39 protein-coding genes are annotated in these 42,894 nt (G+C 70.1%); 27 read left to right on the top strand and 12 right to left on the bottom strand.

Going from position 1 to position 42,894, the window contains the following annotated elements; genetic code table 11:
• The first annotated feature begins 224 nt into the window (after positions 1 to 224).
• Entirely contained in the window at positions 225 to 1,583 is a 1,359-nt protein-coding gene (gene pafA / locus ACFWF2_RS21395) for a Pup--protein ligase (RefSeq protein ID WP_355275500.1), read from the top strand.
• A 93-nt stretch (positions 1,584 to 1,676) separates the two neighbouring features.
• Here pafA and ACFWF2_RS21390 read toward each other — a convergent pair whose 3' ends face one another.
• Positions 1,677 to 2,312, bottom strand: a complete 636-nt coding sequence (locus ACFWF2_RS21390) for a TetR/AcrR family transcriptional regulator (protein ID WP_379309190.1) — start codon at positions 2,310 to 2,312, stop codon at positions 1,677 to 1,679.
• A 138-nt stretch (positions 2,313 to 2,450) separates the two neighbouring features.
• On the opposite strand from ACFWF2_RS21390, the gene ACFWF2_RS21385 reads away from it, so the two are divergent.
• The 6 genes from ACFWF2_RS21385 to ACFWF2_RS21360 are packed head-to-tail and all read left to right on the top strand — an operon-like array spanning position 2,451 to position 8,713.
• Positions 2,451 to 3,602 carry an acyl-CoA dehydrogenase family protein gene (locus ACFWF2_RS21385; protein WP_379309189.1) on the top strand — a complete coding sequence of 384 codons (1,152 nt, stop codon included), beginning with the start codon at positions 2,451 to 2,453 and terminating at the stop codon, positions 3,600 to 3,602.
• 16 nt (positions 3,603 to 3,618) lie between these two features.
• Positions 3,619 to 4,371: a 3-oxoacyl-ACP reductase FabG gene (gene fabG / locus ACFWF2_RS21380; RefSeq protein ID WP_379309188.1), complete on the top strand. Its 753-nt coding sequence runs from the start codon at positions 3,619 to 3,621 to the stop codon at positions 4,369 to 4,371.
• Between the two features lie 22 nt (positions 4,372 to 4,393).
• The gene (locus ACFWF2_RS21375; RefSeq protein ID WP_379309187.1) at positions 4,394 to 5,551 is read left to right on the top strand and encodes an acyl-CoA dehydrogenase family protein; all 1,158 of its coding nucleotides are present in this window, start codon (positions 4,394 to 4,396) and stop codon (positions 5,549 to 5,551) included.
• The gene (gene pcaF, locus ACFWF2_RS21370) at positions 5,548 to 6,759 is read left to right on the top strand and encodes a 3-oxoadipyl-CoA thiolase (RefSeq protein WP_379309185.1); all 1,212 of its coding nucleotides are present in this window, start codon (positions 5,548 to 5,550) and stop codon (positions 6,757 to 6,759) included. The genes ACFWF2_RS21375 and pcaF overlap by 4 nt, the downstream gene beginning before the upstream one ends.
• 8 nt (positions 6,760 to 6,767) lie before the next feature.
• Positions 6,768 to 8,261, top strand: a complete 1,494-nt coding sequence (locus tag ACFWF2_RS21365) for a long-chain fatty acid--CoA ligase (protein WP_379309184.1) — start codon at positions 6,768 to 6,770, stop codon at positions 8,259 to 8,261.
• Positions 8,258 to 8,713: a MaoC family dehydratase gene (locus ACFWF2_RS21360; protein ID WP_379309183.1), complete on the top strand. Its 456-nt coding sequence runs from the start codon at positions 8,258 to 8,260 to the stop codon at positions 8,711 to 8,713. The genes ACFWF2_RS21365 and ACFWF2_RS21360 overlap by 4 nt, the downstream gene beginning before the upstream one ends.
• A 42-nt stretch (positions 8,714 to 8,755) precedes the next feature.
• Here ACFWF2_RS21360 and ACFWF2_RS21355 read toward each other — a convergent pair whose 3' ends face one another.
• Positions 8,756 to 9,064: an MTH1187 family thiamine-binding protein gene (locus tag ACFWF2_RS21355; protein WP_379309182.1), complete on the bottom strand. Its 309-nt coding sequence runs from the start codon at positions 9,062 to 9,064 to the stop codon at positions 8,756 to 8,758.
• Between the two features lie 105 nt (positions 9,065 to 9,169).
• Between ACFWF2_RS21355 and ACFWF2_RS21350 the strand changes: the two genes are divergently transcribed.
• The 7 genes from ACFWF2_RS21350 to ACFWF2_RS21320 all read left to right on the top strand — a co-directional run bounded on the left by ACFWF2_RS21350 (position 9,170) and on the right by ACFWF2_RS21320 (position 17,151).
• The gene (locus tag ACFWF2_RS21350) at positions 9,170 to 10,165 is read left to right on the top strand and encodes a helix-turn-helix transcriptional regulator (protein WP_379309181.1); all 996 of its coding nucleotides are present in this window, start codon (positions 9,170 to 9,172) and stop codon (positions 10,163 to 10,165) included.
• Positions 10,162 to 11,145 (top strand): helix-turn-helix transcriptional regulator, encoded by a 984-nt coding sequence (locus tag ACFWF2_RS21345; RefSeq protein WP_379309180.1) that lies wholly within the window; start codon positions 10,162 to 10,164, stop codon positions 11,143 to 11,145. The genes ACFWF2_RS21350 and ACFWF2_RS21345 overlap by 4 nt, the downstream gene beginning before the upstream one ends.
• On the top strand, positions 11,142 to 12,170 hold the full coding sequence (locus tag ACFWF2_RS21340; RefSeq protein ID WP_379309179.1) for a 2-dehydropantoate 2-reductase: 1,029 nt from the start codon (positions 11,142 to 11,144) through the stop codon (positions 12,168 to 12,170). The genes ACFWF2_RS21345 and ACFWF2_RS21340 overlap by 4 nt, the downstream gene beginning before the upstream one ends.
• Before the next feature lie 92 nt (positions 12,171 to 12,262).
• On the top strand, positions 12,263 to 12,526 hold the full coding sequence (gene tatA / locus ACFWF2_RS21335) for a Sec-independent protein translocase subunit TatA (RefSeq protein ID WP_378850534.1): 264 nt from the start codon (positions 12,263 to 12,265) through the stop codon (positions 12,524 to 12,526).
• A gap of 96 nt (positions 12,527 to 12,622) precedes the next feature.
• The gene (gene tatC / locus ACFWF2_RS21330; protein WP_379309178.1) at positions 12,623 to 13,576 is read left to right on the top strand and encodes a twin-arginine translocase subunit TatC; all 954 of its coding nucleotides are present in this window, start codon (positions 12,623 to 12,625) and stop codon (positions 13,574 to 13,576) included.
• A gap of 3 nt (positions 13,577 to 13,579) precedes the next feature.
• A complete protein-coding gene (locus ACFWF2_RS21325; RefSeq protein ID WP_379309177.1) occupies positions 13,580 to 16,276 on the top strand; it encodes a DEAD/DEAH box helicase in 2,697 nt (898 codons plus the stop codon).
• Positions 16,277 to 16,395: 119 nt separating this feature from the next.
• Positions 16,396 to 17,151: a DUF4333 domain-containing protein gene (locus ACFWF2_RS21320; protein ID WP_379309176.1), complete on the top strand. Its 756-nt coding sequence runs from the start codon at positions 16,396 to 16,398 to the stop codon at positions 17,149 to 17,151.
• Positions 17,152 to 17,214: 63 nt separating this feature from the next.
• Here ACFWF2_RS21320 and ACFWF2_RS21315 read toward each other — a convergent pair whose 3' ends face one another.
• A complete protein-coding gene (locus ACFWF2_RS21315) occupies positions 17,215 to 18,192 on the bottom strand; it encodes a 5'-3' exonuclease H3TH domain-containing protein (protein ID WP_379309175.1) in 978 nt (325 codons plus the stop codon).
• A gap of 142 nt (positions 18,193 to 18,334) precedes the next feature.
• On the opposite strand from ACFWF2_RS21315, the gene ACFWF2_RS21310 reads away from it, so the two are divergent.
• Positions 18,335 to 19,462, top strand: a complete 1,128-nt coding sequence (locus ACFWF2_RS21310) for a M24 family metallopeptidase (protein ID WP_379309174.1) — start codon at positions 18,335 to 18,337, stop codon at positions 19,460 to 19,462.
• A 64-nt stretch (positions 19,463 to 19,526) separates the two neighbouring features.
• On the opposite strand, the gene ACFWF2_RS21305 is transcribed toward ACFWF2_RS21310, so the two are convergent.
• On the bottom strand, positions 19,527 to 19,925 hold the full coding sequence (locus ACFWF2_RS21305) for a PPOX class F420-dependent oxidoreductase (RefSeq protein WP_379309173.1): 399 nt from the start codon (positions 19,923 to 19,925) through the stop codon (positions 19,527 to 19,529).
• 97 nt (positions 19,926 to 20,022) lie between these two features.
• Here ACFWF2_RS21305 and ACFWF2_RS21300 point away from each other — a divergent pair, with 97 nt between their 5' ends.
• From ACFWF2_RS21300 to ACFWF2_RS21290, 3 genes are all read left to right on the top strand, one after another.
• Positions 20,023 to 20,775: an SDR family NAD(P)-dependent oxidoreductase gene (locus tag ACFWF2_RS21300; RefSeq protein WP_379309172.1), complete on the top strand. Its 753-nt coding sequence runs from the start codon at positions 20,023 to 20,025 to the stop codon at positions 20,773 to 20,775.
• Positions 20,754 to 22,007 carry a precorrin-6y C5,15-methyltransferase (decarboxylating) subunit CbiE gene (gene cbiE / locus ACFWF2_RS21295; protein ID WP_379309194.1) on the top strand — a complete coding sequence of 418 codons (1,254 nt, stop codon included), beginning with the start codon at positions 20,754 to 20,756 and terminating at the stop codon, positions 22,005 to 22,007. Before ACFWF2_RS21300 ends, cbiE begins: the two co-directional genes overlap by 22 nt.
• A gap of 291 nt (positions 22,008 to 22,298) precedes the next feature.
• Entirely contained in the window at positions 22,299 to 23,051 is a 753-nt protein-coding gene (locus tag ACFWF2_RS21290) for a cobalt-precorrin-6A reductase (protein WP_379309193.1), read from the top strand.
• Positions 23,052 to 23,058: 7 nt separating this feature from the next.
• Here ACFWF2_RS21290 and ACFWF2_RS21285 read toward each other — a convergent pair whose 3' ends face one another.
• The 4 genes from ACFWF2_RS21285 to ACFWF2_RS21270 all read right to left on the bottom strand — a co-directional run bounded on the left by ACFWF2_RS21285 (position 23,059) and on the right by ACFWF2_RS21270 (position 26,470).
• Positions 23,059 to 23,601 carry a PadR family transcriptional regulator gene (locus ACFWF2_RS21285; protein ID WP_379309171.1) on the bottom strand — a complete coding sequence of 181 codons (543 nt, stop codon included), beginning with the start codon at positions 23,599 to 23,601 and terminating at the stop codon, positions 23,059 to 23,061.
• Positions 23,602 to 23,691: 90 nt separating this feature from the next.
• The gene (gene cobJ, locus ACFWF2_RS21280; RefSeq protein ID WP_379309191.1) at positions 23,692 to 25,320 is read right to left on the bottom strand and encodes a precorrin-3B C(17)-methyltransferase; all 1,629 of its coding nucleotides are present in this window, start codon (positions 25,318 to 25,320) and stop codon (positions 23,692 to 23,694) included.
• A gap of 5 nt (positions 25,321 to 25,325) precedes the next feature.
• Positions 25,326 to 25,961 (bottom strand): precorrin-8X methylmutase, encoded by a 636-nt coding sequence (locus tag ACFWF2_RS21275; RefSeq protein WP_379309170.1) that lies wholly within the window; start codon positions 25,959 to 25,961, stop codon positions 25,326 to 25,328.
• A gap of 71 nt (positions 25,962 to 26,032) precedes the next feature.
• Entirely contained in the window at positions 26,033 to 26,470 is a 438-nt protein-coding gene (locus ACFWF2_RS21270; RefSeq protein ID WP_379309169.1) for an Lrp/AsnC family transcriptional regulator, read from the bottom strand.
• Positions 26,471 to 26,606: 136 nt separating this feature from the next.
• Here ACFWF2_RS21270 and ddaH point away from each other — a divergent pair, with 136 nt between their 5' ends.
• On the top strand, positions 26,607 to 27,536 hold the full coding sequence (gene ddaH / locus ACFWF2_RS21265; protein ID WP_379309168.1) for a dimethylargininase: 930 nt from the start codon (positions 26,607 to 26,609) through the stop codon (positions 27,534 to 27,536).
• A 50-nt stretch (positions 27,537 to 27,586) separates the two neighbouring features.
• Here the strand turns inward: ddaH and ACFWF2_RS21260 are convergent, their stop codons facing one another.
• Both ACFWF2_RS21260 and cobG read right to left on the bottom strand, forming a co-directional pair.
• Positions 27,587 to 28,678, bottom strand: a complete 1,092-nt coding sequence (locus ACFWF2_RS21260) for an RNA ligase (ATP) (protein ID WP_379309167.1) — start codon at positions 28,676 to 28,678, stop codon at positions 27,587 to 27,589.
• A gap of 95 nt (positions 28,679 to 28,773) precedes the next feature.
• Positions 28,774 to 29,964 carry a precorrin-3B synthase gene (cobG, locus tag ACFWF2_RS21255; RefSeq protein ID WP_379309166.1) on the bottom strand — a complete coding sequence of 397 codons (1,191 nt, stop codon included), beginning with the start codon at positions 29,962 to 29,964 and terminating at the stop codon, positions 28,774 to 28,776.
• A gap of 118 nt (positions 29,965 to 30,082) precedes the next feature.
• Between cobG and ACFWF2_RS21250 the strand changes: the two genes are divergently transcribed.
• The 5 genes from ACFWF2_RS21250 to ACFWF2_RS21230 all read left to right on the top strand — a co-directional run bounded on the left by ACFWF2_RS21250 (position 30,083) and on the right by ACFWF2_RS21230 (position 37,803).
• Positions 30,083 to 30,751, top strand: a complete 669-nt coding sequence (locus ACFWF2_RS21250; RefSeq protein ID WP_379309165.1) for a hypothetical protein — start codon at positions 30,083 to 30,085, stop codon at positions 30,749 to 30,751.
• Positions 30,752 to 30,796: 45 nt separating this feature from the next.
• The gene (locus ACFWF2_RS21245) at positions 30,797 to 32,167 is read left to right on the top strand and encodes a MerR family transcriptional regulator (RefSeq protein WP_379309164.1); all 1,371 of its coding nucleotides are present in this window, start codon (positions 30,797 to 30,799) and stop codon (positions 32,165 to 32,167) included.
• Positions 32,168 to 32,349: 182 nt separating this feature from the next.
• On the top strand, positions 32,350 to 35,997 hold the full coding sequence (gene cobN, locus ACFWF2_RS21240) for a cobaltochelatase subunit CobN (protein ID WP_379309163.1): 3,648 nt from the start codon (positions 32,350 to 32,352) through the stop codon (positions 35,995 to 35,997).
• A complete protein-coding gene (locus ACFWF2_RS21235) occupies positions 35,994 to 36,845 on the top strand; it encodes an acyl-CoA thioesterase domain-containing protein (RefSeq protein ID WP_379309162.1) in 852 nt (283 codons plus the stop codon). The genes cobN and ACFWF2_RS21235 overlap by 4 nt, the downstream gene beginning before the upstream one ends.
• Positions 36,846 to 36,948: 103 nt before the next feature.
• Entirely contained in the window at positions 36,949 to 37,803 is an 855-nt protein-coding gene (locus ACFWF2_RS21230) for an acyl-CoA thioesterase domain-containing protein (protein WP_379309161.1), read from the top strand.
• On the opposite strand, the gene ACFWF2_RS21225 is transcribed toward ACFWF2_RS21230, so the two are convergent.
• Positions 37,781 to 38,206 carry a hypothetical protein gene (locus ACFWF2_RS21225; RefSeq protein ID WP_379309160.1) on the bottom strand — a complete coding sequence of 142 codons (426 nt, stop codon included), beginning with the start codon at positions 38,204 to 38,206 and terminating at the stop codon, positions 37,781 to 37,783. The two genes, ACFWF2_RS21230 and ACFWF2_RS21225, sit on opposite strands and share 23 nt — an antisense overlap.
• Before the next feature lie 147 nt (positions 38,207 to 38,353).
• On the bottom strand, positions 38,354 to 38,809 hold the full coding sequence (locus ACFWF2_RS21220; protein WP_379309159.1) for a hypothetical protein: 456 nt from the start codon (positions 38,807 to 38,809) through the stop codon (positions 38,354 to 38,356).
• Positions 38,810 to 38,965: 156 nt separating this feature from the next.
• On the opposite strand from ACFWF2_RS21220, the gene ACFWF2_RS21215 reads away from it, so the two are divergent.
• The 3 genes from ACFWF2_RS21215 (at position 38,966) to ACFWF2_RS21205 (ending at position 42,798) form a co-directional block, all read left to right on the top strand.
• Positions 38,966 to 39,838, top strand: a complete 873-nt coding sequence (locus tag ACFWF2_RS21215) for an NAD-dependent protein deacetylase (RefSeq protein ID WP_379309157.1) — start codon at positions 38,966 to 38,968, stop codon at positions 39,836 to 39,838.
• Between the two features lie 68 nt (positions 39,839 to 39,906).
• Positions 39,907 to 40,236, top strand: coding sequence for a hypothetical protein (locus ACFWF2_RS21210; RefSeq protein ID WP_379309156.1), 330 nt, complete (start codon positions 39,907 to 39,909; stop codon positions 40,234 to 40,236).
• 153 nt (positions 40,237 to 40,389) lie between these two features.
• Positions 40,390 to 42,798, top strand: coding sequence for an MFS transporter (locus tag ACFWF2_RS21205; RefSeq protein ID WP_379309155.1), 2,409 nt, complete (start codon positions 40,390 to 40,392; stop codon positions 42,796 to 42,798).
• Positions 42,799 to 42,894: the final 96 nt, after the last annotated feature.

Raw genomic sequence — 42,894 nt, 5'->3', positions numbered from 1 at the left:
CCCTGGGGAAGAGAGCTGTCGCAGCCGCGTTCACTCCCACCGGGGGCCTCCCCATACTCCGGTCTGATGGTCGACTTCATCCCTGGGGTCCAGATGGCGAACACGCTCCCGAGCCGGGAGAGCGCGATTGCTGTCGTGCACTGTCCGAATCGTTGTGAACACGTATGCAGATGGGTTGTCCGGAGCGCCGCGCGGGCACTGGTCATGGCTGTAGTGTCGATAATGTGCAGCGACGAATCATGGGGATCGAGACCGAGTTCGGTGTGACATGCACCTTCCACGGTCACCGTCGGCTGTCCCCCGACGAGGTAGCCCGGTACCTGTTCCGCCGGGTGGTGTCCTGGGGCCGTAGCTCTAATGTCTTCCTTCGCAACGGTGCCAGGTTGTACCTCGACGTCGGATCGCATCCCGAGTACGCCACCGCAGAATGCGACAGCCTGGTGCAGCTGGTCACCCACGACCGGGCCGGTGAGCGGGTCCTGGAAGACCTGCTCATAGACGCCGAACAGCGTCTCGCCGAGGAAGGCATCGGCGGCGACATCTACCTGTTCAAGAACAACACCGACTCCGCGGGCAACTCCTACGGCTGCCACGAGAACTTCCTCGTGGTCCGCGCCGGCGAGTTCTCCCGGATCTCCGATGTGTTGCTGCCGTTCCTGGTCACCCGCCAGCTCATCTGCGGTGCGGGCAAGGTCCTGCAGACGCCCAAGGCGGCCACGTTCTGCCTGTCGCAGCGCGCCGAGCACATCTGGGAGGGCGTCTCCTCGGCGACCACCCGCTCGCGCCCGATCATCAACACCCGCGACGAGCCGCACGCCGACGCCGAGAAGTACCGGCGCCTGCACGTGATCGTCGGCGACTCGAACATGGCCGAGCCGACCACCATGCTCAAGGTGGGCACGGCGTCGCTGGTGCTGGAGATGATCGAGGCGGGCGTGTCGTTCCGCGACTTCGCCCTCGACAACCCGATCCGGGCGATCCGCGAGGTCAGCCACGATCTGACCGGCCGCCGTCCGGTGCGGCTGGCCGGTGGACGCCAGGCCAGCGCGCTCGAGATCCAGCGCGAGTACTACGCCCGTGCTGTCGAGCACCTACGCAATCGCGACCGCGATCCGCAGGTCGACGCGGTGGTGGACCTGTGGGGCCGCACTCTCGACGCGGTCGAGGCGCAGGACTTCGCCAAGGTCGACACCGAGATCGACTGGGTGATCAAGCGCAAGCTGTTCCAGCGCTACCAGGACCGCTACAACATGGAGCTGTCCGACCCGAAGATCGCCCAGCTCGACCTGGCCTACCACGACATCAAGCGCGGCCGCGGCGTCTTCGACCTGCTGCAGCGCAAGGGTCTGGCCAAGCGGATCACCGAGGACGAGGCCGTCGACGCCGCGGTGGAGACCCCGCCGCAGACCACGCGGGCCAAGCTGCGCGGCGACTTCATCACCGCTGCTCAGGAGGCAGGCCGCGATTTCACGGTCGACTGGGTGCATCTGAAGTTGAACGATCAGGCGCAGCGCACCGTGCTGTGCAAGGATCCGTTCCGGTCGGTCGACGAGCGCGTCGATCGGCTGATCGCCTCGATGTAGGCGTACCCCCTGAGCAGGGGGGATCTGCGACGGGACCGGTGGCGCATGGGAGCGAATGCGTAGGCGCCACCGGTCCCGTCGTCGCGTACGGGCTCAGCCGGTGCTGACGATGTTCGCGTAGGTGGCGCTCAGGCCGGCGATGAACGAGGTCAGGGCCAGCTCGAAGCTGTCGTCGTCGATCTCCTCGGCCACCGCGCGCAGCAGGTGCGCCTGGTTCAGGTGCGGATAGCGGTCGCGGTAGACCTGCACATCGTCGGCGAACCCGCCCGCGAACGAACCGACCGTCGAGCCCATCACCAGGTAGCGGGTCGCCGCACCGATCATGGTCGCGTAGCGCGGCGGCCAGCCCGCGCCGACCAGGCCGCCGTGCACGGCGTCGGCCGCGCGCAGGTTCTCGGCGCGGCGGCCGGGGCCCGCGGCGAGGTAGGGCACGAAATTCGGGTGCGCGACCAGCGCCGACCGATAGCTGCGCGCCCAGGCGGCCAGTGCCTCGTTCCAGGGCTCGGTGTCGAACGCCGAGGTGTCGACGTGGCTCATGATGCCGGTGGCGATGTCGTCGAACAGGTCGTCCTTGTTCGGGTAATGGCCGTAGAGCGAGGCGGCCTGCACGCCGAGTTCGGCGGCCAGCTTGCGCATGGAGACCTCGGCCAGGCCGTCCCGGTCGATCAGGGTCAGCGCGGTGTCGCGGATGCGCTCGCGGCTCAACAGCGGTACGCGCGGCCGCGCCATGTGCCACTCCTGTCTGCTCGGGGTCCGGTCGGGATACGAACGCTATCACCGATGGGCATTTCGGCCCTTGATTAACCGAACGGCGTTAGGATACGGTGCCCGAGTAAACCTAACACCGTTTGGTTCAGGAGTGGTCCGATGGATCTCGCACTCACACAAGCGCACAGCGATCTGCGCGAGCTCGCCCGCACGTGGGTGGACAAGGAAGTCGTGCCGCATGCCGCGCACTGGGACCGGGAGGAATCGGTCGACCCGGCGATCGTCGGCAAGCTCGGCGCGCTGGGGTTCCTCGGGATCGGGATCGACGAGGAGTACGGCGGTTCCGGCGGTGACGCTCTGGCCTACTGTGTGCTGCTCGAAGAGCTCGGCCGGGGTGACAGCGCGGTGCGCGGCATCGTGTCGGTCTCGCTCGGACTGGTCGGCAAGTCGATAGCGACGTACGGCAGCGAGGAACAGAAGCGCCGCTTCCTGCCGCCGCTGTGCGCGGGCGAGCAGCTGGGCTGCTTCGCGCTCACCGAGCCGGGCACCGGCTCCGATGCCGCGAACCTGATCACCCGCGCCACCCGTGACGGGTCGGACTGGATCATCGACGGCACCAAGATCTTCATCACCAACGGCACCTGGGCCGACGTCGCGCTCGTGTTCGCGCGCACCGGGGGACCGGGGCCGAAGGGCGTGACCGCGTTCCTCGTGCCGACCGATGCCCCGGGCTTCGGCCGCACCGAGATCAAGGGCAAGCTCGGCCTGCGTGGCCAGGCCACCGCCGAACTGGTCCTCGATCGGGTGCGCGTGCCGGATGCGCTGCGCCTCGGCGAGGAGGGGCAGGGGTTCCGGATCGCGATGGCGGCGCTGGACAAGGGCCGCATGGGCGTCGCCGCGGGGTGTGTCGGTCTGGCGCGGGCGTGCCTCGAGGCGGCGGTGCGCTACGCGGGGGAGCGCGAACAGTTCGGCAAGCCGATCGCCGGCTATCAGCTGGTGCAGGAACTGCTCGCCGATATCGCCGTCGAGACCGAGGCCGCGCGCCTGCTGGCGTGGCGCGCGGCCGATCTCGTCGACCGGGGCGAGCCGTTCGGCACGGCGGCGTCGATGGCGAAGCTGTACGCCTCCGAGGCCGCGGTGAAGGCGGCGAACAACGCCATCCAGGTGTTCGGCGGGTACGGCTACATCGATGAGTACCCCGTCGCCAAGTATCTGCGCGACGCGCGCGTGCTGACCCTCTACGAGGGCACCACCCAGATCCAGAAACTGCTCATCGGCCGCGCGCTGACCGGCGTGAACGCCATTGTCTGACACAGGAGTACAACGCATGACCCACAGAACTGCCTTCGTCACCGGGGCGGCCCGCGGCATCGGCGCGGCCACCGCGGCCCGGCTGGCCGCCGCCGGATTCGCGGTCGCCGTCGTCGATCTCGACGCCGACGCCGCCGTCCTGACCGCCGGGAAGATCAACGCGGCGGGCGGTACCGCCATCGGCGTCGGCTGCGATGTCGCCGACGAAGCCTCGGTGGCCGACGCGGTGGCGCGCACCGTCGCCGACCTGGGCTCGCTGGACGTGCTGGTGAACAACGCGGGCGTGCTGCGCGACAACCTGCTGTTCAAGATGTCGGTGGACGACTGGGACACCGTCATGGCGGTGCACCTGCGTGGTGCCTTCCTGTGCAGCAAGGCCGCCCAGAAGCACATGGTGGAACGTGGTGGCGGCGCGATCGTCAACACCTCGAGCGTGTCGGCGCTGGGTAACCGCGGGCAGGCCAACTACGCCGCGGCCAAGGCCGGTATCCAGGGCCTGACCCGCACGCTGGCCATGGAACTCGGCCCGTTCGGTATCCGCGTCAACGCTGTCGCCCCCGGGTTCATCGCCACCGAGATGACCGCCGCCACCGCAGCGCGGATCGGGGTGAGTGCCGAAGAGTTGCAGGCCAAGACAGCCGAGATCACGCCGCTGCGCCGGGTCGGCACGCCCGACGACATCGCCGCGGTTGTCGCGTTCCTCGCCTCCGACGATGCCGGGTTCGTCACCGGCCAGACCGTGTATGTCGACGGCGGACGCCGTCTCTGAAGAGAGATTTCCGGAGATCATCATGCAGCGCACAGTTTTCACCGATGAGCACGAGGCGTTCCGCAAGACGGCGCGCGCGTTCATCGAATCGCAGGTCGTTCCCGTGTACGAGCAGTGGTACGAGGCGGGCATCGTGCCGCGCGAGTTCTACCGCAGTCTGGCCGATCTGGGTGTTTTCGGTATCGAGGTGCCCGAGGAGTACGGCGGCGCCGGGATCGACTCGTTCAAGTTCCAGGCGATCCTCATGGAGGAAACCGCCCGTGCCGGTGTGTCTTTCGGCGGTTCGGGCGTGCACGTCGGGTTGTGCCTTCCCTATCTGAAGAACCTGGCGACCGACGAGCAGAAGCAGCGGTGGCTGCCGGGCTTCGTGTCCGGGGAGATGATGTTCGCCATCGCGATGACCGAGCCGGGCACCGGATCGGACCTGGCGGGCATGCGCACCACCGCGCAGCTGTCCGAGGACGGCACGCACTATGTGCTCAACGGTGCGAAGACGTTCATCACCGGCGGCGTCCATGCCGATCGGGTGATCGTCTGCGCCCGGACCGCTCCGCCGTCGGATTCCGATCGCCGCCACGGCATTTCGCTGTTCGTCGTCGACACGAAGTCGCCGGGGTACACCGTCGGACGCAAGCTCGACAAGCTCGGCTTGAAGGTGTCCGACACCGCCGAACTGTCCTTCACCGACGTGCGGGTGCCGGTCACCGATCTACTCGGCGAACCGCACCGGGGTTTCAGCTACCTCGGGCAGAACCTGCCGCAGGAGCGGCTGTCCATCGCGGTCGGCGCCTACGCCCAGGCCAAGTCCGCGATCCGGTTCGCGCTCGAATACACCAGGGGCCGCACGGTTTTCGGTCAGCCGGTGTCGCACTTCCAGAACACCAAGTTCGAGCTGGCGGCCTGCCGGGCCGAGGTCGACGCCGCCGAAGCCGTGGTCGACCGCGCGCTCGATGCCCTCGACCGCGGCGAACTGACCCCGGCCGATGCCGCCTCGGCGAAGCTGTTCTGCACCGAGATGGCCTCGCGGGTGATCGACCGCTGCCTGCAGCTGCACGGCGGGTACGGCTACATCAACGAGTACCCGGTGGCCCGGTTGTACGCCGACAACCGGGTGAACCGCATCTACGGCGGCACCAGCGAGGTGATGAAGATGATCATCGCCAAGGACATGGGCTTGTGACCGGCCCCGCGTACCTGGTCGACGGCGTCCGCACGCCGTTCGGCCGCTACGGCGGCGCGCTGGCCGCCGTGCGCCCCGACGACCTGGCCGCCCACGTGATCACCGCACTGACGCAACGGCTTCCGGCCGTCGACTGGGCGGCCGTCGACGACGTCGTGTTCGGGTGCGCGAACCAGGCGGGCGAGGACAATCGCAATGTCGCCCGGATGGCGGCACTGCTGGCGGGGCTGCCGGTGGATGTGCCGGGCGTGACCGTCAACCGGCTGTGCGCGTCGGGGCTGGACGCGGTCGGCTACGCGGCAAGAGCGATCAAGGCAGGCGATGCGGATCTGGTGATCGCGGGCGGTGTCGAATCCATGACGCGGGCGCCCTACGTCCTGCCCAAAACCGGTGCTCCCTGGGAACGGTCGGCCCAGCTCGCCGACACCACGCTCGGCTGGCGGTTGGTGAACCCGCGGATGCGGGAGCGGTACGGCATCGACTCGATGCCCGAAACCGCCCAGCACGTCGCCGACGACTACGGCATCGCCCGCGCCGACCAGGACGCGTTCGCGCTGCGCTCCCAGCAGCGGGCGGCCGTGGCGATGGCGCGGGGCAGGCTGGCCCGCGAGATCACCGCGGTACCGATCCCGCGGCGGCGGGGCGAACCCGTCCTCGTCGAGCGCGACGAACATCCGCGCGAGACCAGCATCGAGGCGCTGGCCGGTCTGCGGGCCGTGGTGCCCGGCGGGTCGATCACCGCGGGCAACTCCTCGGGGATCAACGACGGTGCCGCCGCGGTGCTGCTGGCTTCGGAAGCCGCGGTGCGGCGCTACGGCCTGACGCCGCTGGCCGAGGTCGGCGCGGTCACGGTGGCCGGTGTGCCGCCGCGCACCATGGGGATCGGCCCGGTCCCCGCCGTCGAGAAGCTGCTCGCGCGAACAGGTCTTGGTATCGCCGGCATCGACGTCGTCGAACTCAACGAGGCCTTCGCCGCGCAGGCGCTGGCCGTGCTGCGTGGACTCGGCCTGCCCGACGACGCCGAGCACGTGAACCCGAACGGCGGCGCCATCGCCCTCGGTCACCCGCTCGGGGCCAGCGGCGCGCGCCTGGCGCTCACCGCCGCCATCGAGCTCGCCGACCGGGAGGCCCGGCATGCCGTCGCCACGCTGTGCGTCGGCGTCGGGCAGGGCCTCGCGGTCCATCTCCACCGCAGCAGCCGACACTAGGAAACCCCGTGAATGCCACACTCTCCCTGGCGAGCATCCTCGCCGAACCGGCCCGCCGCCGCCCGGACCACCTCGCGCTGATCGAGGGCGAACACCGCATCACCTTCGCCGACCTGTGGCGGCAGGCGCGCGAACAGGCGGGCGCCCTGATCGCGCGCGGGGTCCGTCCCGGTGATCGGGTCGCGCTGCTGTGCCCGAACACCGCGGATTTCCCGCGCGCGTACTTCGCGATCCTCGCCGCAGGCGCGACGGTGGTGCCCGTGCACCTGCTGCTCACCGCACCCGAGATGGAGTACGTCCTGCGCGACAGCGGAGCGTCACTGCTGATCTGTCATCCGATGGTGGCGCGGACCGGCGCCGCGGCGGCGAGTAGCGCGGGGATCGACATCGTCGCCCCCGACGAGCTCGTCGGCGAACCGATTCCGGCGTTCGTCTCGCGCGGGCCGCTCGACACCGCGGTGGTGTTCTATACCAGCGGCACCACCGGCACGCCCAAGGGCGCCGAGCTGAGTCACCTCAACATGGTGATGTGCGCGACGGTGAACACCTTCGACGCCAACGAGATCCACCGCGACGACATCGCCCTCGGCGCGCTGCCGCTGTTCCATGTGTTCGGGCAGACGGTGTCGATGAACTCGCACTGGCGGGTCGGCGGCACGCTGGTGCTCATGCCGAGATTCGATGCGGCTGAAGCGGTCTCGTTGATGGCCGCGGAGAACGTCAACCTCTTCCACGGCGTGCCGACGATGTACATCGCACTGATCGAGGCCGCGGCGAGCGCGCCGGAACTGCCCGCGCTGAAACTGTGCGTCAGCGGCGGCGCGGCGCTACCGGTGGCCGTGCTCGAGGACTTCGAACGGGTATTCCACGCACCGGTGCTCGAGGGTTACGGACTGTCGGAAACCTCGCCGACCGCGGCGGTCAACCAGCCGATCTACGGCACCGAGGCGGGCACCGTCGGACATCCGGTGTGGGGCGTCGACGTGGAGATCGCCGACCCCGCGATCACCGACCGGATCGTGTTGCTGCCGGTCGGGGCGACCGGTGAGGTGGTGGTGCGCGGGCACAACGTGTTCACCGGGTACACCGGCAGACCGGAAGCGACCGCGGCGGCGGTGGTCGACGGGTGGTTCCGCACCGGTGATCTGGGCACACGCGACGAGACCGGCCGGGTGCGGATCGTCGACCGGATCAAGGAGATGATCCTGCGCGGCGGATTCAACGTCTATCCGACCGAGGTCGAGGCGGCGCTGATGCGGCATCCGAGGATCGCGCAGGTCGCCGTGATCGGGGTGCCCGACGAGCATTACGGTGAGGAGATCGTGGCCGTCGTCGTCCCCGACGGTGAGCTGACCGAGCAGGACGTGATCGAGTTCGGCAGAGAACAGGTCGCCAGGTACAAGTACCCGCGCCGCGTCGAGTTCGTCACCGAACTCCCGCTCGGACCCACCCACAAAGTGCTCAAGCGCGAACTGCGCCGTCGATTCGGAGGAGCGGCATGACAACGGATTTCGCCGATTTCGACGCCCTGCGCGCCGCCGCGGGAACCGAGCTCGGCCCCGGTGACTGGATCACGATCGATCAGGACCGGATCGACCGGTTCGCCGAGGCCACCGGTGATCACCAGTGGATCCACGTCGACCCGGTGCGAGCCGCCGCCGGCCCGTACGGCACGACCATCGCGCACGGCTTCCTCACGCTGTCGCTGATCGTGCCGATCACCCAGCAGGTGATGACCGTCAGCGCCGCGAGCGCCGCGATCAACTACGGCCTCGACCGGGTCCGCTTCCTGACACCGGTCCCGGTCGGCAGCCGGATCCGCGGCCGGGTCGCGCTCACCGAGGTCACCGAGGTGCCCGGCGGCGTGCAGGCGCACCGGCGCGTCACGGTCGAACTCGAGGGCGCCGAACGGCCCGCCTGCGTGGCCGACGCCATCGCCCGCTACCTGAGCTGACCACGCCGACCGGCGGCACGGACGAGATCGTGCCGCCGGTCGCTAGTCGTCGTCGGCCAGGTACCGCTCGACCGTCTCCACCTTCGCGGTGAGCATGTCGGTGACGCCCGGCCGCAGATCGGCTTTCAGGACCAGGCTGCACCGCGGTGCGACCGCGAGAATCGCGTCGCAGGCCGCCTTCACCACGGCCATCACCTCGTCCCAGTCACCCTCGATCGTGGTGAACATCGCATCGGTGCGGTTCGGCAGCCCCGAGGCCCGCACCACGCGCACCGCCGCCGCCACGGCTTCCCCGACCGACCCGTCGGCCTTGGCCGCGCCACTGGGCGCCACGGAGAACGCGACAAGCATGGTGATCCTTTCGCTACGGGTACCCGGATCATCATGCCGCCCCGCCGGGCCCGCAACCGTGCGCCGACGCGCCGTGACCGCAGCGCGACCATTACCCTCTATCGCGTGGCGATATCCAAGGTCGAGCGGCTGATGAATCTGGTCATCGCGCTGCTGTCGACCCGGCAGTTCCTGAGCGCGGAGCGCATTCGCGCCAGCGTGGCCGGTTACGAGGACTCCGCGACCGACGAGGCGTTCAGCCGGATGTTCGAGCGCGACAAGAACGAACTGCGCGATCTGGGCATTCCGCTGGAAGTCGGTCCGGTGGGGCGGTTCTCGACACTCGAGGGATACCGGATCAACCGGGACGCCTACGAACTGCCCGACATCGACCTGTCCAGCGAGGAAGCGGCCGCGGTCGCGGTCGCCGTGCAGATGTGGGCGTCGCCGGAACTCGCGAGCGCCGCCGAGGGCGCGCTGCTGAAGCTGCGCGCGGCGGGCGTCACCGTCGAAACCGAGAACGTCGGGGTGTCGGTGCCCGCGGTCCCCGCCCGCACCCGCGGATCCGAGCCCGTGCTGCGCGAGCTGCTCGCCGCGATCGACGCAGGGCAGGCGGTGCGCTTCGGGCACCACAGCGCCGTCACCGATCCGTTCGTCACCCGGGATGTCGAGCCGTGGGGTGTGGTCACCCGGCACGGTCGCTGGTACCTGGTCGGGCACGATCGGGAGCGTGCCGCCGTGCGGACCTTCCGGCTGTCCCGCATCGGCGGCGAGGTCACCCCGTACGGTCCGCACAACGCGGTCCGCAAACCCGAGGACGCCGACCTGCGCGCCATCGTCGACCGCGTCACCGGTGACGCGCCCGTCACCGGATCGGCCACCGTGTGGGTCGCCAAGGGCCGCGGACGCGAGCTGCGCCGCATCGGCACCGAGGTCGGCACCAGGGAACTCGGTGGCCGCGACGGGTCGGTCGTGGAAGTCCCGGTCCGCTCGCGCGACTGGGTGGCCCGCCTGATCACCGGCCTCGGCCCCGACGTGCTCGTGCTTGATCCACCGGAACTGCGCGCCGACGTGATGAACCGGCTACGGTCGGTACTCGACCACACGGAGGTGACGTCGTGAGTTCGCGCCTGTCCCTACGCCTTTCGCGCCTGTTGAACATGGTGCCGTACCTGCTCGCGCACCCGGGCATCAGCGCGGCCGAGGCCGCCGCCGAGCTCGGCGTGACCACCAAGCAGCTGATGAGCGACCTGAATCAGCTGTGGATGTGCGGGCTGCCCGGCTACGGGCCCGGCGACCTGATCGACCTGTCGTTCTCCGAGGAGAGCATCGAGGTCACCTTCTCCGCGGGCATCGAAAGGCCACTACGACTGACCTCCACCGAGGCGACCGCGCTGCTGGTTGCGCTGCGCTCCATCGTGGAGATGCCGGGCATGGTCGACCCGACCGCCGCGCACGCCGCGATCGCCAAGATCGAATCGGCCATCGCCAGCAGCGACGCCGTCGTCACCGGCAAGCCCGTCGACGTGCCCGTGGAGCAGCCGGTCGTCGCCACCGTGCGCGCCGCGCTCGCCGACACCCGCGCCGTGCGTCTGGTCTACTACTCGGCCAGCCGCGACGAGGTCTCGGAGCGGATCGTCGACCCCATCCGGGTGGTGCTGGTCGACAACAACAGCTACCTGCAGGGGTGGTGCAGGCAGGCCGAGGGCGTCCGGCTGTTCCGGTTCGACCGGATCGAGGACGCCACCGAACTCGACGAACCCGCCCGCCCGCCCAGCCACGCCGCCACCGACGCGGCCGCCCTCGACCTGTTCCAGGACGATCCCGACGTGCCGCTGGCCAGGCTGCGGATCCGCGCCGACTACGCCTGGGTGCTCGACCAGTACCCGATGCACCGCATCCAGTCCAGGCCCGACGGCAGCATCGAGGCGGGCATGCGGTTCGCGACCGCGGACTGGATGGCGCGACTGCTGCTCGGCTTCGGCACGGGCGTGAGCGTGCTTGGCCCACCGGAGCTGGTGGCGGCGGTGCGTGACCGGGCCGACGCGGCACTGGCCGCGTACGCGGCCGCCGGACTGCCGGGGGAGACCGAACCCGCGTGAACCAGCGAGTACTGGTCCTCGGCGCCGGCAGCATCGGGGTCTTCATCGGCGGTCATCTGGCCGCGGCCGGCATGGAAGTGATCTTCGTCGGGCGTCAGCGTGTCCTCGACGACATCGCCGAGCACGGTCTGCACCTGACCGACCTCGACGGCGGCGTCACCGACGTCCCGCCCGACCGCTTCGGGCTGGCCCTGGAACCGGACGAACCGGAACTGGCCGACCTCGTCCTCGTCACCGTGAAATCCGCCGCCACCGCGGCGGTAGCCAGGACCGTCGCGGGCAGGCTGCGCCCCGGCACCCCGGTGGTGAGCCTGCAGAACGGCATCGGCAACGACACCCTGATCCGGGAGATCCTGCCCACCAGCATCGTGCTGGCGGGCATGGTGATGTTCAATGTCGTGCACCGCGACCACGGCCGTTTCCACCGGGCCAGCGACGGCGTCGTGGCGATCCAGGACGACCCGGTGGTCGACCGGTTCGCCGAGCGCTTCCGGGCCGCGGGCCTGCCGCTGCGCCGCCATCGCGACCTGCGTCCGGTGCAGTGGGCCAAGCTGCTGCTCAACCTGAACAACCCGATCAACGCGCTCTCGGGGCGTCCGCTGCGCGAAGAACTCGCCGAGCGTGACTACCGGCGCTGCCTCGCGCTCACCCAGGCCGAAGCGCTCGCGGTGATGAACACTGCGCGAATTCGGCCCGCCCAGCTGACGCCGGTACCGCCCGAGCTGATGGTGCATCTGCTGCGTGTGCCCGACTCGATCTTCCGCCGGGTGTTCGGCCGGGTACTGGCCATCGACCCGCTCGCCCGCTCGTCCATGGCCGACGACCTTGCCCTGGGCAGGCGCACGGAAATCGCGTGGCTGTGCGGTGAAATCGTGCGCCTCGGCGAGATGGTCGGGCGCCCGACGCCGGTCAACCGCAGGCTCACCGAGCTGATCCGCAATGCCGAATCCGGGGACACCCGGCGGTTCAGCGGAAGCCGGTTGTTCGCGGAGCTGACCGGGGCGGCTGCCGCCGTGCAGGGTTGAACGCGTGGCGAACACCGCTGCGGGTGACCGGTCACCACCGCCGCGGTGCAGGTAGCATCGGTAATCACCACAGTCTTTGGAGGTATCTGATAATGGGCACGTTCAGCTGGACGCACCTGCTGATCATCGCGTTGCTGTTCGTCCTGCTCTTCGGCGCGAAGCGGCTGCCGGACGCGGCGCGCGGTCTCGGCCGGTCGCTGCGGATCTTCAAGAGCGAGGTCGGGCAGATGCAGTCGGAGTCGGCCACGCAGGCCAATCCGCCCGCCCCGCAGGCGCCGCAGCAGCAGCTGCCCGCGTCCGCCCCGCAGGCGCAGACCCCGATCGTCGAACCGCAGCCGGGCCAGAAGTCGGTCTGACCTCGGTGTTCACCCCGGAGCGCGGATAACGCTCCGGGGCTGAGTGCTGTTTCGCGAGCAACCGCCGACGTCGAGGGTTAGAGGCCACCACCCACCATGCGCATTCCGTTCGATCCACGGCGCAGCAAGCGCAGGACGAATCCCGACGGCACCATGTCGTTGGTCGAGCACCTGCAGGAACTGCGCACCCGGCTGTTGCTGGCGCTGGCCGCGATCGCGGTCACCACGCTGATCGGCTTCTTCTGGTACGCGCATTCCCTCTTCGGCCTCGAGAGCCTCGGCGAGATCCTGCGCGGGCCCTACTGTTCGCTGCCGGAATCGGCGCGCGCGAGCCTGAGCCCCGACGGCGCCTGCCGCCTGCTGGCGACCGCGCCGTTCGAGCAGTTCATGTTGCGCTTGAAGGTCGGCTTCACTGCGGGCGTGGTCATGGCGGCGCCGTTCTGGCTGTACCAGCTGTGGGCGTTCATCACCCCCGGCCTGTACGCGAAGGAACGCAAGTACGCGGTCGGGTTCGTTGTCTCGGGCACGGTGCTGTTCGTGACGGGCGCGGTGCTGGCCTACGTCGTCGTCTCGCACGCGTTGTCGTTCCTGTTGACCATCGGTGACAACGTCCAGATCACCGCGCTCAGCGGTACCCAGTACTTCGGCTTCATCATCCAGTTGCTGATCATCTTCGGCGTCAGCTTCGAGACGCCACTGGTGATCATCGGGCTGAACCTGGTCGGCGTGCTGCCCTACGTCAAGCTCAAGGCGTGGCGGCGCGGCATCATCTTCGGCCTGTTCGTCTTCGCCGCGATCGTGACACCGCAGGACCCGTTCTCGATGCTGGCGCTGGCCATCGCGCTGACGGTCCTGTTCGAGCTGGCGGTGCAGTTCGCCCGCTTCAACGACGCCCGCCGGGCCCGTCGCGCGGCGAACGAGGGCTGGGGCGCGCTCTCGGACGAGGAAGCCTCGCCGCTGGACACCCCGGAACCCGTCCGGCCCGCCGACCCGGTCGCCGACCCTGAGAAAACCACCCGTCCGGTGTCGGACTACTCCGATACGCTCTGACGGGTGACCGATTCTCCCGCGCGGGCCAACGAGTTGGCGCAGTTCGCCAGCGAAATCTCGTTCGATCTCGACCCATTCCAGCGGACCGCCTGCGCGGCGCTGGAAGACGGGCACAGCGTGCTCGTCTGCGCCCCGACCGGCGCGGGCAAGACGATCGTCGGTGAATTCGCGGTCCACATGGCGCTGGCCTCGGGCGGCAAATGCTTCTACACCACGCCGATCAAGGCACTGTCGAACCAGAAGTTCGCCGACCTGACCGCACGCTACGGCCGCGACAGCGTCGGCCTGCTCACCGGTGACCAGTCGATCAACCCCGACGCACCGGTGGTCGTGATGACCACCGAAGTGCTGCGCAACATGCTCTACGCGTCCTCGGATTCGCTGCGCGGACTGTCCTACGTGGTGATGGACGAGGTGCACTACCTGGCCGACCGGTTCCGCGGCGCGGTGTGGGAGGAAGTCATCCTGCACCTGTCGCCGGACGTGCGGCTGGTGAGTCTGTCGGCGACGGTGTCCAACGCCGAGGAGTTCGGCGCGTGGATGGAGACCGTGCGCGGCGACACCGCGGTGGTGGTCGACGAGACCAGGCCGGTGCCGCTGTGGCAGCACGTGATGGTCGGCAGACGGATGTTCGACCTGTTCGACACGAAATCCAGCGACCAGAAGGTGCTGGTCGACGAAGACCTCGTGCGGTTCATCCGCCAGCGCGAAGCCGCCGACCGGATGCAGGGCTACGGCGGCCCGCGCGGTCGTGGCGCGCGCGGTAACTTCCGCCCGCTGCCGCGCCCGGAGGTGCTGGCCCGCCTCGACGAGGAAGGCCTGCTGCCCGCGATCACGTTCATCTTCAGCCGCGCGGGCTGCGACGGCGCGCTGGCGCAGTGCCTGCGGGCGCGACTCGACCTGAGCAGGCCGGACGAGGCCGAACGGATCGACGAGATCATCGAGAAGCACACCGGCGACCTGCCCAAGGGTGATCTGGAAGTGCTCGGCTACTGGGAGTGGCGCGAGGCGCTGCACCGCGGGCTGGCCGCGCACCACGCGGGCATGCTGCCCGCGTTCCGGCACACCGTGGAGGAACTGTTCGTCAAGGGCCTGGTGCGCGCGGTCTTCGCCACCGAGACCCTGGCCCTCGGCATCAACATGCCGGCGCGGACCGTCGTGCTCGAGCGCCTGGTGAAGTTCAACGGTGAATCCCACGCCGAGCTGACCCCGGGCGAGTACACGCAGCTCACCGGGCGCGCGGGCAGGCGCGGCATCGACATCGAGGGTCACGCGGTGGTGCTGTGGCAGCCCGAGGTCGACACCAGCGCGGTCGCCGGCCTGGCCTCCACCCGCACCTATCCGCTGCGCAGCTCGTTCCGGCCGGGCTACAACATGTCGATCAACCTGATCGACCGGATGGGCGCGCAGGAGGCGCGGGCGCTGCTCGAGCGGTCCTTCGCCCAGTTCCAGGCCGACCGGTCGGTGGTCGGGCTGGTGCGTGGCATCGAACGCAATCAGGGCGCGATGCGCAAGCTGGAGAGTCAGCTCGGCGGCGTCGACGGCGGGTTCATGGAGTACCTGTCGTTGCGGGAGCGGATCAAGCAGCGCGAGCGCGAGATCCAGCAGCAGGGCAGGGCCGACCGGCGCGGCGCCGCGGTGAAGGCGCTGATCGAACTGCGCCGCGGTGACGTGGTGGCGATCCCGTCGGGCAGGCGAGCCGGGCTCGCGGTGATCCTGGAACCCGATCAGACCCCCGGCGACCCGCGTCCGCTGGTGCTCACCGAAGACCACTGGGCGGGCCGGGTCTCGGCGGCCGACTTCCCCGTTCCCGCCGAAGCGCTGGGCCACATGCGGTTGCCGCGGCGCGTCGATCACCGGACCGCCCGCATCCGCCGCGACCTCGCCTCGGCGCTGCGCAGCACCGGCATCTCCGCGCCGGGCAGGCGCAGGCGCAACGACCACACCCGCGCCGGCGAGGATCGTGAACTCTCGACCCTGCGCCGCAGCCTGCGCTCGCACCCGGCGCACACCCGGCCCGATCGGGAACAGCTCAGCCGCACCGGCGAGCGGTACGCCCGGCTCGCGCGCGAGACCGAGACGATGCGCCAGAAGGTTGCCGCGACGACGAATTCGCTGGCGCGCACCTTCGACCGGATCGTCGGGCTGCTCGAGGAACGCGGGTTCGTCGAGCGCGGTGAAGTGACCGCCGACGGCAGGCGCCTGGCCCGGATCTACGCCGAGAGCGACCTGGTCGTCGCCGAGGTGCTGCGGCAGGGGCTGTGGCGCGGACTCGGCCCGGCCGAGCTCGCCGCGGTGGTGTCCACGCTGGTCTACGAGTCGCGCCAGGAGGGCGGCTTCCTGACCGCGTCCGGCCCGACCGAGCCGATCCGCAGGGCCGTCGGCGCCACCATCGAGGTGTGGACGCAGCTGCGTGCCGACGAGGCGCGGCACAAGCTGCCGCCGACTCGCGAACCCGACCTCGGCTTCGTCACCGGCGTCTACAAGTGGGCCCGTGGTGACGCATTGGCCGAGGCGTTGCTGGCCAGCGGCGATCAGGGCACGCCGCTGTCGGCGGGTGATTTCGTGCGTTGGTGCAGGCAGGTCATCGACCTGCTCGACCAGATCCACAACACCGCCGACGATCCCGAGATCGCGGCCACCGCGGCCAAGGCCGTGCGCGCCGTCCGGAGAGGTGTCGTCGCGGTGGACGCCGCGTAGTCGATACGTCTGTGATTTGATTTCCTGGCGTACCGACCGTGATGGCGGAGTCGTGCGAAAGCGGCTGGCCTGGCGCGGGGGGCTACCGTATGTACAACGATGCGAGTGGAGGCGAGTGGATGAGCGGCCCGTACGGACCGAATGGCCCAGGGGAGGGAAGCAACGATCCCACCCAGCACTGGGGAGGTCAGCAAGGGGCCGGTGGCGCCGGTCCCACCCAGCACTGGGGTGGAGCGGCACAGCCACCGCAGCAGCCGCAGCAGGCCCAGCCCACCCAGCACTGGGGTGACCCGAACGCACAGCAGCAGCCGCAGCAGCAGTGGGGACAGCAGCCGCCCCAGCAGCCGCAGCAGCCCGGCCAGCAGCCGCAGTGGGGGCAGCAGCCGCAGCAGCCGACCGGTCCGCAGCAGCAGTGGGGCCAGACCCAGCCGCCGCCGCAGGACTGGAATGCCCAGGCGGGCAACGCCGGACAGCAGTGGGGCCAGCAGCAGCCCGCGCAGCAGTGGGGCCAGCAGCCGCAGCAGCAGTGGGGCCAGCAGCCCCAGCTGCAGCCGGCCTCCGGTGGCAAGGGCAAGGGCCTGGTGATCGGCCTCGTCGCGGCAGGCGTGCTGGTGCTCGCCGCCGTCGTCGCCCTGCTCCTGTTCGTGTTCTCCTCCGACGAACTCGACAATGCCGCGGTGCAGGACGGCGTCGCGCGCGTGCTGAAGGACTCCTACGGCATCGCCGACGTGACCGACGTGTCGTGCCCCTCCGGTCAGGCAGTGGAGGTCGACGCGACCTTCACCTGCGACCTGAAGGTCAGCGGCGAGGCGAAGAAGGTCACCGTCAAGATCACCAAGGACGACGGCACCTACGAGGTCGGCCGCCCGAACTAGGCTGCCGCACCCCGGGTTCCGGGCCGTCCGCGAGCACGCGGGCGGCTCGGTGTCGTCTCTGCGTCACCCGGCGCGGTGCACCGCCGTCAGCGCGGTGACCAGGCGGGTGATCGGGCTCTCGGCGTTGTAGGTGGTGGCCAGTTCCAGGAGCCGGTCCGGGTCGGCAGGGGTCGCCGGCAGCGTGTCCGGGCCGGACAGGATCACCTCGGCATCGCGCACGACCTGGACCACCGGCGCTGCGACCTTCAGATAGTCCTGTGCCGCAACCAGTTTCGCCCGCACACCCTTGGCCAGGTCGGAACCGGGGTCGTCCACCGCCGCCAGCAGCGCGTCCAGCGAGCCGAACTTCGAGATCAGCTGGGCGGCCGACTTGTCCCCGATGCCTGCGACACCGGGCAGGCCGTCGGAGGCGTCACCGCGCAGAGTGGCCATATCGGCGTAGGCAGGGCCCGCGTTCTGTTCGGGCACACCGTATTTCGCGGACACCTCGGCGGGACCGAACAACTCGGCCTTGGCCAGCCCGCGGCCCGCGTAGAGGACCCGCACGGGCGGGGCCGGGTCGTCGCGGACCAGCTGCAGCAGGTCACGGTCACCGCTGACGACCACGACCGGATCCGTGCGTTCCCGGCTGGCGAGCGTGCCGAGCACGTCGTCGGCCTCGAGCCCCTCCGCGCCGCCGGTGCAGATGCCCGCTGCGGCGAGCACCTCCAGGATCATCTCCACCTGCGGGGTGAGCGTGTCGGGCACTTCCTCGGCGCCGGGCGCCGCGCCGCTGCTGGTGTCGAGCCGGTGCGCCTTGTAGGACGGCACCAACGCGACCCGGAACGGTGGCCGCCAGTCCAGGTCGAGCCCGACGACGAGCCTGCTCGGCCGGTGCTTGGTGATCAGCGAGGCCACCATGTCGGTGAAACCGCGCAGCGCGTTCACCGAGCGCCCGTCGGCGCCCCTGAGCTTGTCGGGAATCGCGTAGTAGGCGCGGAACCAGAGGCTGGCGCCGTCGAGGATCAACAGGGGTCCGCGGGAGGTCTGGTCAACGGTCACACCGGTGATTGTGCCCCGAAGGCGGGTCCCGGTGCCCGTGACGGCGCCGTCCTGGTCGCGACGGGACCGTGTGGCACGATCCGATTCCGCTCCGGTTGCCGATACTGCGACGGTGGGTGCGGGGCGGGTAACGTCGCATCCCATGAGCGCGCAGACGGAGGCAAGGTTCGCGGCGGAGGTCTACGGCAGTCGACTGGAGCGGGCGGTCGAGGGGATGCGCGCGGCGCATCTGGACGCCCTGCTCATCACGCCGGGCCCCGACCTGCAGTATCTGATCGGTTCGAGGGCCCAGTCCTTCGAGCGGCTCACCTGCCTGGTGATCACCTCCGACGGGGCGACCCCGGCGGTCGTGATCCCGAAACTCGAACTGGCGTCGCTGGCGGAGTCGGCGGCCGGTGAACTCGGGTTGCGGGTGCTGGACTGGGTCGACGGCATCGATCCCTACCAGCTGGTGCACTCGACGCTGCACGCCGGTTCCCGCATCGCCGTTGCCGAGACCATGCCCGCGCTGCACCTGATCCCGCTGGCCCAGTCCACCACCGGTCTGCCCGCCTCGGCGACACCGGTGCTGCGGCGATCGCGGATGATCAAGGACGACGCCGAGATCGCGGCGCTGCGCCGGGCGGGCGCGGCCATCGACCGGGTGCACGCCCGGATGGGGGAGTTCCTGCGCCCGGGGCGCACCGAAGCCGAGGTCGCCGCCGACATCACCGCCGCGATCATCGAGGAGGGCCACACCGAGGCGGCGTTCGTGATCGTCGGCAGCGGCCCGCATGGCGCCGACCCGCACCACGAGGTCTCCGATCGGACGATCGAGAAGGACGACGTGGTCGTCATCGACATCGGCGGTCCCGTCGAGCCCGGCTACTTCTCCGACTCCACCCGCACCTATGTGCTCGGCACCCCGGGCAAGCAGGTCGCCGAGCAGGTGGCCCTGCTCGAGGCCGCCCAGGCGGCCGCTGTGGCCGCTGTGCGCCCCGGGGTGACCGCGGAGTCCATCGACGCCGCCGCGCGCACGATGCTGGCCGAGGCGGGCCTTGGCGATGCCTTCGTGCACCGCACCGGCCACGGCATCGGCCTGTCGGTGCACGAGGAGCCCTACATCGTGGCGGGCAACGACCTGGTGCTCGAGCCCGGCATGGCGTTCAGCATCGAACCGGGCATCTACTTCCGCGGCAAGTGGGGCGCCCGCATCGAGGACATCGTGGTGGTCACCGAGGACGGCGCCGAGTCGATGAACAACCGCCCGCACGGTCTGACGGTGCTGTAAGCGGTTCGCGCACAGGCAATGTCAGGGCGTGGGCAGGCGCCCGCGCGGTGCGGCCGGGCGCAGGCTATTTCAGCGTGCTCGACGACAGCACCCGGCGCACCTTGATCGCGACGACGACACGCGTCGGGTTCTCGCGCGGCACCCGGTAGCGCTCGGTATAGCGGCGCACGGCCTCCGCGACGTCGTCGGCCTCGCCGAGTACCGTCGCGGGCCCCTCGAGCGTGAGCCAGCGCGCACCGTCGACCTGGCTCACCGCCGCATAGCCACCGCGTCCGGCATTGCGTGCCTTCACCGACGCGCCGTCGGTGATCACGCGGGCGATTCCGCTCTCGGGATCCCAGGTGAAGCCCACCGCGACGACGTGCGGAGTCCCGTCGGCGCGCAGGGTGGTGAGGGTGGCGAGGTGCCGCTCGGCGACGAATTCGAGGGCGGCGGGGGAGAGTTGTGCGGTGGCGGTCGGCATGGGGAAAACGGTAGCCGGGCCCATCGGGGGCCGGGTCCGCGGGTTTCGGCCCGCGACATGGATCTGCGACCTCGGCCGGATCGGGCAGACTGACCCCATGGGAAAGCAGCAGAACGACGGGCCGGTGCTGGTCCTGGGCGGGCGCAGTGAGATCGGCATCGAGGTGGCGCGCAGACTGGCCCCCGGACGCGTGGTGATCCTGGCCGCGCGCCGGTCCGACACGCTGGACGCCGAGGTCGAGCAGGTGCGCGCGGCAGGTGCGAGCGCCGTCCACACCGTGGAATTCGACGCCGACGACACCGCCGCCCACGCGCCGCTGCTGGAGAAGATCGCCGCCGAACACGGTGGCATCGCGACCGCGGTCCTCGCCTTCGGCGTCCTCGGTGATCAGGAGCGCGCCGAGCACGACCCGGCGCACGCGGTCGCCGTCGTGCACACCGACTTCGTCGCCCAGGTCAGCGTGCTGACCACCCTCGCCACCCTGATGCGGGCCCAGGACGCCGGACAGATCGTCGTATTCAGCTCCATCGCGGGCGTCCGCGTGCGCCGGGCGAATTACGTCTACGGTGCGGCCAAAGCAGGCCTGGACGGCTTCGCCAGCGGCCTCGGTGACGCCCTGCACGGCACCGGCGTGCAGCTGCTGCTGGTCCGGTCCGGTTTCGTGATCGGCCGCATGACCACCGGCATGGACCCCGCGCCGCTGTCGAGCACGCCCGATCAGGTCGCCGACGCCGTAGTGCGCGCCCTGGACAAGGGCGCGACCCGCGTCGCGGTGCCCGGCAAGCTCGCCGTGGCATTCTTCGTGATGCGGCTGCTGCCGCAGTTCGTCTGGCGCCGGATGCCGCGGTGACCGAGGCGGAGTGGGCGGGTCGGCCGATCGCGGTAGCCGGGATCGGCGCCGACGGCTGGTCCGGGCTCGGCGAGACCGCGCGGACGGCGATCCTGGAGTGTGACGTCGTGTTCGGCTCGCCGCGTCAACTGGCCTTGCTCCCGCCCGGCGCTGCCGAACAGGTGCCGTGGCCGAGCCCGCTGCTGCCCGCCCTGCCGGAGTTGTTCGCGCGCAACGCCGATCGCCGTATCGGCGTCCTGGCCAGCGGTGACCCCATGTTCTACGGCATCGGCGTCACCCTGGCCCGTCGCTTCGGCGCGAGCGCGCTGCGCGTGTTCCCGCAACCGTCCTCGGCGTCGCTGGCGTGCGCGCGACTCGGCTGGCCGCTGGCCGAGACCCCCGTGGTGAGCGTGGTTGCCCGGCCGTTGCCCACGGTCCTGCCCGAGTTGGTCGACCGCCGCCGCGTCCTGGTGCTCAGTGAGGACGAGTCCACCCCGGCCCAGCTGGCACAGTTGTTGTCCGACAACGGGTTCGGTGACTCCACGCTGACCGTCCTCGAACAACTCGGCGGCCCCGCCGAACGCCTGCTCACCGGCACCGCGACGAACTGGGCTCACCCCCACGGCGACCCGCTCAACATCGTCGCCGTCGACTGCGCCGCCGCCCGGGGCCGCCGCCGCGACACCCGCCTGCCCGGCCTGGCCGACACGGCCTTCACCGGCGACGGGCAGCTCACCAAAGCCGAGGTCCGCGCGCTCACCGTCACCGCGCTGGCACCGGCGCCGGGAGAATTGCTGTGGGATGTCGGCGGGGGATCGGGGAGCATCGCCATCGAATGGTGCCGCACGCATCCGCTGTGCCGTGCTGACACCTTCGAACGCCTTCCGGCGCGCCGTGCACAGATCGCGGCGAATGCCACCGCGCTCGGCGTCCCCGGAATAACGATCCGCGGCGAAGTGCGCTCAGAGTTTGCCGACGCGGAATTTCCCGCGCCGGACGCGATATTTCTCGGCGGCGGTCTCACCCAGGACGGCGTGTTCGCGCAGTGCTGGCAGCGCCTGCGCCCCGGCGGCAGGCTGGTCGCCAACGCGGTCACCGCGGAATCGGAAGCACAGCTGCTGGACTGGTCAGCCACCTACGGTGGGGTCCTGCGAAAATTTCAGGTCTACCGTGGCGAAGCACTCGGTGGGTTCACGGCCTGGCGGCCGCACCTGCCGGTCGCCCAGTGGATCGTCGGAAAACCCGCTGGTTAGCGGTGGATAAGCGCGTGGGTTCGATCACAGGCAGATCACGCGCAGATCACGGTGAAACCGTTCATGCAGGGTCGTGACGCCATGAAAGTTACGAACCGAAGGTGTAAAACGTGTGCCTCGGGGGTAGGGTCGTGGCCGTTCCGGTAAATCCCTCGGTTCGTTTTTATCCATGATGGGGAGTTACATGAAGTACTCGAAGTTCACCGCCCCCGCGGTGCAGGACACCGCTACCGCAGGCACCGGCGGCTCGTCGCCGGTCGGCGCGGGTTCGGCCGGCGTCGGTAGGCAGCCCTGAGGGTCCTGATCCTCGGCGGCACGGGCGAAGCCCGGGAGCTGGCCCGGATCGCATCCGACGAGCGGGGCCTCGACATCGTGTCGTCCCTCGCCGGACGGGTCGCTCATCCGCGGCTGCCGGTCGGTCCGGTACGCATAGGCGGTTTCGGTGGTGTCGAGGGCCTCCGAACCTGGCTGCGCGAGAACGCGATCGACGCCGTCGTGGACGCGACCCATCCCTTCGCGGCCCAGGTCAGCGCCCATGCGGCCACCGCCGCGGACGAACTCGGCATTCCCGCGCTGCACCTGCGGCGGCCGGAATGGGTGCAGCGCCCCCGCGACCTGTGGACGCGCGTGCCCGATCTGATGTCGGCGGCCGCGGCGCTGGCCCCCCATGGTGAGCGGGTGCTGCTCACCATCGGCCGCCAGGGTGTCGGCGCGTTCGCCGGCTGCGCCCGGCATCGGTTCGTCATCCGCTCGATCGACGCCCCCGCGGCTCCGCTGCCCCCGCGCTACGAATTGCTGCTGGCGCGTGGACCGTTCACCTTCGACGACGAACTCGTCCTGATGTCACGTCATCGGATCGATGTGCTCGTCACCAAGAACAGCGGTGGTGAACAGACCGAGGCGAAGATCATCGCCGCCCGCACCGCCGGGCTCCCTGTCGTGATGATCGACCGGCCGCCGCTGCCCGTCGGCGCGGTGACGGTCGACGAGGTCGCCGCCGCCGTGGATTGGCTGCACGACGCCGCCTCGCATCGGGTGCGCTGACCGCGGGTCAGACCGTGTTCGGCGGGGTGAAGATGCGCGGGAGCTGGTCGAACCAGTGCAGCACCGCGCGTTCGTACGCGATGCCGAATTCGAGGGTGGCGCGCTGGTGCGGCGCGAGGGCGGTCGGGTCCTCGTCGAGGTAGCGGTCGAGGCGATCCTGATGGATGTTGCGGTTGGCGGCGATGATCCGATCGCGATGGGCCGGTTCGAGGTGCTCGCCGAAGGACAATGTCAGCAGCAGCGGCACCCGGATCGTCTCGGCGCCCGGATCGCGGGCGATCCACTCGGTGAACGCCTCACGCCCGGTGTCGGTGATCCGGTACGGCGTGCGTTCCCTGGCGCCCCGCTCGCCCTTGGTGACCAGACCGGCCGAATCCATGGCTGACAGTTCGCGATACACCTGACTCTGGGTGATGGTCCAGAAGTCGCCGATGCGGAGCTGGGCCTGGGTGGCCAGGTCCCAGCCCGACATCGGACCTTCGTGCAGGAACCCGAGTAGCGAGGCCGCGGTGGAGTTCAGCGGGCGGCGTCGAGTCGCGGTATCGGTCAACGGTCAACTCCCTTCGAACTACATTCCTAAGTGGAATGTTACGCCCTGGGTGTGTCGGCAACCAAGAGTGCCGGTGTTGCGCTGGGTTCGCTACCCGCCGGTGCCGTACCGGCGCGCCGTGAACACCCTGGTGCCCTCGGCGGTGTCGAAGGCGGTGGTGGTGGACGCGCCGATGATGAGCAGCGTACGCATGTCCACCTCGTCGGGATCGAGCTCGCCCAGGGTGATCACCCGGACCGACTCGGTCGGGCCGCCGACATCGCGACCCAGCACCACCGGCGTCTCCGGCGGCCGGTGCGCGAGCAGGACGTCGCGCATGGCGCCGACCTGCCAGCGACGCTGCGAGGAGGCCGGGTTGTAGATCGCGATCGCCATATCCGCGGCCGCGACCGCCGAAAGTCGTTGGACGACAGTATCCCACGGCTTGAGCCGGTCCGAGAGCGAGATCATCGCGTAGTCGTGCCCGAGTGGCGCGCCAACGCGGCTGGCGACGGCGTTGGCCGCGGTCAGCCCGGGCAGCACCCGTACCGGCACATCCTTGAACTGCGGTTCGGCCGACACCTCCAGCACCGCGGCGGCCATCGCGAAGACACCGGGATCGCCCGAGGACACCACCGCGACCCGGGCGCCCCGCTTGGCCAGATCCAGTGCCATGGCGGCCCGTTCGGATTCGACCTTGTTGTCGCTGGCGTGTCTGCGCTGACCTGGGCGCTCGGGGACGCGGTTGATGTAGGTGGTGTAGCCGACCAGATCGGTCGCTTCCGCCAGCGCCGCGGTGACTTCCGGCGTGGTCCACGCGGTATCGCCGGGGCCGAGTCCGACGACAACGACTTCGCCCTGCCGGCCGCCGGTATCGCCGCCTGCGAGTTCGGCCCGGGCGGCGGTGACGGTCTCGGCGGGTGCGGACGTCGTCGGCGCGGCGAGGCCGCCGCCGACCGGCGCTACCGATCTGCTGTCCAGCGCGGTCGCGGGCTGCGAGCGGGTGACGATCGGCGTCGTCGGCGTCGGCCCAGGCACGAGGGTGATGGCGAAGTACGGCACGTCGGCGTCGTCGACATCGGCGGCCGCGAGGACGCGTTCGCGGGTGCTGCTCGCGCGTTCGACGTAGTAGGCGTCGGCGAGCCGTCCGGAGTCCGAGAGTGCCTGGCGCACACCGGGATAGGTGCGGCCCAGCTTCATGATGGCGGCCGCTTCGGTGTTGCGCAGGCGCTCGGTCAGCTGGTCGACGGGCATGGTTCCGGGCAGCACGGTGAGCACCTGCTCGCCCTCGACGAGCGGGGTGCCCAGGGCGGCCGAGGCCGCGCTGACCGAGGTGATGCCGGGAACGATCTCGGCCTCGAACCGGTCGGCCAGGCGCCGGTGCATGTGCATGTAGGAGCTGTAGAACAGCGGGTCACCCGCGGCGAGCAGCGCGACGGTGCGCCCTGCCGCGAGGTGCGTGGCGAGCCGGGCGGCGGCCTGCTCGTAGAACTCGTCGATGGCGCCCTGGTAGCCGCCGGGATGGTCGGTGGTCTCGGTGGTCACCGGGTAGACCAGGTGCTCCTCGATCTGGCCTTCCCGCAGGTACGGCGCCGCGATGCCGCGCGAGATGCTGCGTCCGTGGCGCGCGCTGTGGAACGCGACGACGTCGGCTTCGGCGATGAGGCGGGCCGCCTTCACCGTCACCAGTTCGGGATCGCCGGGGCCGAGGCCGATACCCCACAGTTTGCCGGTGCTGATCTCGCTCACTCCTGTTCGCTCGCAATCGCGTTGAGCGCCGACGCGGTGATCGCGCTGCCACCCCGCCTGCCGCGCACGGTGAGGAACTCGATCCCGCCGAAGTCGATCAGCGCCTGCTTGGATTCGGCGGCGCCGATGAAACCGACCGGAATGCCGATGATGGCGGCGGGCCTCGGTGCGCCGGCGTCGAGCATGTCGAGCAGGTGGAACAGCGCGGTGGGGGCGTTGCCGATGGCGACGACGGCGCCGTCGAGCTGGTCGCGCAGCAGTTCCAGCGCCGCCACCGATCTGGTGTTGCCCAGCTGCGCGGCCAGCGCCGGGACGCGCGGGTCGGCGAGGTTGCAGAGCACGGGATTGTCGGCGGGCAGGCGCTTGCGGGTGACGCCGGAGGCGACCATGTTGGCGTCGCAGAGGATCGGCTTGCCCGCGTGCAAGGCGGCGCGCGCCGCCGCGACCACCCCGGGGGAGTAGGCGATGTCACCGGCCAGGTCGACCTGTCCGCAGCCGTGGATCATCCGGACGGCCACCCGCTCGATCTCGGCGGGGAAACCGGCTAGATCGGCTTCGTCGCGAATCGTCGCGAACGAGCGCCGATAGATCTCGGCCCCGTCGGTGAGGTAGCTGGCACGCACGTCGGACATGCGGTCAACCCTAGAACCTGGGCCGGACGTGGTGTTCGTCGCGGGTCGCTCCGGTGCGCGGGCGCGCGATCTCAGGTGCGTGGCCGCTCGAGGATGCGCGACATCACCAGTGAGCTGCGCGTGCGACCGACCCGCGCGTTCTCCCTGATCCGTTCGACCGTCACCTCGATCTCGGCCATGTCGGTGGCCATCACGTGCACGAGCGCGTCGGCCTCGCCCGCGATCGTCCAGACGCCGACGACCTGCGGGATCGGTTCCAGCGTTCGCCGCAGTTCGGCGGGGGAGATGTTGTCGCGGTAGTAGACCTCCACGTACGCCTCGGTCTTCCAGCCCAGCGCCGCCGGATTGACCTGCGCGGTGAATCCGGTGATCTGCCCGCTGGCGACCATCTTGTCGACCCGCCGCTTCACCGCGGGCGCCGAGAGCCCCACCACCGAGCCGATCTCCTGGAACGAGGCACGCGCGTGGGTGAGCAGCACTGCCAGGATGCGCCGATCGAGATCGTCCACGTCACTCCTCCCTTGCCTGGACGCAATGATTCCCCATTCTCGCACCAGAATGCGCAACGAATCGGTGTTCCCCGTGCAATGCGACGACATTTACCTTCGTAGGAACACTCGAACCGCGCAGCCACCGGGAGCCCTGATGACCGCCGCAGCCCCCCTTCGCGCCACAGCGCCCGCGCGGGTCGCCACCCCGCGCCGCTATGTCCTGTGCAGGCCCGACCACTTCGAGGTCGCCTATGCGATCAATCCGTGGATGGACCCCGCCACCCCCGTCGACCGGCCACGTGCCCTGGCCCAGTGGGAGATCCTGCGGGCCGTGCTCGAGGAACACGGGCATTGCGTGGAGACGGTGCCCGGCGAACCCGGCCTGCCCGACATGGTGTTCGCCGCCAACAGCGGAATCGTGATCGACGGGCACGCGCTCTCGGCGCGCTTCGCCCACCCCGAACGCGCCGCGGAGGGCCCCGCGTTCCACCGCTGGTTCGCGGCCAGGGAACTGCGCGCCCTCGCGACCGCCTGCGAAACCAACGAGGGCGAGGGCGATTTCGCCTTCGCCGGGCACCGGATCCTGGCCGGTGTCGGCTTCCGCTGCGCGCCGGCCGCGCACGCCGAGGTCGAACGGTACTTCGACCTCCCGGTGGTCTCCCTCGAACTCGTCGATCCGCGCTTCTATCACCTCGACACCGCGCTGATGGTCCTCGACGACACCACCGTCGCCTACTACCCGGCCGCGTTCAGCCCCGCCGCCCGCGACGTCCTGACCACCCTCTACCCGGACGCGATCCTCGCCGACGAGAACGACGCCCTCTGCTTCGGACTCAACGGCGTCAGCGACGGCCACCACGTCTTCCTCGACCCCGGCGCGACCAGCCTCATCGCGGCGCTGCGGGCTCGCGGGTTCGCGCCGGTCCCGGTCGACATGTCCGAACTTCGCAAGGGCGGCGGCGGCGTGAAGTGCTGTGTGCTGGAGTTGCACACCCGCCGGGACACGACCGCCGGGCAGCCGGGACCCGATTCGCCCCGGCTACCTGCGGAGATGTTGTGTACGCGTGAGCTGGACGACGAGTAGGCCTACGCGCGCGAACCTTCGCCGCACCCGCACGCGCAGGCCGTCGGTACTCATTCGAACTCGGTGCCGCCATCGCGCAGCAGGTACGCGTCGGAGACGATCTTGCCGATGGCCCGCCCGCCGAGCACCGGCGAGTGCCGTTCGGTGGCCGGGCGGACCACCAGGCCCTCCCGGATGTTCGCGCCCGCACCGCTGACGGTCTCGGTTCCCTCGGCCAGCGTCAGCAGCAGGTCCGCGTCGTAGGGGCCCTCGTAGAGGACCGGTACTCGCGGCACGGTGATGCCGAGTTCGCCGAGCAGCGTGCCGATCTCGTGGTGGTCGAGCCAGCGCACCGGCTCGCCGCCGCGGTCCACCGCGATGTCGAACAGGCCGAAGCCCAGCGACTCGTCGTGGGCGGCCGAGGCGCCGTAGTGCAGATCCTGCACACCCGCGCCGTAGACCTCACCGAACAGCCCGACCCGGTCGGCGTCGAGCGCGGTGGCGATCTTCCTGGCGGCCTCGTCGAGTCCGTGCGTGCGGATCGCCCGCCAGTACAGGTTGCCCTCGGACGGCGTCAGCGAGAGCGACTTCCCGCCGACACCCTTGGAGGACACCAGGATCCGGTCGTCGGCCCGCAGGTGGGTGAGCAGGCAGGCGGTGCCGTGGATCTTCTCCGTGGCCACCACCGGCTCCTCGGCGGTGAAGATATCCGGAAAGCGTTTGATGTTCTCGACATCGATCCACCGCACCAGATCCGGGGCAGCCTCGACCTGACCGGCCATCGAGACCGGAACGGGCGGAACCCATTTGACGATCCCGAGCCGCTCGGCGAAGTCGGCGCGCTCGACCGCGGCCGCCGCCAGATCCACCGCGCTCAGCGCGGCCGGGGTGCACACGATGCCCTGCGACACCTCCCCGCGCAGCCGCACCGCCTTCACCCGATTGCGCTGGGACCCGGCCAGTTTCCCGGTCAGTCCGAGTTCGGCGATCAGCTCCTCGGGCAGGAGGGCCTGCTCCGGGATGTAGAGCGCGTGATCACCGGTCGCGAACTGGCCTTTGGCCACGACGGCCCGGTACAAACCGACCTGGGCGAGCTCGAGCCGATCGGCGTTCGGATGTGGAAGGACGACGAGCCGCTCGGCCGTCACCTGCAGTGTGGACATGGAAACCCCCTCGTGATGAGAAGGTCAGCGTACGAGCCGGCACCGACAGGGTCGATCGAATTTTCCTGCGGGACAACCGTCCCGCAGGTGCGCGGTCACGACGGGTCGATGCGGTAGCCGTCGGGTGTGGCGACGACATCGGTGACCGGCCCGGTGGGACGGCCGCAGCGGCGCTCACAGCCCGACCAGTGCTGACGGCCCGCCACGGAGACGTCCTCGGCGGGCACGACCATCTCGGCCGCGCCCGGTACGCCGGGCAGCACGCGATCGGAGTCGACGGCGGCGGCGAGGTCGGCGCGGACATCGGTGAGCGACTTGGCGCAGCCTGGTCGGCCCGCGCAGGCGCTGACCTGCAACCACGGCGACTGCGCGTCGAAGATCAGGCCCATCGGCGCCAGCACCCGCACCACGGTTTCGGCGGGACCCTCGTCGAGATCGGTGATCACCAGACTGCGCCACGGGGTGACATAGACGGGCCGCTCGACGGCCGCGAGGAATTCCGCGGTCCGCGCGGGCAGGGTGCCCAGCGGCACGCCCGCGCCGAGGCTGACCAATCCGTTGTCCTGATCCAGCCAGCCGATCGGAACTGTGTGTGTCGCACCGAGTTCCAGGCGTGCACCGGCGGGGGAGCGGTCCAGGGCCTCGGTGACCCGCTCGGCACCGCCGGGAATCTCGTGCAATCGCCACTGCCCGTCCTCGCCGGTCCCGCGCAGATCGAGGAAGCCACGCGCCGCGTCGAGCATCACGTCGATCGCTTCGCTCGCCGTCACCCGCACGCCGGTGTCGGCGCCGGCGAGCAGGAGCGCGAACTCGTCCGCCCCGACGGCCTGGATACCGATGTCGCCGCGCAGCGTGCTCACATCGCCGCGACCGTCGTCGAGCGTGAACAGCACCCGGCCCGGCAGCTCCGCCAGCCGCGGATCCGCGCGCAGACCCGCGTCGAGGCCGACGGCGAGCCCGTGCACATCCGCCCAGCCGCCGACCCGGCCGGACAGTGGCGAGGCGACGATATTGCGGACCCGCTCGTGGGTGCGGCTCGGCAGGAGGCCGGCGGCGGCGAGCCGATCGGCGAGCGCGGCGGCGTCACGCACCTGCCGCAGCTGGATATTGCCGCGGGAGGTCAATTCGAGGTGACCGTTGCCCAGTTCGACGGCCGCGTCCGCGAGTGCCTGCACCTGCTCGGGTTCGAGCCTGCCGCCGGGCACCCGGATCCGGGCCAGCGGTCCGTCGGCGGCCTGGTGCAGTCGCAGGACACCGGGGCAAGAGTCGGGAGTGCTCCTGGTCATGATCCGTCCAGCCTACGACCGCCGACGCGGGCGGCTACGCGAGGCGTCGCCGGGCCGCGTCGCCTAGGGTGGGCGGGAATCGTTCGCCAGGTCGATCGCCGACAGGAGAGGTCGCCGCATGCTGCGTGAATTCGTGGACAAGCGTGTCGTTCCCGCACTGGACAAGGCCGCGCACGCGCAAACCGCCGCGGTCGGCCGCTACGTCGGCTGGCTCGAACGCAGGCATCCGGACGACGCGCCGGTGCAGACGCTGCGGCGGCTCTCCCGCCAATACCTGGTCGTCGTCACCACCAGCGGCGTCGTCGTCGGGCTCACCGCCGCCGTACCCGGGGTCGGCACGCTGCTGGGTCTGGCCGCGACCGGCGTCGACACCGTCGTGTTCCTCGAGGCGTCCTCGGTGCTGTCCGTCGGCGCCGCCGCGGCCTACGACCTCGACCCCGCCGACCCGCGCCGCGCGCAGCTGGTGTCGAAGGTGGTGCTCGGTGACGCGGGCACCAAGCTGCTCGACGAGACCGCGGGACACAAGACCGGCCAGTGGCTCTCGGTCGTCACCGACCACATTCCCGGCCTGGCGAGCATGCCGGACTCACCGGCCAAGCGTTTCCTGGTCAACTATCTCGTCAAACGCACGCTGCTGCTGTTCGGCACCCTGATCCCGGCCGGTATCGGCGCGGTCATCGGCGGCGTCGGCAACAACGCCCTCGGCCAGATGGTGGTCGCCAACGTGTACCGCAACCTCGGCACCGGGTCCCCGGAGATGGTCGCCGCCGGCACCCACCGCGACTGACCGTCGGCTTGACCTTCGAGCCACTCGAACCCCGATGATGTGCCGATGTCCGAATCCGAACTGCTCACCATCGGTGCCTTCGCCCGTGCGTGCGGTCTGAGCACCAGCGCCCTGCGCTTCTACGCCGACGCGGGCGTCCTCGTCCCCGCCGTGGTCGACGAGATCACCGGCTACCGCTACTACGCGCCCGACCAGGCAGGCACCGCCCGGCTGATCCGGCACCTGCGTGCCGTCGACATGCCACTGCCCGTGGTCATCACCGTCCTCACCGAGCGCGACCAGGCCCGCGTCGCAACACTGGTGGAGGACTACCTCACCAGCCTGGACCGTCAACTGGATTCGGTGCGCGCAGCGGCCGACGCAGCCCGTGCCGCAGTGCGTTTCGGCTCGCTCGTGGCATCGGGCACGGCTTCGGCGATCGCCCCGGGCTCGGCGGCGGGACCGGTTTCGGCGACCGGCGCCGGGGCGAGTACTGCTGTGGACCCGCTCGCCGACAGCGTCATGTGGGTGCGCGGGCCTTTGCTCGCGGCTGCTGTCGACCAGATCGCGACCGCGACGATCATGGATCCGGAGATGCCGGTGCTCAACAGCATTCACCTCGAGGCACGGACGCAGGAACTGATCCTCACCGCCACCGACCGGTACCGCCTGGCCACCCGGAGCCTGCGGCCCGCTCGCGCGACGACGGCGGAGTGGACGGCGACCGTCGACGCCGACGACCTCCGCGCCGCCGCATCCTGGCTGCGCCGCAGGCATACGGTCGCGATCCGGCCCGGATCCACCCACCTCGAGATCATCTCCGGCGATTCGGCCGAGCAGGCAGACACGACACCGACCGAGAACGGCAGGGCAGAAGCGCTCGGCCCGGATCGGCGACGTTGCCGCCGTAGGGCCGACGAGTTTCCCGACTACCGCGCGATGCTGGCGGCGCTGCCCGCCGTCGTCACCCGCGTCGTCCTGAACAGAACCGAGCTGCTGGATGCGCTCGAGCAGGCCGGTTCGGCCACGATCACCCTGCACGTGATCCCGGAGCACGGCCTCGACGAGCTCACGCGTGCCGATCTCGCCGCCACCCCCGCGTACGCGTTCATCCTCGGCCATGGCTATGACGCCAGGGATGTCGAGGCCGTCCGCGCGGCGTCGGACGCGGGCGCCATCGCCGATCCGGCACGGGCGGTGCGGATTGCCGGGGACGGCGATGCCGTACTGCTGCCCGCGACCGTCACCGGTCCCGGAATGACGATCCATTTCGCTGTCACCACCCTGTACCCCGCCGTCGCGGGCGCCGTCGGCCCCGACGTGATGCTCGACCTGATCGCCCCCGACCTGCCCGCCCGGATCCGCTCCGCCGACGACGGCGACCTGCTTACCCTGGCTATGCCGTGCCGTCCCGACACCGAGGAGACCTCCCGATGACCGCCGCCCGCGGGCTGGAAAGTTGCGGTGCGAGGGCGGACAGTACGATCGGGATGCTCGGCGGGCGTCGAGGAAACCGGTGGAAATCCGGTGCGGTCGCGCCACTGTGAACAGCCAGACCCTCTCCGGCGAGCACCACACCGCATCCCGATGGGCGCGTCACCCGAGGAAGGCCACACCCTGTGATCCTGCTGCTGTCCACCTCCGACACCGATCTGCTGAGCGCACGCGCGAGCGGCGCCGACTACCGGTGGGGCAATCCCGCCCGGTTGCTGGTCGAGGATCTGCCGGGGTTGCTCGACGGCGCCGATCTGGTGATCGTGCGAATCCTCGGCGGCAAGCGCGCCTGGGAGGACGGCCTGGAGGCGGTGCGGGCCAGCGGGGTACCGATGGTGGCGCTCGGCGGCGAGATCGCTCCCGACGCGGAACTGATGGAGTGCTCGACCGTCCCGGTTGGCGTCGCGGCCGACGCGCACAACTACCTCGCCGCCGGTGGCGCGGACAACCTGCGCGAGCTGCACAACTTCCTCTCCGACACCGTCCTGCTCACCGGCCACGGCTTCGAACCACCCGTGGAACTGCCGAGTTGGGGTGAGCTCGACCGCACCGCCCGCATCCTCGAACCGCACGCCCCGACCGTCGCCGTCGTCTACTACCGCGCCCAGCACCTCGCGGGCAACACCGGCTACATCGACGCACTATGCACCGCGATCGAGGCCAAGGGCGCTCGCGCACTGCCCGTCTACTGTGCCTCGCTGCGCACCGCGGAACCGGAACTGCTCGCCCTGCTCGGCCGCGCCGACGCCCTCGTCGTGACGGTCCTCGCGGCAGGCGGCAGCAAGCCGGCCACCGCCTCGGCCGGTGGCGACGACGAGGCATGGGACGTGGCCGCACTGGCCGCTCTCGACGTGCCGATCCTGCAGGGCCTGTGCCTGACCAGCGGCCGCGCCCAGTGGGAGGCCAACGACGACGGCCTCTCGCCGCTCGATGTCGCCACCCAGGTCGCGGTGCCGGAGTTCGACGGCCGCATCATCACGGTCCCGTTCTCGTTCAAGGAATTCGACGCCGACGGCCTGTCGACCTACGTTCCCGATCCCGAACGCGCCGCCAGGGTCGCCGGCATCGCCGTGCGCCACGCCCGCCTGCGCCACATCCCCGCCGCCGACAAGCGCATCGCGATCATGCTCTCGGCCTACCCGACCAAGCATGCCCGCATCGGCAACGCGGTCGGTCTCGACACCCCGGCGAGCGCGATCCGCCTGCTCACCGAATTGCACACCGCCGGTTACGATCTCGGCGATCTCGGGGAGATCCCCGGCCTCCTGGAGCGCGACGGTGACGCCCTGATCCACGCTCTGATCGCCGCGGGCGGTCAGGACCCGGACTGGCTCACCGCGGAACAGCTGGAGGGCAACCCGATTCGCATCGGCGCCGCCACCTACACCCGCTGGTTCGAGTCCCTGCCCGAGGATCTGCGCGAGGCCGTGGTCGAGGCGTGGGGTCCGCCGCCGGGCGACCTGTACGTCGACCGGTCGGCCGACCTCCATGGCGAGATCGTCATCGCCGCACTGCGTTTCGGCAATGTGGTGCTGATGGTGCAGCCGCCCCGCGGGTTCGGCGAGAACCCCGTCGCCATCTATCACGACCCCGACCTGCCGCCGAGCCACCACTACCTGGCCGCCTACCGCTGGCTGTCCGCGCCCGACGGTTTCGGCGCCGACGCGATGGTGCACCTCGGCAAGCACGGCAACCTGGAATGGCTGCCAGGCAAGACCCTCGGCATGTCGGCCTCCTGCGGCACCGACGCCGCGCTCGGCGACCTGCCGCTGATCTACCCGTTCCTGGTCAACGACCCGGGCGAGGGCACCCAGGCCAAGCGCCGCGCGCACGCCACCCTGGTCGACCACCTGATCCCGCCGATGGCCCGCGCCGAGACCTACGGCGACATCTCGCGGCTCGAGCAGCTGCTCGACGAGCACGCCAACATCTCCGCCCTCGACCCGGCGAAACTGCCCGCCATCCGCCAGCAGATCTGGACGCTGATGCGCGCCGCCAAGATGGACCACGACCTCGGCCTGGCCGAGCGTCCCGAGGAAGACGTCTTCGACGACATGCTGCTGCACGTCGACGGCTGGCTGTGCGAGATCAAGGACGTGCAGATCCGCGACGGCCTGCACATCCTCGGCCAGGCGCCCGAGGGCGAGATGGAACTCGACCTGGTGCTGGCCATGCTGCGCGCCCGCCAGCTGTGGGGCGGCGAGCAGAACGTGCCAGGCCTGCGCGAAGCGCTGGGGCTCAGCGAAGCCGGTGACGAAGCCCGCGAGCGGGTCGACGTGGTCGAGGGCCGCGCCCGCGAACTGCTGGCGGCACTGCAGGCGACGGACTGGGCCGTCGACGCGGTCGAGCGACTGGTCGCCGACTTCGAGACCGCGATCCTCGACGGGCACCGGGCCGCGACGGGTGACGGACACCGCGATGCCGAGCGACTGGACAAGGTCGCCACCATCCTGCGGTTCGCCGCGACCGAGGTCGTACCCCGCCTGCGCGAGACCAGCATCGAGATCTCGCGAGTCCTGCACGCCCTCGACGGCGGTTTCATCCCCGCGGGCCCCAGCGGCTCCCCGCTGCGCGGCCTGATCAACGTGCTGCCCACCGGCCGCAACTTCTACTCCGTCGACCCCAAGGCCGTCCCGTCGCGGCTGGCGTGGGAGACCGGCCAGGCGATGGCGGAGTCGCTGCTGGCGCGCTACCTCGCCGACCACGGCGAATACCCGACGTCGGTGGGCCTGTCGGTGTGGGGCACCTCGGCCATGCGGACCTCCGGTGACGACATCGCCGAAGTCTTCGCGCTGCTGGGTGTGCGGCCGGTGTGGGACGAGGCCAGCCGCCGCGTCACCTCCCTGGCGGTGATCCCCCTCGACGAACTCGCCCGTCCGCGCATCGATGTCACCGTGCGCATCTCCGGCTTCTTCCGCGACGCCTTCCCGCACGTGCTCGCCCTGCTCGACGACGCCGTCCGGCTCGTCGCCGAGCTCGACGAGCCAGCCGAGTCGAATTACGTTCGCGCGCACGCCCAGTCGGATCTGGCCGAGCACGGCGACGCCCGCCGCGCCACCACCCGCATCTTCGGCTCCAAGCCGGGCACCTACGGCGCAGGCCTGCTGCAGCTCATCGACTCCAAGAGCTGGCGCACCGACGACGACCTCGCGCAGGTGTACACCACCTGGGGTGGCTACGCCTACGGTCGCGACCTCGACGGCGCCCCCGCCGCCGAGGACATGCGCACCGCCTACAAGCGGATCGCGGTGGCCGCCAAGAACACCGACACCCGCGAACACGACATCGCCGACTCCGACGACTACTTCCAGTACCACGGCGGCATGGTCGCCACCGTGCGTGCGCTGACCGGCAAGAACCCCGAGGCCTACATCGGCGACTCCACCCGCCCCGACGCCGTGCGCACCCGCACGCTCTCGGAGGAGACCGCCCGCGTGTTCCGTGCCCGTGTGGTGAACCCGCGCTGGCTCGAGGCGATGCGCCGCCACGGCTACAAGGGCGCCTTCGAGATGGCGGCCACCGTCGACTACCTGTTCGGCTACGACGCCACCACCAACGTGGTCGCCGACTGGATGTACGAGAAGCTCAGCGAGAGCTACGTTTTCGACGACGTGAACCGCAAGTTCATGGAGCAGTCCAATCCGTGGGCGCTGCACGGCATCGCCGAACGCCTGCTCGAGGCCGCCGAGCGCAAGCTGTGGGAGCACCCCGAGCCCGAGACGCTGGACAAGCTGCGTCAGGTCTACCTCGAGACCGAGGGCGAGCTGGAGTGAGTAGCGAGCAGTCCGCCGCGTATTTCCGGCGCGACGGCGAGGTGTACACGCCGACGTCGTGGGGCCGGAGCCTGTGGGCCGACGGGATCCTGTCCGGCCCGCCGGTGTGTGGACTGCTCGCCCGCGAGATCGAGAACCGGTACCGCACCGGGGAATTCGTGCCCGCCCGGTTCACCGTCGACCTGCATCAGCCGGTGCCCGCGGTCCCGCTGACCGTGGACAGCGAGCTGACCCGCGACGGCAACCGGGTGCGCGCGGCGCAGGCGGTGCTGCGCGCCGACGGCCAGGTCGTCGCGCGGGCCTCGGCAGTGCTGCTGAAACGGTCGGCGCAGCCGCGGGGTGAGGTGTGGCGCGAGGTGCGGCAGCCGCCGCTGCCGCCGACCGAGCTGCTGGCCTCGGTCGCGCCGACCGTGCACCTGTTCGACAGTGACGGGTCCGGTGACGGCTGGACCGTCGAGATCTCCCGGCACGAGAACGACACCCGCAAACGCAAGTGGGTCCGCGGTATCCCGGTGGTGGCCGGGGAAGCCGGTTCGCCGTTCGTCTTCGCCGCCATGGCGGGCGAGCAGGCCAGCCTGGTGACGAACTGGGGCACCGAGGGGATCGGCTTCATCAACACCGATGTCTCGATCACCTTCGCCCGGTTGCCGATCGGCCCGGAGATGGGCATCGAAGCGGGCAACCACCTCAGCCACGACGGCGTCGCCGCGGGCTCGGCCGTGCTCTACGACGCGGACGGCGAGTTCGGTGTCTGCACCGTGTCGGCCGTGGCCAACGAACGCAGGCAGATCAGCGGCGCGGCGATCGACGCCTACATTCCGTTGCGCGGCGGCACGCAGCGCGGCTGAGCTGCACGACTTGCCGGAAAACTAGAACGCGTTCTACCCTGATCGTGGTGCGTGGGCGCACCACGGCACGGAGGTGCCGGCCGCAGGGCAGAAGAGAGTCGCAATGAGCACTTCTCCGGCGTACTTCACGCAGGACGACGGCGTTTTCCAGCCCACCCGGTTCTCCATGAGCCTGTGGGCCCCGAGCACGCTGTCCGGGCCGCCGGTGTGTGGGCTGATCGCCCGCGAAGTCGAGGCGCGCTACTGCGGCGACGGGTTCGTGCCCGCCCGGCTGACCGTCGACCTGCACCGGGCGGTGCCCGCGGTGCCGCTGACCGTCGACAGCGAACTGGTGCGCGACGGCAAACGGGTCCGCGCGGTGGCGATCGTGCTGCGTTCCGGCGGTGAGCCCGTCGCCAGGGGCAGCGCGCTGCTGCTGAAGCGGTCGACCCAGCCGCCGGGGGAGGTGTGGCGGCCAGGGCGGGAACGTCCGCTGCCGCCGCGCGACGCGCTCGCCACCGTCGACGAGGCCATGCACCTGTTCGGTAGCGACGGCAACGGGTGGTCGGTGAAGATGACCGAGCACCAGAACGACGCCAGGAAACGCAAGTGGGTGCGCAATATCCCTGTGGTCGCGGGCGAGGAATCCTCCCCGTTCTGCTTCGCCGCCATGGCCGGTGAGCAGACCAGCCTGGTCACCAACTGGGGCACCGAGGGCATCGGGTTCATCAACACCGACGTCTCGATCACGTTCTCGCGCATGCCGATCGGGCTCGAGATGGGCATCGAGGCGGAATCGCATCTCAGCGACGACGGCATTGCCGCGGGTGCGGCGGTCCTCTACGACGCCGAGGGCGCTTTCGGTATCTGCACCACCACCGCGCTGGCCAACGAGCACCGGCAGATCCACGGCTCGGTCATCGACAACCTGTCCGAGGAGTTCTCGCTGTCCCAGGTCACGCCGGATCGAGGCCGCTGAACGCCAAGCCGACCGTGGTCGCGCACAGCACGAACCCGGCCGCGGTGGTGGTCAGCAGATAGCCCAGCGCGATCATCCGGGCCGCCGGGAGCAGCGCCAGCAGCAGCGTCGGGGTCAGCAGCGCGGCCAGGGTCAGCGCCCAGCTGAGCCAGTACGAGGTCCGGATCGGCTCGATCTCCGCGAACGCGATCGTCCGCGGCACCGGCACCTCCCACGCGTCCTGCACGGCGAATGTCGCGGGAACCAGGACGAATACGGCAACGAACAATCCCGCCGCCACACCCCAGCCCGCCCGCCACCTGACCTGCCCCGGCACCGCTGCACGCACCCGCCCACACACCTTCCCTGCCACCCGGTTCACCCACTCCGCCGCGCCCCATGCTGCCTCGAGCGGAACCCCCACGCGGGTAACCGCGCACCGTGTCACCGCATGCGCTGAACGTTCACCATCCCGCCGATCGGTCGGAATCGGGACGATAGTCGGCGGGCTTCGAAGGCCCTAGATGCCGGTCTGCTCGGCCATGACGAAGATCGCGCGACCGCGAAGAACTCATGCCGGAATCAGGGTCACGATCAGTTCGTCGGCGATGGACTCCGCTTTCACCATGCCCTCGCCGAGGTACAGCGTGGCGGCCTGCGGCCTGCCGTCGGGGAGCGGCACGACCGAGACCGCGTCGACCCGGCGGCCCGCGAGCACGTCGTAGGGCGGCTCGTCGGTGACGTCGAAGGCGGTGTACTTACCCGAGATGGCGACGTATTCGATGTTCACCGGGTCGACCAGCGGTTCGAACGGGTCGCGCCACGGCGCCGCGCCGATCCGCAGTTCCGCGCCGTCGACGCCGGCGTCGAGCAGCAGCGTCGATCCGTTGTGGAAGGTGAATTCGATCGGGCCCTCGGTGCGGTCGATGTCGTCGCCCAGGACGTAGAACATCCGGCGGACGGCGACGATGGTCCCGTCGACCGCGGCGTTGAGCGCGGCGCGGCCGTACTCGTCGTTGTCGGACACAGGTTTCCTCTGACGGTCGATCTCGCACGCGTGGCGTGCTGCCGGGCAGATGAGCCATCATGTCGCCCGACCTGCGCGGTACGCAACTCGGTGCGGCGTGTTCGCCGCCGCGACCCGGTCATCCGCCGTGCCCGCGACCGCTCGTACAGTGGATTCATGGTGGATCCCACCCCGGACGACACCGCGGCCGCGGTGGAGCGCGCGGCCGAACTGCTGGCCGGGCGCCGCCTGGTGGTGATCTCCGGAGCCGGCCTGAGCACCGACAGCGGCATCCCCGACTATCGCGGCCCGGATTCGCCGCCGCGCAACCCGATGACCTACCAGCAGTTCGTCGGCGACGCCGAGTTCCGGCAGCGCTACTGGGCCCGCAACCACCTGGGCTGGCGGCGGATGGACGCCGCGCGCCCGAATCGGGGGCACCGGGCCGTCGCCGAGCTGGAACGCGCCGGGGTGGTCGCCGGCGTGATCACCCAGAACGTGGACCTGCTGCACACCAAGGCGGGCGCGCGTCGCGTGATCGACCTGCACGGCACCTACGCGCGGGTGTGCTGTCTGCGCTGCCGAGCGATGATCTCGCGCATGACGCTGGCCGAACGTCTGGAGGAAGCGAATCCCGGTTTCGCGGAACATGTTTCAGCGGCGACCGGGATCGAAGTCGCTCCCGACGCGGACGCGGTGGTGACCGATACCGCCCGTTTCCGGATGCTCGACTGCGCGACCTGCGGCGGCATGCTCAAACCCGACATCGTCTACTTCGGTGAATCCGTGCCAGCCGACCGGGTGGCCGCGGCCTTCGACCTGGTCGACGACGCGCAGGCGCTGCTGGTGGCAGGCTCGTCGCTGACGGTGATGTCGGGCCTGCGCTTCGTGCGGCGGGCGGCGAAAAACGGTGTGCCGGTGGTGATCGTGAATCGCGGCGGCACACGCGGCGACGACCTGGCCACCGTGCGGATTTCGGCAGGCTGCTCGGAGACGTTGTGCGCCTTGGCCGAACGGCTCATCACACCGAGCGCGATCGCCGGGCGATGAACGAATCCGTCGACGCCGCGATCGAAACCTTCTTCGCGGGCACACCGTATTCTCTCGAGATCTTCACCGTGCTGCGGGAATTGATCGCGGCCAACGGTCCGGCGGAACTGTCGGTGGCATCGCAGATCACCTTCGGCCTCGCCCGGAAGTTCGCGTGGGTATCGCTCTACAACATCACCGGCCGCAATCCGCAGGGCACCGTCCAAATCATGCTCGCGATCGACGAGGAAATAGCGCGGCCACCGGTGTACCGGGTGAATCAGGTCGGCCGCTCGCGCTGGAATAACCTGGTCGTCGTGCATTCCGAAGCCGAGGCACGCGATCGGCGAACTGGCAGTTCTGATCGCCGCCGCCTATCGATTCGGTGCGAAATGAACGGTCACTTGATCCCTCGTTGACGGCGGCGTATTCGACGTGGGTAAGCTCTGCGCACCAGTGCATGAAGAGTTCCACCCGCGGCGCAAAGTTTTCCTCGCAGCGGGGTTGTCGGCCCTCGTGTGGGCCGCATGATCGACCCCCACTTGCCAGCCGATCAGAACCAGGGCTTTTCCATGACCGATACCGTCGTTGCCGAACCACGCCTCACGCACCGCCAGACACTCACGATTCTGTCCGGCCTGCTACTCGGGGTGTTCCTCGCCGCGCTCGACCAGAACATCGTCAGCGTCGCGATCGTGCGGATCGCGAACAGTCTCGACGGCTTCGACGAACAGGCGTGGGCGACAACGGCGTACCTGATCACCGCCACCGTCACCACGCCGCTCTACGGCAAACTGGCCGACATCTACGGGCGCAAACCGTTCTATCTGCTGGCGATCGCCCTGTTCGTCATCGGCTCGGCGGCCTGCTGCTTCGCGACCACGATGTACCAGCTGGCGGCCTGCCGCGCGTTCCAGGGACTGGGCGCGGGTGGGCTGATGTCGCTGGCGTTCACCATCGTCGGCGATATCGTGCCCGCCCGCGAACGGGTCCGCTACCAGGGGTATTTCCTCATGGTGTTCGGCATCGCGACGGTGCTGGGCCCGGTGGTCGGTGGGTTCCTGTCCGAGTACGAGAGTCTCGGCGGGATCGAGGGCTGGCGCTGGGTATTCCTGGTGAACGTGCCGGTCGGGGTGCTGGCGTTCCTGGTCGTCGCCCGGGTGCTGAATGTGCGGCATACACGCAGGCGAAGCCGGATCGACTGGTTGGGCGCGCTCACCCTCGTCGTCGCTGTCGTGCCGTTGCTCATCGTGGCCGAGCAGGGCCGGGTGTGGGGCTGGACGTCGCCGAAATCGCTGCTCTGCTACGGCATCGGCGCGGGCGGGCTGCTGCTGTTCCTGATCGTCGAGTTCTTCATGAGGGACGCGGCGCTGATCCCGCTGCGGTTGTTCCGCAGCCCGACCTTCAGCATCGCGATCCTCGGCGGCTTCCTTGTCGGTGTCTCGATGTTCGGCGCGATCACCATGGTTCCGCAGTATCTGCAGGTCGTGCGTGGTTTCTCGCCGACCGAGGCGGGGCTGCTGATGTTGCCGCTGGTGCTGGGCATCATGGTCGGCGCGCAGCTGTCGGGCCTGATCACCAAGGCCAGCGGGCGGTACAAGGTGCTGCCGGTCCTCGGTGCGCTGATCCTGGCGATCGGCTGCGCACTGTTCGCCCACGTCGGCTACGACAGCCCACTGTGGCAGCCGCTCGCCTACAGCGCGATCATGGGCTTCGGCCTCGGTGGCTGCATGCAGACGCTGATCATCGCCGCGCAGAACGCCGTCCCGAGCACCGAGATGGGGGTCTCGACCGCCTCGGCGACCTTCTTCCGGCAGCTGGGCGGCACCCTGGGCGTCGCGGTGTTCCTCACCGTCCTGTTCGATCGGCTGCCCGGATCGATCCTGTCCGCGTTCGGCGGCAGCCTGCCCGCCGGTCTCGACGCCGCTGGTCTGGATGCGCTGCAACGGGATACCTCCGGCATCGCCGCGCTGCCCGACGAGTTGCGGATGCCGATCCTGGCCGGCTTCACCGACGCGATGCAGGGCGTGTTCCTGCTCGCCGCCGATCTCGCGATCGTGGCCTGCCTGGTGCTGGTGTTCATGAAAGAGATTCCGCTGCGCGAGGATCCGGTGCCCGAGGAGGGTTCGGACGGTACGCTGCTGCGCGACGTGAGCCTGCACGACGCGCACGAGATGGTCGATCACCTGCGGCCCGCCGCCACCGGCCGGGTCATCGCGGGGCTGTTGCGCCGCGACGACGCCCGCCCGGTACCCGCGGCCATCCTCACACTGATCGACCAGCACGGTCATCAGGTGGCGCGCGGCAACGGCGACGCCGACGGCGCCTATGTCATCGCGGCGCCGCAGCCGGGGAACTACGTCCTCATCGCCGCCGCGGCGGGCCATCAGCCCGAGGCGGTGAGCGTGTCGCTGGGGGAGCGGGCGCTGCATGTCGACCTGATGCTCACCGGGGCAGGTGAACTCACCGGCACCGTGCGGTCGGCGCGGCGCGGTGAACCGCTGTTCGGCGCGACCGTGACCCTCACCGATCCCGAAGGTGACGTCGTCGGTGCGGCGATCACGGGTGAGGACGGGGTGTACGTGTGCCGCGATGTCGTGAGCGGGACGTACACGCTGGTCGCGGTCGCCGACCACATGCGCCCGTCCGCGGTCGCGCTGACCGTGCCGGAGACGGGTTCGCTGCACCACGACATCGATCTCGAGCCGATGGCCATCCTGATCGGCTCGGCCTGGGTCGACGGTGACCGCCCCGTCGCCGACGTCCAGATCACCGTCCTCGACGCGGGTGGCGACCCGGCGGCCACCACCCGCACCGACGAGCAGGGGCAGTATCTGGTCCCCGACCTCCCGGAAGGCGAGTACACCGTGGTCGCGCGCGGCTATCCGCCGGTCGCCAGCCAGGTGTCGGTGACCCGCGGCGAGATCACCCACGACGTCACCCTCGGCTACGACAACGAGGAGTCGATGCACCATCGCTGATCGTGCGCCGCGTGGGATCCCACGCGGCGCACGGCTCACGCGCTGACGGATGCCTCGCGCTGGAGTTCCAGGGCGATGTCGACGAGCTGGTCCTCC

The organism is Nocardia sp. NPDC060259 (assembly GCF_042728775.1).
Taxonomy (GTDB): Bacteria; Actinomycetota; Actinomycetes; order Mycobacteriales; family Mycobacteriaceae; genus Nocardia.
The sequence above is the reverse complement of the archived record's forward strand: the minus strand, read 5'-3'. Positions and strand labels throughout refer to the sequence as shown.

Excerpts from the sequence above, each read along its gene's own strand:
- ACFWF2_RS21390 (WP_379309190.1), bottom strand. The coding sequence starts at position 2,312 with ATGGCGCGGCCGCGCGTACCGCTGTTGAGCCGCGAGCGCATCCGCGAC.
- ACFWF2_RS21385 (WP_379309189.1), top strand. The coding sequence starts at position 2,451 with ATGGATCTCGCACTCACACAAGCGCACAGCGATCTGCGCGAGCTCGCC.
- fabG (WP_379309188.1), top strand. The coding sequence starts at position 3,619 with ATGACCCACAGAACTGCCTTCGTCACCGGGGCGGCCCGCGGCATCGGC.
- ACFWF2_RS21375 (WP_379309187.1), top strand. The coding sequence starts at position 4,394 with ATGCAGCGCACAGTTTTCACCGATGAGCACGAGGCGTTCCGCAAGACG.
- ACFWF2_RS21360 (WP_379309183.1), top strand. The coding sequence starts at position 8,258 with ATGACAACGGATTTCGCCGATTTCGACGCCCTGCGCGCCGCCGCGGGA.
- ACFWF2_RS21355 (WP_379309182.1), bottom strand. The coding sequence starts at position 9,064 with ATGCTTGTCGCGTTCTCCGTGGCGCCCAGTGGCGCGGCCAAGGCCGAC.
- tatA (WP_378850534.1), top strand. The coding sequence starts at position 12,263 with ATGGGCACGTTCAGCTGGACGCACCTGCTGATCATCGCGTTGCTGTTC.
- tatC (WP_379309178.1), top strand. The coding sequence starts at position 12,623 with ATGCGCATTCCGTTCGATCCACGGCGCAGCAAGCGCAGGACGAATCCC.
- ACFWF2_RS21320 (WP_379309176.1), top strand. The coding sequence starts at position 16,396 with ATGAGCGGCCCGTACGGACCGAATGGCCCAGGGGAGGGAAGCAACGAT.
- ACFWF2_RS21310 (WP_379309174.1), top strand. The coding sequence starts at position 18,335 with ATGAGCGCGCAGACGGAGGCAAGGTTCGCGGCGGAGGTCTACGGCAGT.
- ACFWF2_RS21305 (WP_379309173.1), bottom strand. The coding sequence starts at position 19,925 with ATGCCGACCGCCACCGCACAACTCTCCCCCGCCGCCCTCGAATTCGTC.
- ACFWF2_RS21300 (WP_379309172.1), top strand. The coding sequence starts at position 20,023 with ATGGGAAAGCAGCAGAACGACGGGCCGGTGCTGGTCCTGGGCGGGCGC.
- ACFWF2_RS21275 (WP_379309170.1), bottom strand. The coding sequence starts at position 25,961 with ATGTCCGACGTGCGTGCCAGCTACCTCACCGACGGGGCCGAGATCTAT.
- ddaH (WP_379309168.1), top strand. The coding sequence starts at position 26,607 with ATGACCGCCGCAGCCCCCCTTCGCGCCACAGCGCCCGCGCGGGTCGCC.
- ACFWF2_RS21260 (WP_379309167.1), bottom strand. The coding sequence starts at position 28,678 with ATGTCCACACTGCAGGTGACGGCCGAGCGGCTCGTCGTCCTTCCACAT.
- cobG (WP_379309166.1), bottom strand. The coding sequence starts at position 29,964 with ATGACCAGGAGCACTCCCGACTCTTGCCCCGGTGTCCTGCGACTGCAC.
- ACFWF2_RS21250 (WP_379309165.1), top strand. The coding sequence starts at position 30,083 with ATGCTGCGTGAATTCGTGGACAAGCGTGTCGTTCCCGCACTGGACAAG.
- ACFWF2_RS21245 (WP_379309164.1), top strand. The coding sequence starts at position 30,797 with ATGTCCGAATCCGAACTGCTCACCATCGGTGCCTTCGCCCGTGCGTGC.
- ACFWF2_RS21230 (WP_379309161.1), top strand. The coding sequence starts at position 36,949 with ATGAGCACTTCTCCGGCGTACTTCACGCAGGACGACGGCGTTTTCCAG.
- ACFWF2_RS21215 (WP_379309157.1), top strand. The coding sequence starts at position 38,966 with ATGGTGGATCCCACCCCGGACGACACCGCGGCCGCGGTGGAGCGCGCG.
- ACFWF2_RS21205 (WP_379309155.1), top strand. The coding sequence starts at position 40,390 with ATGACCGATACCGTCGTTGCCGAACCACGCCTCACGCACCGCCAGACA.